Below are 57,671 nucleotides of genomic sequence, written 5' to 3' on the forward strand. Positions count from 1 at the left end.
GGATTTTGATGGCGCCTTCGGGGAAGGTGGGGCCCGTTTCAGGGGGCTGAACCACGGGTGGCGTGACGACCTCTGGTGCTGGTTCATCGTCAGAAAAACAACCCGTGAGATTAAACGCCATCAGTAGGGCGACCCCAGTTGGCATCAGCCAATTCGCCTTACTTTGAGCTTTATTCCTGTGGGAGTTACTCGGCCAAAGGTGGCGTGGTGTCGCCTTAACGCCCTTCTTCGCCAGTGGATGTGTCGTCTTGTTGAACATAGGTGCTCCTGCTTTTTGTTATTATTTCGTTAACAGAATGCGCTAGGGGCAGCAAAAGGCAATGTGAAATATGGCCAAAATGGTGCAAGTCATCGCTGCGGTAAGGGGAGATGGTGTTACGCGACTCGATTTAAGCTCAACATTCTTATCCCAAAATATGGGTAAGTGGTTGGGGGGGACTGAATACCCTTACGGGTGTTTTTATCTTCAGATAAGGCGGTTGGATATTATTAATGCAAATTAAAACATACTTGTTACAAGATGAATAAAACATCATCTAGTTAACGCTTAATTTGATTGCCACTCAAAAATCACTATGTTAAAAATCTTTCGCTAAAACAGTGCTTAATAATAAATTAAAGTTAATTCAGATTTAATGCTTTATCAATAATAGCCATTAACCTTGATTTGCCCCTTAACAATATGTGGAGATGAAAATGGGGAGACGCATTCGGGTGATTATTAGCTTACTAATATTCACAGTCTCGTTATTGCTTTTGTATAACCTTGAACAGGATTATCAATTAAATGATATTTTGGCTGAGGTTAAATTATTTTCATTTTCACAGCTTGCGCTTGCCGTTGCATTGACTGTGACCAGCTACTTAATCTTGACCTTGTATGATTATCTTGCGATTAAACAACTTGGCTCATCATTAAGTTATCCAAAGGTCGCTCCCGTTTCATTTTTAGCCTTTACCTTTTCCAATACCATAGGGTTTTCATTACTCACAGGCACTTCGATACGCTATAAGTTTTATTCAGAGTTAGGGTTAAGCGGTAATCAGATAACTCAAATAGTGCTCGCCTGCTCGGTGACTTTTTTCCTCGGGTTATTCTTCATTTGTGGTATCGCGCTGATTAACTTCCCGGCGCAGCAACTGGCTGATTTGCCATTGCCAGCTTGGCTGTTTTCCTTGAGCCGTGTGTTTGGCGTTCTGATGCTGCTCTGTGTCGTAGGCTATTTTCTGTTTAGTCTGTGGCGTAAAAAACCGATTTATTTTCGTGGGTTTGAGTTTGCGCCTCCCGAACGGTCTCAGTCGTTGAAACAGATTGTGGTCTCGACACTCGATTGGTTAGTGGTGGGAACATTATTCTATTCCCTGCTGCCTGCGGTGGATGGTTTAAGTTACCTTCAAGTGCTCAGTATTTTCTTTGTGGCAAATGCCATCGGGGTGCTTGCCCATGTGCCTGGAGGGATTGGTGTTTTTGAATCTGTGGTTACAGTGACCTTATCCCAGTATTTACCCGTTGAACAAATATTGGGCTCGGTGATTGTGTATCGGGTCATTTATTATATTGTGCCTTTTATGCTGGCCCTGATTTATTTTGTGGCGGGTTTAGTATTAAGTAATAAGGATAAATTATCTAAGATAAATATTGATTTACATATTGTCAGACAGTTATTACCACCACTATTAAGCATTAGTGTGTTTTCCGTCGGTTTAGTTTTATTGCTGTCAGTGGTTAATCCTTCCATTGTGCACAAATATCATTGGCTAGGGGAGATAGTGCCGCTACCGATTGTCGAATTGTCGAGCTTAATATTGAGTGCCAGTGGTATTTTGTTGCTGTTATTATCCCATGGCTTGTTTAAGCGTTATCAAAAAGCCTTCGTACTCACCCAAAAGCTATTATTAGTAGCCATTGTTTTTATTGTGCTTAAAGGCGCTGAATGGCAGATTTCCCTAGCACTCGGTCTTATCTATTTATTAATGCTGCCCTGTGAACAGGTGTTTTATCGCCAAGGTTCGATTGTGGGCGTTAAATATTCCTTCGGCTGGTTATTATCCCTCGCCGCGGCGTTATTTTTGATGGTGTGGGTGTTGTTTTTTGCCTACCAAGATGTGGATTATGACCATTCGCTCTGGTTAACCTTCTCGCAGGATAGCCATGTGTCCCGCGCGTTACGGGGTGGTGCGATAGCCCTCGTGATTCTGCTCGGCTTTGCCATTCGTTATGTGCTTGCGGTGCGAAAACCCCATACCAGTCGCCTAGATAGCTCGACCTTGAGCTGCACCATGGAGATTGTTGCCAATGCGCCGAGTAGCCACGGTTATCTTGCCTTAGTACAAGATAAATCGCTGTTATTTAATGAAGATAAAGATGCCTTCTTAATGTATGCCCGCGCCGGACATTGCTGGGTGGTGATGGGCGATCCTATCGGTAATCCAGATAAATTTGATGATCTCCTGTGGCAGTTTCGCGAGCTGTGTGACGCCTACGATGGTTGGCCGGTGTTTTATCAAGTGACGCAAAAGTATTTACCCCACTTTTTAGAGCAAGGGTTGAGCCTGTATAAACTCGGCGAAGAGGCCATAGTGTCCTTAGCGGAATTTGAATTGCAGTCGAGTAAGTATCGCAGTTTGCGGCAGAGCCATGCTAAGGCATTAAGGGAAGGCTTGAGCTTTAAGGTTGTCGATGCCAGTGAAGTACAGAGTCTATTGCCAACATTAGAGGCTATTTCAACCAGTTGGCTTAAGGCCAAACAGGGGCGAGAAAAAGGGTTTTCGGTTGGTTATTTCTCCTCAGCTTACCTGTGCACCACGCCTATGGCCTTAGTGTATTTGAATGGCGAGCTGGTGGCCTTTTCCAATGTGTGGGCCAGTGGCGCCAAAATGGAGTTCTCCGTTGATTTGATGCGTTATCTGCCGAATTTATCGGGCAGCAACATAATGGACTTTTTGTTTACAGAGCTATTGCTTTGGGGCAAACAGCAAGGATATCAGCAGTTTAATCTTGGCATGGCGCCCATGTCTGGATTAACCGATAGAGCCTTGGTACCGTTTTGGACCAAGCTTGCCAAAACGGTTTATAAGAAGGGGAATAAATTTTACAACTTTCAGGGGCTTAGAAGGTATAAGGATAAGTTTAATCCAAGATGGGAAGCTAAGTATTTGATTTGTTATGGAGGGCTATCTTTACCCGTAGTGGTGGGTAGTTTGGTGACCTTAACGAGTCGTGGTGCAACTGGCGTATTTAAAAAGTAGGTGCGAGATGACGAAATCCTTAATCAAGATACTGAGCGTTTTACTTTTATGTTCAACTGCTAACGCCTTTGCCGATGAGTTTGCCGATAATCTGGGGCTAAGCTTGTTGCCTGTCGAACCATCAACTCAGGTAAACGTTTCCTCATACCACACCAAACCACCGCTGGTGATTTTTTTGAGTGGCGATGGCGGTTGGGCGACCCTTGATAAAGCCGTTGGGGGCATTTTACAGCAGCAGGGCTGGCCTGTGGTCGGCTGGAGCTCGCTGAAATACTATTGGAAACAAAAAGATCCCAAAGATGTCACCCAAGATACCTTAGCCATAATCGACAAGTACCAAGCGGAATTTGGCACGCAAAAAGTGATTTTGATTGGTTATTCCTTCGGGGCCGAAGTCATCCCCTTTGTGCTAAATCAGATGCCCGCGCGGTATCGAAACAACGTCTTGGGTGCTGTGCTGCTCTCTCCTTCACAATCTTCGGATTTTGAAATCCATGTGAGCGAGATGGTCACCTCGGATAATCAATCGGCCCGTTACTTAACCTTGCCCGAAGTGAACAAACAAACCACTGTGCCTATGCTTTGCCTCTACGGTAAAGAGGACGATGCGCCGCTGCATTTATGCCCTGCGGTCAAGCAGCCCAATGTCACTGTGATCGCGTTAAGCGGTGGCCACAGTTTTGATGATGACTACGATAAAGTGGTCAAGCTGATAAAAGGTTGGCTAAAGCCAAGTTAGTGCGATTTAGTGCATATGGCATCCTACGAGCCTAATGCTTTGGAATAAAACAAAGGGCGCAGATGCGCCCTTTGTTTTAGGTTGTACTACAGCGAATGACTAGAGCTGGTAGCTAATGTGCTGGTGGAAGCGCACCACGAGATCTTCCCGCTCTGGATCTAGCCCAATCTCGGCGGCAAAAGTTTTCAGTGCGGCTTCGACGTTATTCATAAAACGGCCATAGCCGGAGTCATCACAGTCCTTGGCGCCCGCGACGATAGTAAAATGCGCGGCTTCGACTAGGTTGTCGGCATCCCAGCGGCGGATCACTTGTTGCTCGGTTGCGTTCGGGTCAAAACCGATCATTTGCACTTCGGCCTTACTGTCGAGCTTCTCAAACTTACTGTTACGCACTAAGGGGGTTAAGCCGTTGGCGATCATAGCTAAACGGGTTAATTGCTTATTAGTCGCCGCCTTGAGGAAGTTATCTTCAAGATGTTGATATAACGGGCTAAAGTCCGTTGCGGAGTCGGGTAGTAAACCTTGTTTGAGCTTGCGACTCAGCGGCAGGCTGACGGTGACATAGGTGAGTGAGCTAACATTTTCCGGCAGGTCACATTTTCTGGCCTTGTATCTTGGTGCAATGGCTCGGAGTTTATAGCCGTAGGTTTCTTTATTACCTTTTGATTTAGCAAATAAATCATAGGATAAATGCTGGTGGTCGCGGATCTTCACTTTGAGATCTTTAATCGGCAGCTTAGGCATTAATTCGTTTAGGAGTTCTCGTACTCGGGTATGGAAATTGGCCGAGTTGCTACGGATCTCATCGCCTGTCGCTAAGAACACAATACGCAGTTTGCGGGCGCGGTAGTTGTCTTCGGTAAACAGGTTTTGTGCCTCGTGATAGGCAGGATTATAAAAAAACAGAATTTGTTCAGCGGTTTGGAAACAATAGGCTTCGGTGTGGTAACGCACGACTGGCAGTTTATCGTTAGTGATCACATGAACGTTACGGAGATCGTGTTGTTCTGCCAAGTTAAAAATAATGCGGCTTAAGGTTTGATAACAGCTATGGAAATCGGGGTATTGCGCCAGTAATTCATCCGTGACTTTAATTTCGGCGGTGATGTACTGGTTGGTACGAGCTTCCTTGGGTATGTACACTTTTTGCTGATGGCTAAGGGACATATTGACTCCTTGTTGGGTTAACCATTTGCTAACACGAATTTTACTGTTTCTCTAAGGCGTTAATGTTGCGTTGGAGCATGTTTTTATCGCTTAAATGCAACTTTACATCAGCAAGCTGTTTATTAGCTTAAAATTGCAGCGATTTTATTGAGTTAAGGCTTTTTCAATCCAAGGTTGCATCCAAGTGGCGATCTTCTCTTGGGCCTTTTCATTGGGATGAATTCCGTCCCTTTGCATCAACTCAGGGTGGGGAGCAATGTCCTGCATAAAGAAGGGGATTAATGCAATCTCCTCGTCTTTAGCAATCTCTTGATACACTTGGGTGAACTTTTGGGTATAGCGAGGGCCATAGTTAGGCGGTACCATGATTTCGGTCAGTAGCACTTTAGCACCGCTATTTTTCGCTAGGGTAATGATTTGGATTAGGTTATTTTTGAGTTGCGTCGGGGGGAATCCACGTAAACCATCGTTACCACCGAGTTCGACCACCACCAAATCGGGGGTTACGGAATCGAGCAGTGCAGGCAAACGACGCAAACCGCCCGCTGTGGTTTCACCGCTTACCGAACCATTGGTAAATTCATGCTCGGGTAAATTTTTTTGCAGCAGCGCCACCCAGCCTAATTGTTCCGACATGCCATAGCTGGCACCTAAGCTATCGCCGAGGATCAACACTTTCGCCGCCTGAACTGGCGTGGTTATAAACAGACTTAACAGGATGCAGGCGCTCACGGCCTTTGCCATCTGCTTGCATCTAAGCGATTGACGCAAGAACGATTTGTATAAGAAGGATCCTATGTCTAACGTCGTTTCAAAAAACAGTGCCATCAATGTTGTTAACCTCGAAAAATCGGTGACTACTCAGGAAGGTTCGCTCACTATCCTCAAGGGCATTAACTTAGATGTCAAGCAGGGGGAAAGTGTGGCGATATTAGGCCCCTCAGGTTCGGGCAAATCGACACTGCTTGGCTTACTCGCCGCGCTCGATACCCCCACTTCGGGGGAGATTTGGCTCGATGGCCAAGCCCTATCACCGCTCAATGAAGAACAGAAAGCCGCGCTGCGTAAGCAGAAGGTGAGCTTTATTTTTCAATCTTTTATGTTAGTTGATACCTTAACTGCCCTCGAAAATGTGATGCTACCTGCCGAGCTTGCTGGGGTTAAAAATGCCAAGGAGAAGGCCGAGGCCATGCTGGGGCGCGTGGGGTTATCCCACCGTTTGACCCATTTACCTAAACAGCTATCCGGCGGCGAGCAGCAAAGGGTGGCCATTGCTCGCGCCTTTATCTGTGAACCTAAGGTGCTATTTGCCGACGAGCCAACCGGCAATTTGGACAGTGTTAACGGCCATAAAATTGCCGATATGTTGTTTGAGCTGAACCAAGAGAGCCACACCACGCTCATCCTAGTCACCCACGACTTGCAATTGGCGAAGCGCTGCCAAAGGCAACTGGTTATGGACAACGGCCACTTACAGGAAGAGTTAGATTCGGCCTCATCGCACAGCGTGAATGACAACCTTGAATTAAGCGCCAAGGAGGCCTAACCCATGGAGCTTAATTTGGCATGGCGCCTGTTTAAGCGCGAGCTGCAACAGGGGCAGTTGTTATTGATAATCCTCGCCATTACCTTGGCGGTGCTGTCGGTCAGTGGTCTTGCGCGGGTCAGTGAGCGTTTGCAGGTCGCGATAAACGGGCAAGCGACTCAGTTTATCGCCGCCGATCGCATCATCGACTCTCCCGTTCAAATTGATGCCAGCATTCTGGCTAAGGCCGACGAGCTTGGTCTTAAGCATGTGACCAATATGCAATTTAACTCTATGGTGTATGCGGGGGATAAGTTTCAGTTAGTCACAGTGCGGGCGGTCGAGTCTGGTTATCCACTTAAGGGCGACATAGAACTTAAAGCGGCCAATGGCCAAGATGAAAAAGCCCAAGGCTTGCCCCACGCCGATGAGGTGTGGTTTGAGAGTCGCTTAGGGGGACTCTTGGGATACCCGCAAACACTGGAGTTAGGCAACAGTGAGTTTCGTTTAAGTCAAGAAATCAGCCGCTTACCCGATGCGGGTTTTAATCCATTCGCTTCTTCCCCCGTGGTGTTAATGCGGATTGAAGATGTCGCCAAGACTGGGGTTATTCAACCCGGCAGCCGAGTGACCTATCTGTATCAATTTGTGGGTGAAGAAAGCGCCTTCAGCGCCTTTGAAAATAGCGTTAAACCGCTGCTGAATAATTCCCAGCGCTGGGTCGATGTGCAGTCTGGCGACTCACCGATAGCGGGCGCGGTGAAGCGGGCGGAGCGTTTTTTACTGCTGGCAAGTTTGCTCGGTATTGCGCTGGCCTGCGCCGCGATTGGGATTGCTGCCCAGCGTTACTGCCAACGTCATTATGATGTGGTCGCCATGCTCAAAACCTTTGGCGCCTCATCAACTCAAATCCGTCGACTATTCGGCATCCATTTACTGCTGGTGACGCTGTTTGGCATTGTGCTGGGGTTAATCGGCGGGGCACTGCTGGATTTAGGCATTAATCAACTATTACCCCCTGAAATCGCTGCTTATTCGCCGCCGTTGACTCGGCCGCTACTGCTTGGGATCAGCACAGGGCTTATCAGCGCCTTTATGTTTTCGGCCTATCCTTTAATGCGTCTGCTGGCCATTCCGCCACTGCGCGTTTTACAAAGGCAACTCGAGGGCTTGCAGCTCGGCATGTGGCTGCATTTACTCCTCAGTTTAGGGGCGATGGCACTTTTGGGATATTTGTATTCCCAAAGCTGGGCACTGACACTGACGGTGGTCGCGGCTGTGCTGCTACTGGGCGTATTGCTCAGTATTTTAGGCTTTGTGATGATCCGCCTTGGTCACAGTGTCGGCATGAAAACCACCAATCCCTTGCAACTGGCTCTCGCGGGGTTACGCCGCCGCGCGCGGCAAAATGCGGTGCAATTGGTGGGCTTTAGTGCGGCCTTGGTATTGCTATTGACCATTTTGGCCCTGAGGCAAGATTTACTGAACGAGTGGCAAAAACAGCTGCCCGAGAATGCGCCCAACTATTTCTTGGTCAATATCGCCCCCGATGATGCTAAGCCATTAAATGACTTTATGGCGCAAAAGGGCATAGCTGCAACGGATATCTATCCCGTGATTCGCGGCCGCTTGACTCAAATCAATGGTGAAACCTTGATTTCCGACGAGCAGGCCGAAGCGGGAGAGAAGGGGCGAGTAGGGATTTCCCGCGAGCTTAATCTCACCTGGCGCAATAGCTTACCCGCCAACAATGAGTTAGTTGAAGGGCATTTTAATCAGGCGGCGGATGAGGTTTCTGTCGAGTCAGGTGTTGCCGATCGTTTAGGACTAAAGCTAGGCGATACGCTGACTTACATGATTGATAACCAAGAGCTTAGGGTCAAGGTCGCTAGTATCCGTGCCGTGCACTGGGAAACCATGCAACCAAACTTCTTTATGATCTTCACTCAAGAAGCGCTGGCGCCCTTTGCCTATACCTCGATGGCAAGCTTCTACCTCGACGATAAAAAAACGGATGTACAAGGGAGTGATGCTCCGAAGAGCACAGTGATCCTCGAACTTATCCAGCAGTTCCCAACGGTGTCGATTATCGATGTCGGCGCCATGGTGGGGCAATTGCGGCAGATTATTGAGCAGGTGTCCCTGTCGCTGACGTTGGTCTTGGTTCTCGTTTTACTGGCCAGTTCTTTAGTGCTTATTGCGCAAACCGAGGCGGGAATGGCGACACGCCAGCGTGAACTCGCAGTGCTGCGCACCTTTGGCGCCTCAGGCTGGTTACTGCGTAGCGCCACTGGGCTTGAATTTGCGTTACTGGGGGGCATAGCTGGGGTACTTGCAGTGATAGTGGCCGAATTTGCGCTGTATCTGTTAAAGACCCAAGTGTTTGAACTCAATGTGTATATGCACTGGCCCTGGTGGGGGATTGCCCCTGTCTGCGGTGCCTTGTTAGTTGCATTACTGGGTGTTTGGCGCTGCCGTCAATTGCTCAATCAATCCTGCGCCGAATTATTAAAAGCGGGCGCTTAAGTTAAGGTGAGTTGGAGGTTAAGGCAAATGCCTTAACACCATCATTTGTAACCATGATTTGTAAAATAAAAAGCACTGGCCTAAACCAGTGCTTTTTTAATGGCGATTATTTGAGTGTTTTAGGTTGAGGCAAAGTTTGTGGCAAAGTTTGTGGCTAAGTTTGAGCATTTGTCACATTGGCTTACAAATGGAAAAAGCCAAGATGTTATCCCCAAAGAACTTAGTCGATTCTTATGAGTCTATTTAACGAGCAAGCGTTGCTTACGTCAGGCAATTGATAGCTTCGCATTGTCATCAAACGAGAAGATTGCTGGATTTTGGCCTCAGGGAGATAAACAGAATGTTTAAAAAACATAGAACATTACTTAGAGATAATCGCTCCATTTTATTGTTTATCAGCCTAATGCTGGTATTCAGGAGCGCGGTAGCTGATTGGAATACAGTGCCGACAGGTTCTATGTTGCCGACGATTGTCGAGGGCGACCGCATTCTGGTGAATAAGATGGCTTACGATATCAGAGTGCCATTTACCCATATCCCACTCGTTAAACTTGCGGACCCTACACGTGGGGATATTATCGTGTTCGACTCTAAAAAAGCCGATAAAAAGCTGATTAAACGGGTGATCGCCGTACCCGGTGATACTGTGATGATGCGGGATAATCGCTTGTATTTAAATGACAAACCACTCGCATATACACAGCAAACATTAAGTGCCTATGCGCCGGCGAATGTCACCGAGTGGCAGGAGGATCTACTCGGCATAGCGCACAGTATTCGCCTCAATCCGCAGCCTTCGCAGCTGGCTAATTTTGGCCCAGTTACGGTTCCTGATAACCAGTATTTGGCGCTAGGGGACAATCGAGATAACAGTGCCGATTCAAGAGTCATAGGTTTTGTGCCAAGAGAGGAGATTGTTGGCCGCTCAAGCTCCGTAGTCTTCTCATTGGATTACAACGATTATTACATGCCGCGGCCTGAGCGCATGATGCGCGCGTTCTAACTTGTCCTTAGATTTCACTCTTCACGAGATATAAAAATGGCGCCCTTATCGGCGCCATTTTTGTTTGATGATAAAGCGTTGCACTCTTACATCAAAAAGCTGAGGTAGCCCTGCAATACAATTAAATTAACTATATCGATAAAGAAGGCGCCGACAATCGGTACCACCATAAAGGCCTGCGGAGAAGGGCCTGTGCGTGATACTAGTGCGCCCATATTCATCACCGCAGTAGGAGTGGCACCCATACCAAAGCCACAGTGACCGCCGGTGATCACCGCCGCGTCGTAGTTACTGCCCATAATTTTAAAGGTTACAAAATAGGCGAATACCGCCAGCACTGCGGTTTGCACCAGCAGGATAATCAGTAATGGGATAGCCAGATCCAAAATTTCCCACAACTTGAGGTTCATCAAAGCCATAGAAAGAAATAACGACAGCGCCACAGTACCTATCACATCGATACTCTCAGTATGGGGTTTATAACCGCGGGTCACTTCGGTGATGTTGGCGATGATCACCCCAAGAAACAGGGCATAGACAAAGTCCGGCATCTTGAGCCAATTCAGCTGATATTCGCTGACAAACACTGTAAACCATTTGGCCCCAGCAACGCAGATGAGCAGCACAAACAGGGTTTCAATGATTGTCTTAGCGGTGACTTGGTCCTCTTCGAGCTGATCATAGGTCACCAGTTGTGGATGCGTGGTGTGGTGCTTACGGCCCATGCCATAACTTGACACCAGATTATGTTTGCCAATCAATCGCTGCGCGATGGGGCCGCCGATGATACCGCCCATGACTAAGCCAAAGGTGGCTGCCGCCATAGCAAGCTCTAAGGTATTGATGCCGTAGTTTTCGGCAAAGGTTTGTGACCAGGCAACGCCAGTGCCATGGCCGCCGGAGAGGGTAATCGAGCCTGCGATAAGGCCTAAGATGGGGTCTAAACCGAGGAGGCTTGCAAGGCTCACCCCGACAGCATTTTGAATGACGATATAGACAGAAGCTACGCCGAGAAAGATAAACACTTTTTTGCCACCACTGAGCAGTAGCTTATAGTTTGCCGATAAACCTATCGTACTGAAAAACATCAGCATTAAGGTGTTTTGCATGGGTAAACTAAAGGCGAGTGTGATGTCTTGAAAATGTAAAAAGGCAACCACTGCGGCGACGACTAGCCCGCCAACGATAGGTTCGGGAATATTGTATTGTCTAAAAACACGCACATGGCGATTGATGGAATGGCCAATAAACAGCACGAAGATAGCAATTAAGAACGACTCGAGTTCGCCAATTGTATAAGTGGTGTGCATGATAGTTCCTTACAAATGGTTTGTGTGGGAATACCGCTGTACTCAAGCTGGCTGTATTCAAGCTGAGTGAGGGCGACCCATCTCGTTATTTAGCATTATCTAATGCTAAGTGTTAAACGCGCGATCTAAGGACAGATTCTTATCAATCCCCAAGGCTGGAGAAGGAGTATTTAGCGCGAATATGAACCGTATTGGTGTAGTTGATCAGCATCGCGACAGAGGGTGCGGATACTGAAGATAATGAACTTGCTCGGAGTGTTAACTGTGCTTCAGTGCGGGCGCTAACACGTCAATAGCGATAAGCAAGAGGTGGGGAGTGTAACAGAAAAATGCGCTGATGTCGTTAAATTGCCTTTAAAATCATTGTGTTGCATTTATGTTTTTCGGCTGTTGCCAGATGCGAGCGCTGCATTTAAAAAAATCACATCGATAAATAAATCGCCACAGGGGATTTTTATCTCTGATTTTCAAGCCATTATTCAGCATGGCGTTAACCCTCGACTCTGCGCTTGGTAACATTTTATTCTCAAGCCAGTTACCGATATTGGCGGAGTCGAAAAAGCTGTTAACTCGCGAGTACGTCCCTTAGCGCAGGTTCGAGTCGCTCAAAACGGAAGCTAAACCCTGCATCTAGCGCATGTTTGGGGAGCACAAATTGCCCTTCGATAAGTAACTCCGCCATTTCGCCCATCGCGAGTCGCAGCATAGTGGCTGGGGTCGTGATAAAGGTTGGGCGATTTAAGACTCGACCTAGGGTGGTGGCAAACTCGGCGTTACTGACAGGATTAGGCGCGGTGGCATTAAAAATGCCCTCGCATTCGTCATGATTGAGTAAAAAGTCTATCAGCGCCACCATGTCCTGAATGTGTATCCAACTCATGCCCTGGCATCCGTGGCCTATAGGTCCACCTAGCCCCAATTTAAACGGTGGCAACATCTTCGCGAGTGCGCCGCCATGGCCAAGCACTATACCCGTGCGTAGGATGCAGACGCGAGTTTTGGTGGCGGCTTGCTGCGCGAGTCTCTCCCATTCCTGACAAATATCATGGCTAAATTCGGGGTGTGGGGCTGCGGTTTCATCGATGGGGATGGCGCCTTGGCGGCCATAAAAACCGATGGCAGAGCCACTTATCATCACTTTGGGTGGGGTGCAGCTGTGTAAAATCAGTTGGCTTAGTCGCGCCGTGGTATTCCAGCGGCTATCGCAGATGCGCTGTTTTTGCTGCGCGCTCCAACGTTTAGCAACAATGGGCTCGCCGGCGAGATTTATCACCGCATCGATATGATTTAAATCATCAACTTCATCTAAGGTGCTGAGATATTGGTGCTGCGGGCCTAATAGTTGCCGACTGGTGCCGGGGTGGCGGGTGAGCAAGACCAATTCATGCTGATTGGCTAAATGGGCGACTAACTGTTGACCAATAAACCCACTAGCTCCCGTTATCAATATCTTCATCGTCGAGTCCTTGGTTGATGGTTTTCTTTGATTATAAGCAATATACGATAACGGGCGTGCGGGGATCACTTTATTGCTGTTTTTGGTAACACAACTCCATCGACACCGAATCGGCAAAGCGCAGAGCGTGGGGCTTGTCGATTTCGACACTGGCAAATTCGACCCAAGGATGCTCACTGGCGATGGCTAGTGTTTGGCTGGTGAGGTTTTCGAGCAGTGAGAAGCGATTGTTTTCAATCAACTCAATGATTTTTTTTGTGATGGTACGATAATTCAGCGCATCGTCGACATTATCACTGTTGCGAGCCTTGTCGGCACAGTAGTGAATGACGACATTGACGATCACATCCTGCCGATTTTGGATTTCATCTTCTTTTATACCGATAAAAGTGCGCAGTCTTAAGTTTTTAATGCGTATAATCGCGGTTTCTGGTTTCATAATGACAATCTAGTTTTCTGGCTTAGGTGATTGAGTTTGAGACTTTTCTCGGGCTAGCCTAACAAACTTTATCTAAGATCAAGAAGGATTTTTACGTCATGACACGTTCCAATACGCCGTCTGCCGCCTATAAAGGTTTTGCCGTCATGGCCTTTGTGGTGATTATTTTGGCAGGGATAAAGGCCGCCAGCCCGATTGTTGTTCCCTTTGTGTTATCCAGTTTTATTGCGGTGATCTGTAATCCGGCGATAGGCTTGATGACCAAATATCGCGTACCTAAATGGCTCGCCGTGATCCTGCTGATGGGTTTTATCGTGTTGATGGGCTTGTGGCTCGCCTCTCTGGTAGGCAGCTCCATTAATGAGTTTTCTAAGCAGTTGCCGCAGTATCGCGATCAGCTGGTGGAGCAGTTTTCTTGGGTGCTGCATAAGTTGCAGGCGCTGAATATCCAAATCTCCAAGGAACAAGTGTTGGCCTATTTCGATCCCGGCATGGCGTTGTCTATGACCACCAATATGCTCTCGGGTGTTGGCAATGTGATGGCGAATTTGTTCCTGATCATTCTGACCATCGTCTTTATGCTGTTTGAGGCGCAATCTTTGCCGAAGAAACTGCACTTGGCACTGGACGATCCGGACATGCGTTTGCAGCAGATTGACCGTTTTCTGCAATCGGTGAATCAATATATGGTGATTAAGACCTTAGTCAGTTTAGCGACGGGCTTGATTGTCGGCGTGGGGCTTGCGGTGATTGGGGTGGATTACGCGCTGCTTTGGGCGGTTATCGCCTTTTTATTCAACTATATCCCGAATATCGGCTCGATTATCGCGGCCATTCCCGCCGTGTTGCTGGCCTTTATCCAATTAGGCCCTGCGGCGGCTGGCGGTACGGCGATGTTATACGTCGGCGCAAATATGGTGATGGGCAATGTGGTTGAGCCTAAGTTTATGGGCCGCGGTCTCGGGCTTTCCACCCTAGTGGTGTTCTTATCGTTAATTTTTTGGGGGTGGTTACTGGGCTCGGTCGGCATGTTGCTGTCGGTTCCCTTAACCATGGTCGTCAAGATCGCCCTCGAATCCAGTAAGAGTGGTGGCTGGTTAGCCATTTTATTATCCGACGATGTGGATGATAAACTAGTAAGCCAATCGACAAGCACCGCTCCGATTTCTGAACCTGTCGATACCCATTCAACAGATAATAAGTAGTAGATAATGCAACGTTTTATAGATGCACTGGCGACGATAGAAGTCGGTGAAGATGCCACGCGATTATTCCATGGCCGTGGCGGTTATTACCCTGGCTGCGAACATCTTTGTTTAGATTGGTTCGCGCCCGTGTTGTTATTGACCAGTTTTATTCCCCTCGAAGCGGCCGAGTTGGCCCTGTGCCAACAGGCGATTACGGCGCGTTGGCAAGCGATACAGCCCAATCGGCCGTTAAACTTGGTGTATCAATATCGTAGTGGTGGCGAAACCTTTAGCCAAGTACTGGCGGGTGAGGTGCCCGATCCCCATGTGGTCACTGAAAATGGTGCCCAGTTTCAGGTACATTTATTGCGGGGACAAAACCACGGTTTGTTCCTCGATATGGCCAATGGCCGTGAATGGGTAAGAGCCCATGCTCGCCATAAGAAAGTGCTGAATTTGTTTGCTTATACCTGTGGTTTCTCGGTGGCAGCACTGCAGGGCGGTGCCGATGAAGTGGTGAACATGGACATGAGTAAAGGCGCGTTAGCCATAGGCAAGCAGAATCATCTTCTCAATGGCTTTAGCGCGGGCGCACGCTTCTTAGGGCACGATATTTTTAAGTCATGGGGTAAGTTACGCAAGTTAGGCCCCTATGACATTGTGGTTGCCGATCCGCCGAGTAATCAAAAGGGCAGTTTCGTTGCGACTAAGGATTATGTGCGTTTGATCAGGCATTTACCCGAGTTGTTAGCCGAGAATGCCGAAGTGCTACTCTGCTTAAATGCACCGGAACTCGATACCCAGTTTTTACGTCAGCAAGTCGAAGACGCCGCGCTTGCACTCGAATACCTTGAGCGCTTACCCAATCCCGCTGCCTTTGTTGATGTCTCTGAGGAGAAATCATTAAAGGTGCTACGTTATCGCTTAAAGGCGTAAGCCCTCGGGTCTCATTAAACGCCGTCATGAAATGCCATCATAAGACCTTAAGAGGCTTTATGATGGCGTCGAATGATGTCGCTTCGCGCCTTATCCTATCTTTACTTAACTAGCCTGTTAATAGCTTAACCGCTCTGAGAGTTGCGATTGCCCATGATGTTCAATGGCGAGACTGACATTGTGCGGGTCTAAGTGCTTAAGCGCCGAAATTTCAGCATAGAGCTTATCCTGTACATCGAGCGGGATATTCATTTGATCCATAAACATATGGATCCCCAAGATATCGCCGTGGCTGAATAAGGTAGTGAGTTTTGCTGCTTCAAACTCAATGATGGCATTCATATCGACCTCCTACTCGCATCATTATTTAATTGATAGCAGTTTGTGCCCGTCTTCCTAGATTCTTTGTTTGTAAGCACGCGCCCTTTAGTGCATTAGGCTATATCAGCTGAAAGGCTTTCATTTCGAGATACGTTTTTGCGGCTTTTTTAATCGTTAAAAACCGTTTTTATCTTTTAAATCGAAACAAAACTGAAAGTTTTCTGTAATTATTAATCTGACTTTGGTATACTCAGCGCCACGGAAATTCCCTTTCCTCATGGGCAAAATGTCAGCATAGAACGGCATGCCTTTGCGACCTTACAAAATCGAGCAGGAGTTGTTATGGAAGTTCATGAATACGAAAACGCTTACTACCAAGTTAAAGACGACGTGATGACGTCTTTACCTGCACAGAGCGAAGAAGAAGCGGTCTAAGTCTTGTAAACCTAAGGTTTACAGTGCGAATTCTGAGTCTGAAGTAACAAATACAAGCACATGAAAATAGCAACCCTAGGGTTGCTATTTTTTTATCCGTTGTGGGATTGAAGTAGAGTGGGGAAGATCGTTTAGCCATTCACCTTACGTTTTTCTGGCATGAACTCAACGATAATCCATTTGCCGCCAATTTTATGCAGGCGAATGGTTCTGTCATCAATCCAAGGCTGTCCACCCTTTAAGCCCTTCATCTTAACGACGACCATGACGTCTTTGGTGAACTTACGGAAAAAGTCGATATCGATATCATCAATTTCCATTTCGACATTGGTCATAGACAGGCCGAGCATATTACGCTGTACCGCTGCGGCGATGTAATAGTGGGTTAAGACTTCTTTGAGTGGAGCATCGACATATAACTTGGCTTTCTCCACATCTCGGTCAACATAAATGGCGCTAAAAAAGCCGAGACTCACCTCTTCGGGAGTGAGCACGTGCTGCTCTTTGTCTCCAGCATCGCCACAACCAAACAAAAACAATAATGAAAGGAAAAATAAGGTTCTCATGGCTTTTCGTTATAGGAATTTGTCATGAGTATCGCGATTTTAGCGGCTATGTTCAAGTTTTGTAATAATGGCGGTCACTGCCGAAAATGACTTGACTCAGATCGGCCGCCTGTGGCATATCTGAAAGGATGACTTCATTAGGTTATCCACAGAATCTGTGGACAACTATGTTGAAGACTAGAGGGATAATTTTTAAGTGGCTGATTGTATATCGATTTATTTGCTGGTTAAAAAGTGACGCTTTTCTGTGACGCCGTTATCCAGGCATTTCCTTGTGGATATTTTCTTAGTTTTTCCCAGTCTATTCACAGCGTGTGAATTTCCCAAAACAGCATTTTTATGACATTTTGAGGATATTTTAAGCGTTTAATGCTGCCCGCTTTGTGAGCTTTTTCTTTCGGAAATAAAAAAGCACTGAGGAGTTCAGTGCTTTTTTGATGATGCTTTAGCTAAGTATATTAGGCTTTGCTGGCATCGTTTTGTGACGCTTGAATCGCCGTCAGTGCGATAGTGTAGACGATATCGTCCACTAAGGCGCCGCGGGATAAGTCGTTCACAGGCTTACGCATGCCTTGCAGCATGGGGCCAATGCTGATGAGGTCAGCACTACGCTGTACAGCTTTATAAGTGGTGTTACCCGTGTTGAGATCAGGGAACACGAATACAGTCGCTTGGCCTGCAACAGGGCTGTTAGGCGCCTTAGAGCGAGCCACGTTTGGCATGACGGCCGCATCGTATTGCAGTGGACCGTCGATCACCAAGTCAGGACGTTTTTCTTTCGCGATACGGGTCGCTTCACGCACTTTATCCACATCCGAACCCGTACCTGAGTTACCGGTTGAGTAGCTGATCATCGCCACTCTTGGTTCGATGCCGAAGGCCTTGGCAGATTCTGCCGATTGGATAGCGATATCGGCCAGTTGTTCAGCGTTTGGATCGGGGTTAATCGCGCAGTCACCGTAAACTAACACTTGATCCGGCATCAACATAAAGAAGATAGAAGAGACAAGGCTTGAACCCGGTGCCGTTTTGATCAGTTGTAGCGGCGGACGAATCGTATTTGCCGTAGTGTTTACCGCGCCAGAGACGATACCATCGACTTCGTTTTGCGCCAGCATCATTGTACCGAGCACCATGTTGTCTTCTAGCTGCTCTTTGGCAACGACTTCAGTTAAACCTTTGTTGCGACGCAGATCGAGCATTGGCTCTACATAGCGATCCCGTACTTCGTCGGGGTCGACAATCACAACGCCATCACCCAGTACCACGTCTTGCTGGGCAGCAATACGCAGAATTTCATCTTTTTTACCTAATAGCACGCAACGGGCAATACCACGCTCGGCACAAATGGCTGCGGCTTTGATGGTACGAGGCTCATCACCTTCAGGCAGCACCACGGTTTTGTGGGCGGCGCGCGCCAGTTCGGTGAGCTTATAACGGAATGCGGGTGGTGACAGACGGTGCTCCCTTGGGGAGTTTTTGGTCACGCTTTCAACCCAGGTTTGGTCGATATGGCCGGCGACATATTCCTGTACTAAGTCGATACGTACCGCATCATCCACTGGCACTTCGTGGTCGAAGCGTTGGATGTTTAGTGACGTCTGCCAAGTGTTGGTATCGATAAGGAATACTGGTAAACCTGTCTCGAAGGCCTGTTCGCACAGTTTTAAAATTTCAGGCTCTGGCTCGTAGCTACCAGTCAGTAGCAGGGCGCCAATCTTCACGCCGTTCATGGCGGCAAGGCACGCTGATACAATCACGTCGGAGCGATCGCCAGAGGTCACCAGCAGTGAATCTGTCTTAATATGGTTGACCATATTCGGTAAGCTGCGGGCGCAGAAGGTCACTTTACGTAGGCGGCGGGTGTTCATCTCGCCAGCGTTAAGAATGCGAGCACGTAAATGTTTAGCCAGATCCGATGCGCGTGGCGCAACTAGATCGAGGTTGTAAGGCACGCTACCTAAGATGCGCAGTGGGCTTTTACCCGGCAATTGGAACATGATTGAAGAATCTGAACGTTGTACGCCTTGATGATCGAACACTTCCGATAAATCTGGGCGTGCACGGCCTTCATCGTCTACCGGCGCACCAATCTTGTTGATTACTGCACCAATGAGACGTTTGTTGTTTTTGCCGCCCCACGAGTTGTAGGCAATTTCGAGACGGTTCATCAGGCCTGTTGGCGTGTCGCTGCCAGGGGTGGCAATGAAAATCACGTCCGCGTCCATGGCCTTGGCGATGGCGTAGTTCACATCATCGGCAAAGGGATGGTTGCGGGTTGGCACTAGGCCTTCAACAATCAGGGTTTCGGTATTGCTGGCGCATTCTGCTGCGCGGGCAATGATTTGTTCCATCAGTACGTCGGTTTGATCGGCGCGGATCAGTGCTTCGGCATGGGCCATATCGAAGGGCTCTAACGGATTGACCGTGGGCGATTTGCTTAAAATCGTGGTAGAGCGCTCTGGGCCATTATCATTAGGACGTAGCTGGGAAATGGGTTTAAAGAATTGGACTTTTACCCCGTGACGCTCTAACGCGCGCACCATACCTAGGCTTAAGGAGGTCAGGCCAACTCCTGTGCCTATGGGGATTAACATAATATTTCGAGACATAAAAACCTCTAAGTTCGATGGTTTTTGGCAGAGTGAGTCGTCTCTGCTTTGCTTGTGTTTATTTAGCTGTAGGTCGCTAATAATAAAGCCGTTTGGCTAAGCAAACGGCTTGAATCATCTTATTATTTTGTAATGAGTTTAATCGAATCTTCGGCGATAACCCACTCTTCGTTGGTGGGGATGACCATGGCAACGGTGCTGTTATCTGTGGTGATGATGCCTTTCTTACCGAAGCGGGCCGCTTTGTTACGCTCGCTATCTACATGGAAATTGAAGATTTGCAGCATGTTGAGCACTTTCTCGCGGATGATGTCGGAGTTTTCGCCGATACCACCGGTAAAGACCACGGCATCTAAACGACCGAGTGGCACAGTGTAAGACGCGATATATTTCGCCAGACGGTAGCAGAAGATTTCCAGTGCTAAGGTTGCGCCTTTGTGACCATCGGCATAACCTTCTTCGATGCCACGGCAATCGTTGGTTAGCTCAGAAATCCCTAGCAGACCACTTTGCTTGTTCATCAGGTTGTTGACTTCTTCCAGAGTGTAACCGAGTTGGTGCACTAAGTGGTAGATGATAGATGGGTCGAGATCGCCACAGCGAGTGCCCATGACTAAACCTTCAAGCGGCGTCAGTCCCATTGAGGTATCAACACTCTTACCGCCTTTAACCGCCGTTACAGAGGCACCGTTACCTAAGTGCGCGCAGATCACATTGGTCTCTTCTAAAGGTTTGTTCAACACTTTAGCGGCTTCACGGCTGACAAACAGGTGGCTAGTGCCGTGCATACCATAGCGGCGGATACCATGCTCACGGTACAGCTTGTATGGCAGAGCGTAGATAAAAGCGCGCTCAGGCATGCTTTGGTGGAATGCCGTATCGAACACCGCCACTTGTGGCAGTTTAGGGAAAGATGCAATGGCCGCGCGAATACCGATAAGGTGTGCTGGGTTATGCAGTGGCGCCAGTGAAGAACATTCTTCAATACCTTTGATCACATGCTCGTCGATGATCACAGAGCGAGTGAATTTCTCACCGCCGTGTACGATACGGTGACCCACGGCTTGAATTTGCGCGGCTAATTCAGGTTGACCAGCAAGGATTTTATTGACGATAAATTCAACGGCTTCGCGGTGAGCAGTAAATGCACCTAAAGAGGACTCATGCTTTTCACCGTTGATTTTCCATTTAATGCGCGAGTCTTCTAAGCCAAAACACTCGGCTAGGCCAGAGATCTGATCGTCACCTGTTTGTGCGTCAATGACGGCAAATTTGAGTGAAGAGCTACCGCAATTGAGTACTAAAACCAGTTTATTAGACATGTGTAAACCTTTTGCCATTGTGTTTAAATTAACGATTCAAAATCTTGGAAACACTTGCGTAATTTGCCATCACAGTCTTGGGGCGCAGTGCCAGATTGTGCTATGGTAAAAGCAATGTTCCTCGGTTGTAGGTGTCTAAAATTGAGCATCAATATTCTCAAAACCTTAGGTGACGGTCGTCGCTATATGAAGACGTGGCCTATGGTTAGACAACTAGGTTTGTATTTTCCTGAGTATCGGGTGGTACGCGCCACTCAGCTTGCCATTCTGGTGATGCCAGTGCTGGCGATTTTGGCGAGTGTGAGTCAGATTTATACTTATGGTTGGGCGTTTTTACCCCAAGCCCTCACTATCGCGTTGTTCTTTATTAGCCTGCCGTTGCAGGGCTTATTGTGGTTAGGCTGGCGTGCGCGCCATCCATTACCTTTATCGCTGTTCGACTGGAGTAACCAGTTGAGTGCGAAATTGTCCGCCATGGGCATTCATTGCCAATCCTTGGGCGCTAAAGCGTGTTACCTTGATATGGCGCTCATCTTAAAAATAGCCTTTGAGCGCTTAGATGCCAGTTATTGGGAGGAGCTTTAAGCCTCCCTTGGCGTCTTAATACACAGCGTTAATCCCCTGTGAGCTAAACACGGCTTTAATTTTTTCCATGGTGTCGCGACTCGGTGGTGCAACGCCATCGAGTTGATAGCTTTCTCCCATAGCTTCCCACTTATGTTTGCCAAGCTCGTGGTAGGGCAGGAGTTCAACTTTTTCAATATTCTTCATGGGCTTGATAAATTCGGCCAGCTGTAATGCCGAGGCTTCATCATCGGTAAATCCACCCACGACCACATAACGTATCCACGTCGGCTGATTACGTTTGGCGAGATACTCGGCAAATTGCAGCGTTCTGTGGTTACTGACCTTAGTCAGTTCAATGTGTTTATCGTCATTCATCTGTTTGATATCGAGCAACACCAGATCGGTATTATCGAGTAGCTCATCAATCACTGGCGTGTACTTACGCACAAAGCCGTTGGTATCTAAACAGGTATGAATGCCTTCTTTCTTACAGGCTTTAAAAAGCTCGGCGACAAACTCCGCCTGTAATATGGCTTCGCCACCGCTGGCGGTCACTCCGCCGTTGCTGGCATCGAGGAAGGGGCGGTAGCTAATGATTTGGCTCATTAACTCGTCGACCTGTACTTCCTTACCACCATCAAGATCCCAAGTGTCACGGTTATGACAATACTGACAGCGCATTAAACAGCCCTGCATAAAGGTGATAAACCGTATGCCTGGACCATCCACTGTGCCAAAGGATTCCACTGAGTGGACCCGACCGGTAACTGCCATTGTGACTCCTGTTGAAATAAGTGAGGCTGTAGCACATTGTACTACAGCCTTACCTAATTTAGCTTACAGACCTTTTGTGAAAGTACGTGTGATCACGTCTTGCTGCTGCTCTGGGGTCAATGAGTTAAAGCGCACTGCGTAACCCGATACACGAATGGTTAGCTGCGGATACTTGTCAGGATTGACAACCGCATCCTCGAGCATCTCACGGTTCATCACGTTAACGTTCAAGTGTTGACCGCCTTCGTGTCCTTCGTTGTGGGCGAAATATCCGTCCATCAACGCCGCTAAGTTGGTACGGCGACCGTCTTCATCTTTACCTAAGGCATTAGGCACGATGGAGAAGGTGTAAGAGATACCGTCCTGTGCGTGGGCAAAAGGCAGTTTCGCCACTGAGGTTAACGAGGCAATCGCGCCTTTTTCATCACGGCCATGCATTGGGTTTGCACCCGGTGCAAATGGCGCACCTGAACGACGACCGTCTGGCGTGTTACCGGTTTTCTTACCATAAACCACGTTCGAGGTGATGGTCAGAATTGACTGAGTTGGGATCGCGTTGCGGTACATTTTACGGTCGCGGATCTTCGACATAAAACGTTCAACTAAGTCACAGGCGATATCGTCGACACGTGGGTCATTGTTACCAAATTTTGGATAATCACCGCTGATCTCAAAGTCGACGGCAATGCCGTTTTCATCACGTACAGGTTTTACTTGAGCGTACTTGATGGCAGACAGTGAGTCGGCCGCGATTGAAAGCCCTGCGATACCACAGGCCATGGTGCGACGTACATCTCTGTCGTGCAGCGCCATTAACGCGGCTTCGTAGGAGTACTTGTCGTGCATGTAGTGGATTGAGTTCAGTGCTGTGACATATTGGGTCGCTAACCAATCCATCAGGCCGTCTAAGCGATTCATCACGTCATCGAAGCTTAATACTTCGTCGGTGATTGGGTCGGCTTTTGGCGCGATTTGGATTTTCAGTTTTTCGTCAACGCCGCCGTTGATCGCATACAACATGGTTTTTGCCAAGTTGGCACGGGCGCCGAAGAACTGCATGTGTTTACCCACAACCATAGGACTCACGCAGCAGGCGATAGCGTAATCGTCAGATTGGAAATCTGGACGCATTAAGTCATCGTTTTCGTACTGGATAGAGCTGGTGTCGATAGACACTTTCGCACAGTACTTTTTAAAGCCTACAGGCAGTTTGTCCGACCAGAGCACAGTGATGTTTGGCTCAGGGCTTGGGCCCATAGTGTATAAAGTGTTTAAGAAACGGAAGCTAGATTTGGTTACCAGTGTACGGCCATCTAAGCCCATACCGCCGATAGATTCAGTTGCCCAAATTGGGTCGCCTGAGAACAACTCATCGTATTCTGGAGTACGTAGGAAACGCACCATACGCAGTTTCATCACGAAATGGTCAATCATTTCTTGAGCTTGTTGCTCAGTGATGGTGCCGTTTTTCAGATCGCGTTCAATGTAGATATCAAGGAAGGTTGAAGTACGGCCTAAAGACATCGCCGCGCCGTTTTGGCTCTTCACTGCGGCTAAATAACCGAAGTAAGTCCACTGGATCGCTTCTTGTGCGTTAGTGGCTGGGCGAGAAATATCGAAACCGTATTTCGCGGCCATTTGTTTCATTTGACCTAGAGCGCGGTGCTGCTCGGCAATTTCTTCACGCAGTTGGATAACGTTAGATAAATCTTCACCGGCTTCGAACTGCGCTTGCAGTGAGCTGAACTGGGCGAATTTATCCTTCATTAAGAAGTCGATACCATACAGAGCCACGCGGCGATAGTCACCGATAATACGACCACGACCATAGGCATCGGGTAAACCGGTTAATACGCCGGATTTACGACACGCCATGATTTCAGGCGTGTAGACGTCGAATACGCCTTGGTTGTGGGTCTTACGCAGTTCTGAGTAGATGTATTTTACATCGGCATCGAGTTCGCGGTTGTAGGCGGCACATGAGCCTTCAACCATGCGAATACCACCGTTAGGTAACATAGCGCGTTTAAGCGGCGCATCGGTTTGTAAACCAACGATAGTTTCTAAATCTTTATTGATATAACCCGCGTCATGGGAAGTGATGGTAGAAACCATCTTAGTATCGAAATCAACTGGCGCGTGGGTACGGTTTTCTTGCTTGATGCCTTCCATCACTTTGTCCCACAACTGGGTTGTGGCTTCGGTGGCACCGGCTAGGAATGACTCGTCACCTTCATAGGGGGCATAGTTTTGTTGAATAAAGTCACGTACATTGACTTCAGATTTCCAATCGCCAGGTGTAAAACCTTCCCATGCGTTGGCAAACAGTTCAGTTTTGTCGGTCATCGTACTAATACCTTTTGGTTGAGATAAAGGTCATTGGCGCTCATGGGCAAACCATGTTGAGTATAGGCCAATCGCTGTTTCCTGATTAAAGCTCCCTTCAAGATGACGCCCTATGATGGGAACTGGAACTTGGGGATGTTTATCGCACCAAGTGTCTGTCTATTGATACCCGATAAGATGACAAATATTCGTTTAACTTGGATTATCGGTTATCGATAACGCTTTTATAAATTGGTAAGACCAATTATCCATAAGCATATTAACATAGCTCTGATGCTCTCGCATCTTAAACGGGCGAGTTTGTGTCCGGTTAATCGCAAATTTGCTAGCGAGGTAGCATTTTTTTAGCACAATAAGGTTTAAAGCACGCTTTTGTTGGTTGAACTCTGGTCTAGATAACGGCTTATTCGACTGACTGTCGCGCTTTTAACCGACGAAAGCTATCACCGTATCGAATGATTTTGATTGTTTATGATTTAGTCAACGTTCACACCCTTAAAGCCGCGGCGTTAAAAGGGCTGGTTACACTGAGATGCTTAGGTGATAGTGAGACACGTTAAGGAAACTAAGCTTGCGAATAATCGTTTTGTCTGCGGAGAAGAAGCGTACAATTTTTGTCTAGCTGCAGATCAATCGCAAAGTGTGGCACAGTCAACAAGCAGTCATCTTGATTAAGGATACTTAAGTCTAACCCGCCTTTTTAAGGTTAAAATTGCTTCATGTTGCCGATAAATAATGTTTGAAAGGGGAGTGGTAAACAGGTCAGATTTAACTAAAATTGGTATGACCAATTAACCCTTTGTGTTTGTGGCTTCAAAAATTTTACATTTTACCTGTGAATAGCATCACGCTTTGGCAAACTCTGCTTCACGGCGAATGAGATTTATATGTTACAAAGCGTGACTTTAGTGAGTCATCATTTAAGCAAGTCTTAATGTAAGTTTTGATTCGTTTGATCTGCGCTTGGGCGCAGTAGGAGAGACCTAATGTTGCAAGTTCGCCTTTGTTTATCTGGTTTGGGAGTTCAGTTATGAAAGACTCACACGCTAACGCTCCACAAACATCATCGAATAGCCATGAGCCATTGCAGGTTTCTTCACACTTTAGCTGTTATCACCAGGCCGAAATTTACGGCAAAAGCAAAGTGGTTAAAGCGCCTTGGCAATCCTTCGGTTTAGCGGTATTTGCTGGCGCTTTTATTGCCTTAGCCTTTGTGTTTTATCTGACTGTCACTACGGGGGCGGGTGATAGCGCCTGGGGTTTAGTGCGCCTGGTGGGTGGGATTGCCTTCAGCTTAGGCTTAATTTTAGTGGTGATTTGTGGTGGTGAGCTGTTTACCAGTTCAGTGCTGAGCAGTGTTGCATGGGCCCAAAAACAGGTGACCACCGGTGAATTGCTCAAATGCTGGAGCCGCGTGTATATCGGCAACTTCGTCGGCGCCATATTAATGGTTGGCTTGATCATGGCGGCGGGCTTATATGAGCTCGATGGCGGTAACTGGGGCTTAAACGCGCTAAAAGTGTCACAACATAAGCTGCATCATACTTGGGTGCAGGCATTCAGCTTAGGTATCTTATGTAACATGTTGGTGTGTCTGGGCATTTGGATGACTTTCGCCAGCCGCGAATCCCTAACCAAAGCGATTCTACTGATCCTCCCAGTAGCCATGTTTGTCAGCAGTGGCTTTGAGCACAGTATTGCAAACCTGTTTATGGTGCCGCTTGGGATCACGATTCAGTCGGTCGCCAGCCCTGAGTTTTTTGCATCCCTAGGCGTGACCCAAGAGCAATTTGCCGATTTAACCGTGGCAAACTTTGTATTCAATAACTTAATTCCCGTGACCCTAGGAAACATTGTCGGTGGCGGTGTGATCGTTGGCCTCGGTTATTGGTGGATTGAGCAAGGCCAAATTGCCTTACCCGATCCGCAAAAATCCCATCAGGCACACTTTTTTGCATCGCCTCTGCATACTGAAAAAGCGAAAAATAGCCAAGAAAGTAAGTAAGAGAATTAGTCACTAAGCGAGTCAGTAACTAAGCGAGTCAGTCACATAAAAAATGCCCAGTGTTACTGGGCTTTTTTTGCTGTATTCGTCGTAGCAGACATTTTTATGTGGATTGCTTGGGTGTGATAGATGTAAGTATTTTGCGTATTCATGCAAGCGAATGAAGATTTTATGTACTGATTTACAGCGCTTTAGTTTATAGTGCGGCCTTTTCGTTTGACATAAAATGGCGCATCTATGACGACTCCACCCTCGACGACTCAGCCAACAGAAGCAGCTCAGACTGCTATGGCACCATCCGCTTCACACGCTCCTTCATCCTTTCAAATGCCCGATACCTTAGTGATCATCTTTTTTGTGGCATTACTTGCGGGATTAATGACTTACTTTATTCCGATTGGGTCGTTTCAAACCCAAGAGGTGCATTATCTGGCCGAAGGTGTCGATAAAGCGCGGACAGTAGTCGACCCTAATTCATTTGCCTATCAATTGGATGATGCGGGCGAGCCTAAGTTACAACCTGTGGCACTGTTTAAAGGCGAGGGCGGGGTAGGCTTTTTTAACTTCGCCTTTGAGGGCTTAACCTCGGGGTATAAATGGGGCAGCGCGATTGGCGTGATCATGTTTATGCTAGTGATTGGCGGCTCCTTTGGGGTGGTGATGGCAACTGGCACCATAGATAACGGCATCTTAAAGTTAATCGATAAAACCCGTGGCAATGAAAAGTTATTCATTCCGGTGATATTTACGCTGTTTTCCCTCGGCGGCGCCGTGTTTGGCATGGGGGAAGAGGCCATTGCCTTCGCGATTATCATCTGTCCACTCATGATCCGTTTAGGGTACGACGGTATCACCACTGTGATGGTGACCTATGTGGCGACCCAAATAGGTTTTGCCAGTTCTTGGATGAATCCCTTCAGTGTGGCAATTGCGCAGGGTATTGCGGGGATCCCGGTTCTTTCAGGCAGTGAGTTTCGCTTCCCTATGTGGCTTGGGTTCACATTGCTTGGCATCGTTTTTACCATGCGTTACGCCCATCGCATTCAGCAGCAACCCATTCTTTCCCATAGCTATCAGTCCGATGCTTATTTCCGTGAGCACCATGCTAATACAAAGCTCGAGAGCCGCTTTAATCTTGGGGATGTGTTGGTACTGTTGTTGTTAGTGTTAACTATGGTGTGGGTGATTTGGGGCGTTGTGGCAAAGGCGTGGTTTATCCCCGAGATCGCTAGCCAGTTTTTTACCATGGGTATGGTGGCCGGCGTTATTGGCTGCGTGTTTAAGCTCAATGGCTTAACGCTTAACAAGGTTGCGCAGAGTTTTAAGGATGGCGCTAAAACCATGTTAGAGCCAGCCCTTTTAGTGGGATGCGCCTCGGGGATTTTACTGCTCCTTGGCGGCGGTACACCGACTGAACCGAGTGTGCTTAATTCGATTCTGAACAGCGCTGGTGGGGTGATTGGCCATCTGCCGGATGCGCTTTCGGCATGGTTTATGTTGTTGTTTCAATCTGTATTCAACTTTTTCGTGACCTCAGGATCAGGGCAGGCCGCACTGACTATGCCACTGATGGCCCCTCTCTCTGATATCGTCGGTGTGACCCGCCAAGTGGCGGTATTGGCCTTTCAGCTAGGCGATGGCCTCACCAATATCATAGTGCCCACCTCAGCGTCTTTAATGGCGACCCTTGGCGTATGCCGCGTCGATTGGGGCAACTGGCTGAAATTTGTGTGGCGTTTTATGTTGCTGCTGATGTTGGTCTCAAGCGTACTGGTGATTGGCGCGCACTATCTTGGATTTAACTAGGAACGAGGATTTAACTAGGAACGAGGATTTAACTGAAGCTGCGGGTAAATAGGCGCTAAGGGTTAACTCAGTTAATTGGTTAAGCTGAGATAAAAAAAAACGGCATCCGAGGATGCCGTTTTTGTTGTGGTTTTCTATCTTCCTAAAACGAGATTAGAATTTCACTTTGTATCCTGCAAACACTACACGGCCCACGATGTTATGGGTGTCAGTATCGTATCCAGGGTAGCCTAAGCTGTAGTTAACTGTTGGCATTGCATCGAACAAGTTACGAGCACCTACTGTGACTTTGCCATAGCTGTCGAAGTCGTAGTTCAATGTCAGATCCCACGTTGTGAACGATGAGAAGTCTTGTTTATTTGTGCCAACTTCTTGTTGTTGTGGAGTTTCACCATCATAAGAATCAATGTACTTAGCAATCAAAGATGCTGAGAAGTCATCAATGGCGTAGCTAAATGTTGTGTTGAAACGTAGTGGTGGATAACCCTTAGTACCTAATACGTCATAACGTTTAGCTATCGGGCTTGCTTGCTCTGTGTATTCAAGAGCATAGGTTCCTTCAACCGCAAACTTAAATGCACCAAATTCAGCAAAATCGAAGTTTGATGTGAATGACACGTCAAGACCTGATGTTTGCACGCCATCCATGTTGATGTTGCCAGCGCCAATTTCATCGATGGTGCCGTCATCTTTACGTTTGACGTAGATGTAGTTAGGGTCATAAGCACCTAAGCCACCAATCGCTTCTAAGTCAACGATTGTTTGTGCATCGATGTAGCTGACTTGGTCTGTGATTTCGATGTTGTAGTAATCAACAACTAAGTCGATGTTTTCAGTGATATTCCATACGGCACCGAAAGAGTACTGAGCAGATTTCTCTGGATCTAGCTCTTTGTTACCTGAACTCTTACGTAGGTATTGGTTATCTTCACAAGCTGGGTTGCCGTCTTTTTGGTCATCTGGCAGACTTTGACACAGGGTTGTGTCAGTGATTCTGTCATAACTGGTTGCTGGCTTGCCTAACAGGTCATCCAGTGAAGGTGCTCTAAAGCCTTGGCCGTAAGATGCACGTAACACTAAGTTGTCCAATGCTTCGTAACGTACGTTTACAGAGCTTGAAAGCTGGCCAACATCGGGCAAGCTATATTGGTCGTAACGGCTCGCTAGTTTCACGTTTAAGTGATCTAATACTGGCAGTTCCAACTCAACGAATGCCGCTTTATAGCTTCTGTCACCAGCAGAATCACCACCATAAGTTCCTAATACGTTACCTGCGGCTTGTTGAGCATCACGGGTATCTTTGTATTCGATTTTTTGGTATTCCATACCTACTGCGTAACCTAAGTCACCACCAGGCAATGAAATTGGAGCAAGGGCTGCCCAAGATAATCCAGTACCAGTCGTATTTGAGGTTGCTTTACGAGTGGCTGTGTGTAGGAAAGTATCTAAAGTCTCTTGGGTCGCATTACCACCCTCAACGAATGGGTTGTACAAGCCTTTATCTACCGCTTCTTGTAACTTATCTTCGAATACATAAGAGTCAGTTTCAATGTTTACGATTTGATCTGAGTATTGTACGTACCAGCTCAAAGAGCCTGCATCTAATTCAAGGTTTAGACCCGTTACGATATCAACTACGTTTGAGTCGAATTCTGTTTTACGGTCTGCTACACCTTTCAAACGGTGATAGGCTTGCACTTCTGATGCATTAGCGGTACCGAATGTTGGGTTTAATGGATTATCTGCCGCCATGTATAAGTTAGGAGTCCATAGCGCAGTTGAAGAAGTACTGGATTTGTCTCGCATAACGATAGCTTGACCAAACCACTCTAATTCATCGGTAATACGGTAAGTCATATTAGAGAATACAGAGTCTTTTGTCTGATCGGGTAAATAGTCTGTGCCATCAAACTGGTTAAAACCACAAGCTGAACCGTCTTTGCTGGTAACAATACGATCTGCAGGGCAGTCCTTACCTGGAACTTGCAAACCTGTATAAACAGGAGTGCCGAAAGTACCATCAGCACCTTTAACAGGGCGAGATTCAACTGGACGATATGTACCTTCTGGCGCATACAAGCCGCTACGACCGTATTTCTTATCCCAGTTAGCCGTTAAGTGAGGACGTTGGCCACCTTGTAGTGGATCAAATTGCTTGTGCTCGATGATCACTAAGCTGTTGCTTTTATCGCTAGTATTACCGAAAGTGACAGAAGCTGATTTCTCATCTCTACCACCTTGAGTTGGACTACCAAATTTTGCGTCGAATGCTAAACCATCGAACGTTTTCTTTAGGATGATGTTAATTACACCACCGATAGCATCCGAACCGTAAATTGCCGATGCACCGTCACGTAAAATTTCAATACGCTCGATTGCATCCATAGGGATTAAGTTGAGGTTCGTTGAATCGCCACCAAAGGTTGCAGATGGCGCAATACGGCGACCGTTGATCAAGGTTAACGTGCGGTTTGAACCTAAACCACGCATACCAGAACTGGCGTGGTTACTTGCAGAGCTACCTGCATCACTAATAAAACTACCAGCAGTGTTAAATGGCATTTGTGCTAAAACAGCAGAAACATCACTTAAACCTGTTTTGGCAATATCTTCTGCTGATAAAACAGTAACAGGTAAAGCAGATTCCATATCCGTTCTTTGAATACGAGATCCCGTTACTTCAATACGTTCTACCTTAGCATTCTCCTCTGCCGCATAAACAGCAGTGCTAGATAAAGCCGCTGTTGTGGCACCACCAATTAACGCAAAGCGAACCGCTTTGGCTAATGTCGAATTAGCGCGCATATCATTCTCCCTTAACACTTGTTATTTGTTTAATTGTTATTTTAATTAAATACGGAACGTTGTCAGAAATAAGTCCCTATTTAATTAGGCTCAAGATATAACCACAAGAAAATAACAAGTGCAACAGTGGAAATTTATGTAAGTTGCAATGCTTAAATGCCTGCTGTTGCTAAAATGTTTTTATTTGGTTTCTTTGTTGTTTATTTTGACTGGGCTTTGATGGCCGGAATGGCTTTTGGCAATAAATTGAACTCAAATATTAACTTATTGTTTTTTGGTTGTTTTGCATTTGTTAAAAATGAAAGTTTTTGTAAAAATAAAATAATCATACTTTTTTTGTATATTTTCATTTTAATTTGAGATCGTATGTTTATACGGTTTTGAGTACTGTATTGGCGTAAAATTTTTTATTAAAAATATCTTAAAATAGAACAGCTGTACGGTAAGGTAGAATTTTTGAGTGTATTTTGTTCAATGGTATTTAGATGTTCAGTGTTTTCATTTTTAGTTAACTCTTTTATAGGGGAACCGTTTGTGAAATGCTTCGAAGAGAATAAATTAGTTTAATTAAATAATAGGAGTGAATTTAAATTCACTCCTATTATTATGAGAATATTTTTTGAACACGATATTTGTGTGTTTTATAGTCAAATGGTTTTAGTTGTTTATAATGGTTTTTGCTAAATTAAGCCGTAGTAGTGCTATGGACCCTATGAGCAGGGTTGGGTAAGTAATGGGCTAAATACCGTATCGCGACATAACTAACGACTAAGCTGGCGATGCCGAGTTCGAAGTCGGCTAGTAATTTTACCCATTGGGTGAGTTCGCTCATTTGACTAAATTGCTGAAGCCAGTTGACGGTTTTAAACAGTGCCGTCGCGCCGATCACCATGGGAAAGGTGAACGCAGCATAGCCTGGGCTGAAAGGCAGTTTAAGCAGATGGAAAAAGGCAAGGTAGATAACCGCTGTCATCAATACTGCAATACTGGCCAATATGGCGACCAAGGCAATCGAAGGTTGATCGCACACAGTTAAGTAGCCCGCTAAGGATAAACTGGCTGGCGCGGCGAGGATGGCAATCGTTGGTTTAGCGGCATCGGGCACGGCCTGACAGAAGATTAATCGATAGAGCATCAATGGCAACATGACTAAATATGCGAGCATGCCGAAGGCCAAGATTAAGTTCACTAACCAAGGCGCGCCATTACTTGGGAAGGATACTGCCGCCACTATGATGCCAATGGGTGGCACAAACCAGCTGGGCACCATATGTTCGAGTTTGAAGTCGATAGCGCGGTAGTAAATAAAGGCGCCTAAAAAGATGACATGGATAACAATGGCGGTTAGCCAAAGAGTTAAGCCGGCATGGGGGAAATAATGGCCGAGTAGGTTCGACACTACCATCAAGGCCATGGCGAATGTGGGGAGCACACTACCGACGACCGGATGGCTGAGTTCGTTTTTCAGCACTGGGGGATGCAGTACAAATTTTGCCGCAAGCAGCATGAGTAATACTGAGGCGATGGCGGCCCCTGTCAGTTGGCCCCAACCATTGAGTGAGGGCATCACGCTTTCCCAAGTCCAACCTAAGCTTGCAATCGCGAGGGCGAGTCCGCCCATGGGGCTGGGTAATTTAGCTGCCTGTGCTGTCCAACGTTTACGTTTTGAAGTCATGTTTGTTACCTCTCAACACTGACATTAATTCGATGTGTCTATCTGTTAATGTCAGTGTATGGTCGAGGGGTAAGTAAATAAAATTGATTAATTTTATTCAAAGATTCAAATTTTATAACGCTTAAGGTTTTAGTTTACAACGCAGCAAAGTATGCCCCAGACCAAGGTTGTCAGTGTCTTCATCGACGTATAAGCCCGCTTGATGTAGTAACGTTATCAAGTCCTTAGAGTGGTACATACGGCTATTGCCATTGGCCATCGCAGTAAAATACAAGCTTGTCGCATTGACGCAATAGGCTGAGGCGGCAGAGGGTTGTCTGTCCCAGAAGGTTTCGACAATGAACAACTGACTGTTTGGCGTCATCGCCTGAGCGGTGCGTTGTAAAATGCTGAGGATTTGCTCCGAAGAGAAGCAGTCGAGGAACTGGCTCATCCAATAGGTATCGGCGCCTTCGACAAAGGGACGTGATTCATCGAGCAAATCGGTGGCAAAGGTATGGATCCGCTCGGCAAAGCCATGCTTGGCAGCATTGTCTTTAGCAACGGCTAATTGACCGGGGAAGTCCATCAGAGTGACTTCAACCTCTGGATCAAACTCGCAGCAGCTTAGCGCCCATTTTCCCGTATTTCCGCCAATATCGACTAAATGCTTGGGAGAATGGGCAAACACTAAGGGTAAAATCTGCGGAAAAGCGTGGTCAGAATAATAGTGATCGAAGGCAAACCAGCTGGCCTTTGCCTGAGCAGGTAAATCCTTAAGGGCGGGGTAAATCGTCTGCCAATCGCCAAATACCGCTAAGCCTGCGGGTTTACCCGCGACTAGTGCCTTATCCAGTTGAAACAGTCCCTGATAACACACGTCCTGCACAAAATTGAGGTTAATAGCTGCCATATCATCGTGCAGTAAAAAATAGCCTGTTTTATCGAGCACATAGGCATCGCCATTGAGCCATACCAGTCCCATACTCAATCCCATATCGAGTAAGACGCCAAGGGCATACTCGTTTAACACATTGGTTTGCGCGAGTTGGGCAATGCTTACCCCTTGTTCGCCTGCTTGGTCAATGGTGGCTAATACTTCAAATTTCAGCAGGCAATGTGCAACCTGAAAACTGATGGGGCCAAAGGCGATTTTTTGCGCCTCAAATTTGGCATCAAAGGCACTTAAGGCTTTCGGGGTGTGATAGAAGGACATAAATTGGCTGAGTTTACAAATAAATACAGCCTTTATAGCGAAGTTAACGGCAAAAGTCAGAGCGGCGATGGAAAACTATGAACTAGCTCCAACTTAGCTTATAAATGCGGATCTGAGGGGCGGTGAAGCGATGCTAATCGTGATTACCGATAAATTTCGGCCATAAAAATACCCAGACGAGGCTGGGTATTTTTAGCAGGCCGAATCGCCTGATTACTGAATGTTTTCTTCGTCGCCAAACTGGCCTTGGAACAGTACCGAAGATAAGTAACGTTCGGCAGCTGAAGGCAGGATAACCACAATGTTTTTATCCGCAAATTCAGGTAGAGCAGCGATGCGGTTTGCGGCAACCACAGCAGCACCAGAAGAAATACCGACTAAAATGCCTTCTTCTTGCATTAAGCGGCGGGCCATGTCGATGGCTTCATCGTTGGTGACGGTTTCAACGCGATCGATTAACTCAAGATCTAAGTTACCAGGGATAAAACCTGCGCCAATACCTTGGATTTTGTGCGGACCTGGTTGCACTGGTAATCCCGCTAGGGTTTGGGTGATAACCGGTGAATCTGCGGGTTCTACCGCAACAGAAGTAATGGCTTTGCCAGCCACTTTTTTCAGGTAACGGCTCACACCTGTGATAGTACCGCCAGTACCTACACCCGCAACAAACACATCTACAGCACCATCGGTATCATTCCAAATCTCTGGACCTGTGGTTTTTTCGTGGATTTCAGGGTTAGCAGGGTTATTAAACTGCTGCAGCATAATGTATTTTTCAGGCGCCGATTGACGGATTTCTTCCGCTTTATCGATAGCACCTTTCATGCCTTTTGCGCCTTCGGTCAGCACTAGGTTTGCACCTAAGGCTTTAAGCAGTTTACGACGTTCTAAGCTCATAGTATTTGGCATAGTTAACGTCAGCTTATAACCACGGGCGGCCGCCACATAGGCTAAGGCAATCCCGGTATTACCTGAGGTAGGCTCAATCAGTTCGTGATCTTTGGTGAGCAGGCCTTTTTTCTCGGCATCCCAAATCATATTGGCACCGATACGGCATTTGACACTGAAACTTGGATTACGTGCTTCGACCTTTGCCAGCACTTTACCTTGGCTTACGCGGTTTAAACGCACTAACGGGGTGTTGCCAATAGTATATGAATTGTCTTCGAAAATTTTGCTCATGGATTGCTTGCTCCTATGTTTGCACTATTGAATCATAATCGCCTGTGGCGCATTTAGAAGTGATTGTTTGTTCTTCTTTATTCGATTTGGTTATTAAAGATAATCCTGTTATTCGCAAAGCCCAATTGGCTGTAGGTTTAACTGTGTTAACCTCTTGCTAACATCAATAAAAAATTACGCGTATAAAAGAATAACCACTTGATGTTTCACTTATAAAACCGCTATCGGAACCGGATTGCCACACTATGAAGCAACAACAAACGGACTTGGGCAAAGATCCAAGAACTATGGTCACCCCTAAGGCATTCACTATTGCCGAATCTGTGCTTTACACCCCGCTAGCGACGCCATTAAGGCGGGCGCTGGCGATGTTAATCGACGGTTTATTCATCACTATTTTAGCCGAACAAATGGATTGGCTGTTTGTTCTGCTGGTGGTGGGGATTATTTATATCGAGAAACGCAGTCGCCAGTTTGGTCGCTTACTCAAATGGGGCCTCTACGCCGCCATGCTGGGATTAATGCTCTTTAGCTCGGCGGGAAATTTGTGGAATTTCCATCAATCGAATCGATCCACCCGCGAGAAGGTCTCCGCGCCCCAGGATATTAACGCTGTTGTTAAGGCGATTCCTGGTCTTGTCTCCCTCGGACTCTGTGACAATACCGATTGTGCCCGTGAACAGATCCGTGCTTTGCAGCAGACACTCGAAAATGGGCCCATGGAGGGAATGTCGGCAGCTGAGCGCCGCGATATGGTATTAGATACTTTAGCGAGCACGGAGTTATCCGAGGCCGATAAAGCGCAGTTACGTGATGAAATGATGGCGGGCAGACTCTGGCCCGAGGTGAAGGTGTTTGAAGTCACCCTAGACTCCACTAAGGGCTCAGCTAAAAACTCAACCAAGGAGCCAAACACATTATCACCGCCGCCACAGCCAAGTCCGTCGCTCGCAAATCTGTCGTCCGCTGGCAAGCTTGATGCCGTTCCCGTATCAGAACCGCGAACCGATGGATTAGCCAACGCTCAAACCGATAATCGAGCGGCCATCGAAAACGCTCCCTTAGTTCTTGACACCAACCTCAATCCTTCGCATCAAACCGAAAGCCGCAACAGTGAAACCAATGATGAGGAAGAGAGTGACACCCGCAGTGTGCTGGCGTGGATCAAAGGCTTTATGAGCGATATGGGTTTAGGTTTTGGCTGGGCCGCATTTTACTTCACTGTGTTTACCGCCAAATTTGATGGTCAGACCTTAGGTAAGAAACTCTTAGGCATCCGCGTTATCCAACTCGATGGCGCTAAAATCAGCCTTTGGGGGGCATTTGGCCGTTATGGTGGTTATGCGGCGGGCTTCACGACGGGCTTACTGGGCTTTATGCAGATATTTTGGGATGCCAATCGGCAGGGGATCCAAGATAAAATATCTTCCACAGTCGTGATAGACTTAGCGCAAATGCATAAAAAGCAACAATTAGAGCAGCAACAGGCGCAGGCTGAACATGCATTGGCCGACGTGCCAACACAGAATAATGCGACGTCTGCTCACCTTACAACAAGCACCCGTTCGGAGCACCTATGAAACAGGTCGTTATTTCTGGCAGCGGTTTATTTACGCCGCCACACAGTATTTCAAATGAAGCTTTGGTGGAGAGCTTCAACGCCTATGTAGATATGTTTAACCTTGAAAATGCAGGATTAATTGAGCAGGGCCATGTCGAGCCGCTGTCTTATTCCTCCAGTGAGTTTATCCAGAAGGCCTCGGGCATCAAGCACAGATATGTGATGGTTAAAGACGGTATTCTCGATCCTGAAATCATGATGCCGCTTATTCCTGAGCGCAGCAGTGACGAGTTATCTATGCAGGCCGAAATTGGGGTTGAGGCGGCAGTGATGGCGCTTAAACAAGCGGATGTGAAGGCCGAGAAAATCGATTTAGTGATCGTTTCCTGTGCTTATACACAGCGCGCGTATCCTGCGATGGCGATTGAAATCCAGCGGGCACTGGGGACTCGTGGCTATGGTTACGATATGCAGGTTGCCTGTTCTTCAGCCACCTTTGCCATTGTGGCCGCCGCCAATGCGATTGCAACGGGCTCGGCTTCACGGGTGTTAGTGATTAACCCCGAAATTTGTTCGGCGCAGGTGAACTACCGTGACCGTGACAGTCACTTTATCTTCGGGGATGTGGCGACCGCTATGGTGCTTGAAGAGCAAAGCCTAGTGGCCGCCAATAAAGGCTTCAACATTGTTTCAAGTCGTTGTTTTACAGACTACTCGAACAATATTCGCAGTAATTTCGGTTTTTTAAATCGCTGCGATCCAAGCTCGGCGCATCAGGCGGATAAGTTATTCCACCAACAGGGTCGCAAAGTCTTTAAAGAACTGTTGCCGATGATCTACCAACATTTAGACGAGCATTTGGCCGAGCAATCCCTTACGCCACAGTCCTTTAAACGTTTGTGGTTGCATCAAGCCAACATCAACATGAACCAATTTGTGGTGAAAAAACTGCTAGGGGATGAGGTAACGCCTGAGCAAGCCCCCGTGGTGCTCGACGAGTATGCCAATACCGCCTCCGCTGGCTCAGTGATTGCCTTCCATAAATATTCCGCTGACTTTAATGCGGGCGATTTAGGGCTATTAAGCTCCTTTGGCGCGGGTTACTCCATCGGTAGCGTGATCCTGCAAAAACGCTAAATTGACTAAAGCCCCATTATCACTAATGGGGCTTTAGCTTTTAAATCAGCATATTGATAAAACGGCTTGATGCGGTACCTTAGCCGAAAATACCTTTACTCAGGCAAGACAGTTAGCTGCCTAAAAACGCTTTTTCTTTAAAGCCTCAGTAGCAATACGAGAACCTGTCACCATGACGCTTCTTCATCCTGATTCGGATATTCCGTTTCATCCCAACCCTGGCTGGTTTCTTGGCGCTTTTAATTGTTATGACCGCGAGGAAACGCTCGGGGAAACACTCAATCGCTACGATCCTTTAGATCCCGCGCAGCTGCAAGCACTGTACGATGCTTATGTATTTGATGAGTTTGGTGAACAGTTGGGATTTACTTCTGCCCACAGGGCTGCAATGGCGACAAATTTAATCGCTGCGCTGAGTGAGACAAACCATGATTTTACCGTCTATTTAGCGATTGATGAGAGCGAGGAGGAATGGTGTTTTCCTTCAGCGTGGGCATTCCCTAAGCCACGCTATCCCTTTGAGCAGGCGTATCTTGCGCTGCTGCGACATTGGGGAGTGGAGCTCACTGCAATAGGCATTGCGCTTCCCAGCCCAAGCTTATTGGGTATCCATGAGTCTTAGTTAGCATTCCGATTTAAGCCCACAAGCCTTGCTGTGGGCTTTATGTAAACCTTTCAGCCTAGAGCAACCAGGCGTAGCTTAGCTTCATAAAATAGGTTTTCTCATCCCGAGTGAGCCGCGTGAGCTCATCATTCGAGGTTAAACTGTCGGAATAGCCCAAATAGAACACGCTCTGGGGATTGAGTTTGTAGCCGTAGAGGATTTCATTCCCTAAGTGCGCCTCTTCGCTATCGGGTGTCGAATACAAATACTGCGCAAGATTACGCTCGATTTGGGTGTATATGCTCGATAGGCGAATAAAGCTGTGCAGACTCAATTGCCAGTGCAGGCGCACATCCGAGAGATTTGCGGTAAAGAGTTTATCCTGCTCGACTTCCATATGTTGATATTGATGGGAAACATCCACCGACAGGCCGTTGGCAATTTTCCATTTGAATATCGGATTGATTAAGGTTTTTGTGCCTAATCGATCGTTAAGGAAGTCAATCTCATCGCCGTAATGGATCTCCAGCTCAAGACTCAGGGCTGATGTGGGCGTAATCGCGCCGTAAAGCCAGCCTTGGGTTTCTTGGTATTGATTGCTATTACCTAATACTGCCAGTTGCGCGCTGTCATGGCGTGGGCCGACGCGTTCCCGAGTTTCTATCCCAAAGGATAACTCACTCTGCAGCGCGCCATACATTTCCCAAAAGATCTCAAACTCTTGCTCTAGCTGCTCCCCTGCTTGATTGTGGGTGATGTCCCAATCGCCACCAAATTTAATCTTGTTAAATACGGTTTCGGGATACCAAATTAAGCCACCACCGGCCATCAAGGTGCGGTAATCAATTTTTTCCACAAAGCCTAAATCGGCGCGAAAATCGGGAGACACGTCGTGGTACTCGCCGTAGGCAAACCAATCGCGGGCGTTGTGTTCATAGGTCAGTTGATACAGGGCGCCACTGAAATCCCGATCCGATTGGCTACGTAACACTTGCTCATTCACTTGGCATTGGCCGAGCTCACAGCTTAACGGCGTTTGGCCGCAGAGTAGCCCTTCTGTCAGTTCTCCCTCCACATTGCCGCAAAACTGTTGATACAGGGCAGTAGGGTAACGTGTTTGGGAATTGGCAACTTGAGCGGTAAAAATATCTTGGGCTGTCGGTTGGTATTTCGCATCTAAGCTCATGACATAATTGTGATAATCATTTTGCTCGGCAAATGCTGTTAGTTGGTTGTCGGCACTGCTCTTGGCCGTGATAAGCCCCCCAAAGGAGAAGGTTTTATCCATGTCGAAGCGGTAACGCGCCGCCAGATTGAGGCTTTCCTCCGCTAAGGAGGTGACCTCAGAGCTTAAATTCCCTGGCATCAAAAAGGTGGTTTGGCTGTCATTAGCGGCCAGCAATGCCCAAGTGTGTTGCTCGGTTTGACTGGTGAGTTTAAGCCCATAGTCCGGCGATACAATATTGCGGGTATGCAGCAGATTCACTTGGGTATCGAAGTAGTCTTTATTGTCGAGGAAGAAGGGGCGTTTCTCATCAAAAAATAGCGCAAAAGTGCTGTTGATATCGAGCTGGCCAGCATCGGACTCCACCTGGGAGAAATCGGGATTTATGGTGGCATTTAGCAAGGTGCGTGAGTTGATACCCCAGCGTAAATCGAGCCCGGGTTCATAATTGCTTTGCGCTTCCCAGCCATTTTCGCTTTTTTGCTCATTGCGATTGGCGACAAAGGACGGGGTAATTTGCAGATCTTGCCCTTGCTTGGCGGAGGCTAAACCCGTGGCGACGCCGAGTTGACAGAGCTGGCAACTGATGTTGCGATCGATTTTGTGGGTAGAGATGCGATGATTTTCATTGCGTGGATAGTAGCGGATCAGCTCAAATCCCCATTCTTGAACAGGCTTTTTATCGTCAAAGTTAAATAGCCGTAATGGCAGCTCGACTTCAACTTGGTAACCCTCGGCGGTGATTTTACCGGCGGTTTTCCAAATGCCATCCCAAGCTTCGCTCTCTTCGCCCGTGAGCTCATTTTCTATCGAGTCTAGTTGCACGCCCAGTGGGTTGATAAAAAACTGATAGGCCAAACGCGCATTGTTAAAGGTATCGAGTTTGATCCCCACCAGATCGTCGCCCCAAAGATTATCCCTGTCCTTGAGGGTGGCGCGGATATGTTGTGGCAGACTGTCTTTGGCGGTAAAGGCTACAAATAGGCTGGTTTGGGTCGCGTAGATTCTGGCCTCGGTGTAAACGGGCGCCGCCGTGTTTTCACCGGGCTGAGTTTCATAACGTAGCTCGGCCTGCGCCGCGTGCTGCCAAACCGCCTCATCAAATTCGCCATCAATATTGGCGGCATCTTCTAAGGTCGGAATCGTTAATTGAAATTGGCTGGCAGAGCCCGCCAAGCTTGGCGAACTGAGAAATACCGCAGTCGATAACACTAAGGGGAGAAACGTCTTCAACAACAAGGCCCAAATCATTCTAAAATGGCGCGCAGTGTGCCAGAAATTGCGCGTTAACAAGAGTGGGCAATTGTTACAAGAATTGTATTGAAAATAGCTGAAACCAAGGCGGCACTGGATGGCGGGCATCCAGTGCTTTGGGGAGGATTATTCGGGAGCAACCACAGGATTACGGTAAGCTTCGCGGTACTTATCTACCCACATGGCGGTGGCGCCACAAATTGCGACTGGCATCACGATAAAGTTCACCACAGGGATCATCGAAAACAGGGTCACAGTCGCACCAAAGCTAAAGCTGGTACCGCGGGTCTGATTAAGGGCAAAGCGCATATCCTTGAAACTGACCTTATGGTTATCGAAGGGATAGTCGCAGTATTGAATCGCCATCATCCAAGCGCTGAATAAAAACCACAAAATTGGGGCTAAGGTTTGCCCCACCATGGGGACTAAAAACAGCAGTAAAAACACTAGCGCACGGGGCAAATAGTATTTGAGTTTGATCCATTCTCGGCCAAGAATGCGCGGTAAGTCTTTGACAACGTCTATGCCCGAGCCCGTATTCATCGGTTTGCCGGTCAATAACTGCTCGACCTTTTCGGCCAGCAAGCCATTAAAGGGCGCGGCCAGCCAGTTCATTACCGAACTAAAAACAAACGCCAGCATCACCAACATAGTGGTTACCGCTAACGGCCAGAGCAAAAAGTTGAGCCAACTTAAGTACTCGGGGAGCTGGGCATTCATCCAAGTGAAGAGCACATCGAGCTGCCCAATCGCCACATAGATAACAGCCGCAAACAGCACCAAGTTGATCATTAAGGGAATAAATACAAAGGTGCGCAGGCCTTTACGTTTGATTAAACCAAAGCCATCGAGAAAATAATTCACACCACTTTTACCCTGCGAAGGGGAGGAGGATTTCTGTGTCATATCGTCATTCCAAAAAAGTTGAGATACAGCGTGAGATACAGATAAGTGCGATTGTGATCAACTCGTCGCGAGATGACAAGCTAAAAGCCATATGAATTCAATAAAAAGCGTTACAAAATACTGCCTGCTTTGCTAAAGTTGGCCTCAGAATTCTATGACATGACTCGGGCTAATATTGGCCTGCATCCCTATTGGTCATCGCCCTGATGGCTTTTTATACTGAGACGCGCTAACTGGCACCATGAGATTAAAACAAATAAAACTTGCCGGCTTTAAGTCGTTTGTCGATCCCACCAAGATTCCGTTTTTACAGGCATTAAGCGCCATTATTGGCCCAAATGGCTGCGGCAAGTCTAACGTGATTGACGCCGTGCGTTGGGTGTTGGGCGAAAGTTCGGCAAAGCATTTGCGCGGCGACTCCATGAGTGACGTGATTTTTAACGGCTCCAGCGCCCGTAAACCCGTGTCTGTGGCGGGCGTTGAACTGGTGTTTGAAAATAAAGAGGGCCGCCTTGCGGGCCAATACGCCAGTTATGAAGAAATCTCGGTTAAACGTCAGGTGAGCCGTGACGGTGAGTCTTGGTATTTCCTCAACGGCCAAAAGTGTCGCCGTAAAGACATCACTGATCTGTTTATGGGCACCGGGCTTGGGCCGCGCAGTTACGCCATTATCGAACAGGGCACGATTTCACGTTTAATCGAATCTAAACCCCAAGATTTACGGACTTTTATTGAAGAAGCGGCGGGGATTTCCCGCTATAAAGAACGGCGGCGTGAAACGGAAAACCGTATCCGCCATACCCGCGAAAACTTGGAGCGTTTAGGGGATATTCGCAGCGAGTTAGCCAAACAACTCGAAAAACTCAGTCAGCAGGCCAAGGCGGCGAAGCAATATCGTGAGCTGAAGCAAGCTGAGCGTAAAACCCACGCCGAGCTGCTGGTGATGCGCTATCAAGAGCTGCAGAGCCAAATGGCGAGTCTATCGGAGCAGATTAGCTCGCTCGAGCTGCAACAAGCGGCGGCCCAGTCCTTAGCGCAAACTGGCGAGTTAGAAAGCACCGAGTTGCAACTCACACTTTCGCACTTAGCCGAACAGGAGCAGCAGGCGGTCGAAGCCTATTACCTGACCGGTACCGAAATCGCCAAGCTTGAACAACAGTTACAGAGCCAAAAGCTGCGCGATGCCCAGTTGCATAATCAGCTTGAGCAGTTGAGTGAGCAAATCATTCAAAACCAAGCTAAATTAGCCGCTTACCAAGCCAGTTTTCAAGCGCTTGAGGCGGAGCTTAGCCAACTTGGGCCGCAACATGAGTTGCAGCAAGAAATGCTCGATGAGCTGCAAGCCCAGTGGGAAATGAGCGTTTCGCGCAGTGAGGCGCAAAGTGAAAGCGCCAGAGTGCTAGCGGCGGCCGTCGCTCAGCATAAGCTGCAATTAGAGTTACACCGCAGCAAACTGGCTCATCAGCAACAATTAAATGCCCATAAAACCCTGCTACACCAAGAGCAACAACAAGAGCTGGCCTCGCTTAATGCGCATGCCCTCGAAGATAGCAGCGCATCACTTAATGATGAGATTGCCCAGTTAGAACAAGCATTAGCTGAACAAGTTGAAATCAATCAAGAGTTTGAATCCACTCTGGCTGCCGATACTCATGCGTTAGATTTGGCCCGCGGTGAGTTTGAGCAATTATCACAGCGTTTAACCTCGATGCGGGCACGTTTCGAACTGGTTGAACAATGGCTTGCGAAACAAGAAGAGTTAAGTGATAAGCCGCAGCTGTGGCAAAGCATTCAAGTGGAAAACGGCTGGGAAGCCGCCGCCGAACTGGCGCTGCAGGGATTGATGACGCTGCCTGTGGGCGTTAACGCCAATGAAATAGGCTTTTATGCCGATGCGGCCTTGGCGGCGGACGCGCATCTCGATGGCTCTCCCATCTTAGGTGCCAAATTGAACCTTGCCCCTTGGCTTAAGGGACTCAAATGGGCCGATAATTTGGCCAGCGCACAAGCACTGCTGCCGAGCTTGGCGGCCGATGAGCGAATCGTGACCGCCGACGGTTACTTGCTCGGCAAAGGTTTTTTGATTGCTAAACAAGACAATAGCCAATCCTTAGTGCAATTGAGTAAAGAGCAAACCGAGCTGAGCGAGGCCATCGCTGATTGCGAGCAGGCAAAAGCCATACAGCAGGCAAAGCTCGATGAATTAGCGCAGCAATTAGCCCAAGTGCGTGACAGTTTAAGCCAAGGCACTAAACGCTTACACCAGTTGCAGCTCGATAAGGCCACCAAATCAACCCAGCTTAATAACGCAGAGATCCAGGCCAAGCAGCGCGAAGCGAAACGCGGGCAACTCGCAGAAACCCTTGCCCGAACCCACGCCGAGTTAGCCGAGCTTGCCGAGCAGTTAATATTGCTTGCGGAGCAAGAGGATGAGCTGGCTGAGGCGCTAGAGGTAAGCCTTGAGCAGCAACAGCAACAAAGCCAAGATGCGCAAGGGGATATGGCCCGCCATCAAGCCCTGAAGGCACAAATTGGCGATGCCGAGCGGCGCTTAACGAGCCTCAATGCCAGTCTGCAATCGATCGCTACTCGGATGGCGGTGAGCACAGAACAAATTGAATTACAGCGTGTACGTGTCAGTGAATTAGTCCACTCAAAGGAAACACTGTCAGCCCAACTTGCCAACGTCGCGGCACAAGAGGGCGATCAGCAAACGGCGCAGCTCAGCGAACAACTGGCGCAATTACTCAATCAACAGCAGAGTCAGCAACAGGCACTTAAAAGCCTCAGGTCACAACAAAGTTCGCTCACTGAAACGCTAAACAGTATAGGATTAAAGCAAAAACAAGAGCTTGGTAAGCTTGAGGGCTTGACTCAAAGCCTAAGCACGTTAAAGTTACGTCGTGAGGGATTAAAAGGGCAGGCCGATAGCCAATTAGCGGCACTGTCAGAGCAACAAATTGTGCTCGCCCAGATTGTCGATTCCCTGCCTGCGGATGGGCATCCCGACAAGTGGCAGCGTGATTTGGATCAGATCCGCCAAAAAATTATTCGCTTAGGAGCGATAAACCTCGCGGCGATCGAAGAATATGAACAACAAAGTGAGAGAAAATCCTATTTGGATCATCAAGATGAAGATCTAAATAACGGTCTGGCAACCCTAGAGGAAGCCATTCGGAAAATCGATAAGGAGACCCGCACTCGCTTTAAGACCACATTTGATGCGGTAAACGAAGATCTCGGGCGTTTATTCCCTAAGGTATTCGGTGGCGGACGCGCATATTTAGCGCTGACGGAAGACGATTTATTAGAAACGGGCGTGACCATCATGGCCCAACCCCCAGGTAAGAAGAACAGTACAATCCATCTTCTTTCCGGTGGTGAAAAAGCCCTAACGGCTTTATCATTGGTATTCGCGATTTTCAGGTTGAATCCAGCTCCCTTCTGTATGTTAGACGAAGTGGATGCGCCCTTAGACGATGCCAACGTAGAACGATTCTGTCGATTATTGAAGGAAATGTCGCAGAGCGTACAGTTTATCTATATCAGCCATAACAAAATTACGATGGAGATGGCTGATCAACTTATCGGTGTGACTATGCATGAGCCGGGTGTCTCTCGTATAGTCGCAGTAGATTTAGAGCAAGCGGTGGCGATGGCCGACGCTTGATAACTAGAAGAAAGACAGGGTAACCAATGGAAGATTTGCAACTAGTTTTGTTCGTTTTAGGCGCCATAGCCATAGTTGCTGTGCTGGTGCATGGATTTTGGTCTATCAGAAGACAACAACCTAAGTCATTGAAAGATAGTCCAATGGGCAATTTCTATAAAAAGCAGGCCGAACGTGGCGAAGGTGCACCTAAACGTGTCGATGCCGATGGTTTCGACGCCGACGGTATTGGTGCCGTCAGAGTTCGTAAAGCGAATGAAGCCCATACCCCAGAGGCACCTGCGTTTAATCCTTATTTAAAGCAAGAAGCCAAAACACAACCGCAACCAGTGGAACCCGTGCAAGTTGAACCTAAGCCGCTGTTTGAGCAAGAGCCAAGCATGGCGCAGCCTGATTTTAGTCTGCAATCCCCCACGGCCAAAGAGCAACACCGCGGTCCTAAAGCATCACGCCAAGAGCCCGTATTACAAGGACATTCTGCCAATCTCGCCCAAGCCCATGTAGGGCAATCCCATGCGGCCATGGTGGCGCAAAAGGTTGCAGAAGAACAACGCGCACAGGTGCAAATGCCAACCCAAACAGCCTTGTTTGATGATGAAGAGCCGTATGAAGAAGAGCAATCTCAAGCCGTTGAACAGGCAGATGATGATTTAGGCGAGCCACGTGATGTATTAGTGCTGCACGTTGTGGCAAAAGAAGGCCAGCAGCTTAATGGCGCCGAATTGTTACCTTGCTTCTTAACCCTTAATTTTAAATATGGCGATATGAATATTTTCCACCGCCATGTGGATAATGCTGGTAATGGTAAGGTGTTGTTCTCCATTGCGAATATGGTAAAACCTGGGGTTTTTGACCCAGACAATATGGAACAATTCAGCACCCAAGGTGTGGTGTTCTTTATGACCTTACCTTGCTACGGTGATGCGCTAATGAATTTCTCCATCATGCTTAACTCGGCGCGCCAATTGGCGGATGATATTGATGCGGTCGTGCTCGATGGTCAGCGTCAACCTTGGGGCGAGTTTACTAAGCAAGATTATTTACACCGCATTCGCGCAAACGCTTAATGCAACGCCGCGAGACTGCGGTGATAGACAGATGGGGCCGCTAAATGCGGCCTCATTTTTTGCAACTTTTTGATGCTTAAGAATTCTGGATAATGAATATGCAAGACATTCAACTCGATAAACGCCTATCTGAACTGCTTTCTCAAGCTGTCACGCCACACAATGCTCAGCCATTGATGCAGGCGCTCTGCCAATCTCTGAATGAACACAATATTCGTTACTATGTTGATGATGCGCCAAGCATTACCGACTCCGAATACGACAGATTAATGCAGCGTCTGAAACAGCTTGAGGCCGAGTATCCTCAGTTTGTTGCTGCCGACTCACCCACCCAAAGAGTGGGCGGCATGGCGCTGGCAAAGTTTGAACAAATCACTCATCTTAAGCCTATGTTAAGTCTCGATAATGCCTTCGATGAGGCAGACTTTAGCGCGTTTCATAAACGTGTCAGCGACAGAGTTGGCGAAGTGAGTTTTTGTTGTGAGCCTAAGCTCGATGGTCTAGCTGTGAGTATTTTGTATCGCAATGGTGTGCTTGAGCGCGCCGCGACCCGGGGTGATGGTACCGTGGGTGAGGATATTACTGAAAACGTTAAAACCATTAAGTCGATTCCGCTCAAACTGCGCGGTGACAACTATCCCGAATTGGTCGAAGTGCGCGGCGAAGCCTTTATGCCCAAGGCGGCGTTTGAGGCACTAAATGAGCGTGCACGCTTAAAGGATGAAAAGCTGTTCGTCAATCCGCGTAATGCGGCGGCGGGCAGCTTACGTCAGCTCGACAGTAAAATTACCGCGTCACGGGCGCTGTCTTTTTATGCCTACGCCTTAGGTGTGGTGGAGCCGACTTCCCATGAGCTAGCTAAGACGCATTATGAGCAATTGCAGCAACTTAAATCTTGGGGGCTACCAGTCAGTAGCGAGATCAAAGTCTGTGACGAACTCAGCCAAGTATTTGCCTACTATCAAGATATATTGACTCGCCGCAGCTATTTACCCTTTGAGATCGATGGCGTGGTGATGAAGGTGAACGATATCGCCCAGCAGCAAACCTTAGGGTTTGTGGCTAAATCACCCCGTTGGGCGATTGCCTATAAGTTCCCCGCTCAGGAAGAAATGACCCTGCTCGAAGGCGTAGATTTTCAAGTGGGCCGCACTGGCGCGGTGACTCCAGTCGCGCGCCTAAAACCTGTGTTTGTCGGCGGCGTGACCGTATCGAACGCGACTTTGCACAATGCCGATGAAATCGAGCGTTTAGGTGTGATGGTGGGCGATACTGTGATTATCCGCCGTGCCGGCGATGTGATCCCGCAAATTGTGGCCATAGTGCCTGAGCGTCGCCCAGAAGATGCGAAGGCGATTGCCTTCCCGCAACATTGCCCCGTTTGCGGTAGTTTGGTTGAGCGATTAGAAGGTGAGGCCGTGACCCGTTGTAGCGGCGGCTTATTCTGTGAGGCCCAGCGTAAAGAGGCGATCAAGCATTTTGCCTCCCGCAAGGCATTAGATATCGACGGCATGGGCGATAAAATTGTCGAGCAGTTGATTGATAAGGAGCTGGTGCAAAGCCCGGCTGACTTATTTAAACTCCCCGCCTCTATGATGACCATGCTCGACCGTATGGGAATGAAGTCGGCCACCAATCTCGCGCAGGCGATTGAAGCGGCTAAAACCACGACTTTGCCTCGTTTCCTCTATGCCTTAGGCATTCGTGAGGTGGGGGAGGCCACGGCGTCGAACCTTGCGACTCACTTTGGTAGCCTAGAGGCACTGCGCGTGGCCACCATTGAGCAACTTATTCAAGTTGAAGATATTGGTGAAGTGGTTGCCCAGCACGTGGCGCATTTCTTTGCCCAGCCCCATAACCTAGAGGTGATCGATGCTTTGATTGCGGCGGGCGTCAACTGGCCTACGATTGCAGCGCCAAGCGCCGATGAGCAGCCGTTGAAGGGGCAGACTTGGGTGTTAACAGGGACCTTAAATCAACTCAACCGTAACGATGCTAAGGCGCAGTTACAGGCCTTAGGCGCCAAAGTAGCGGGCAGTGTGTCGAAAAATACCGATTGCTTAGTCGCGGGCGAAGCGGCGGGGTCTAAGCTTGCCAAAGCGCAGGAGCTTGGCGTGAAAGTGATTGGCGAGGATGAATTGTTGGCCTTACTGGCAAATAGCTAAGTCGCTGTCCCTTCGATTATAAAGCCCTGCCTTGCGGGGCTTTTTTATGACTAAGATATGGGGCCGTGGTTTATGTGGTGAACTTGGCATAACACAACTTGAGCCTAGCAAACTTGAGCGTGACACTTAAACGTAACAAGCTTGCACGAATTATTCACACCAGCCATTGAATTTAGCCGTTACGCCACCATCTAGTTTATATTGCTTTAGTTTTTACTAAATGGATTGCGATTGAATTTTAGTCACATCACTTGGCTCGATGATAAAGGCCATATCAAACCACCGATTTTTTTATATGCCATTCTGGCTTTTCTCGCCCGCGGCTGGTGTATTTTTATTGCCTCGCTTACTCAAGCCAGTGATAGATCAGAATTAGTCAGGCTCTTCTATCCCGAAAAGTCAGACTTTTTGCTTGCACTCGCGGCGGGCTTGGGCGCGGTGGCGCTCTATTTTGTGGTTATCGCGGAGCGTCGTCGCTCACCCTTATTACTGCGTCCGCTGTTTGCCCACCTCAAATGGGGATTGTGGTTATTGCTATTAGTCGATGCTGCCTTACTCGCACAGCGGCTAATCCACGGGCAATTTTTATTCCATTGGAGTTTGGCCCTCGACGCCTTAGTGTTGTTCTGGTCATGTTTGTATGTTTACAAGTCAAAGCGCCTTAGCTATTACCTCGCCGACTGGCCGAAAGAGAATGCAACTTCGGCTAAAAAAGACTAGACTCATCTCGTTGTAATTCCAGCTTTTTATCTAACCTCGAACCACAGAGGGATGATTTGTGTGTACTATCCCTCAGTTTGATAAGCATTTTTTCATTTATAGCTTACTGATTTTGTTGAATCATCTATAGTTATATGTACTTAGCTTAAATGTACGACTAAAGAAGCAAAGATTTACGCTTCTTGTGTACATGAAAGGAGTCATATTGCGTGGCAAAAGCAGCACAACGAAAATTATTACTTTCCGAACTTCAACTTGGCATGAGAGTCAAGTTGCCTTTGTCATGGACGAATCACCCTTTTTTATTTAACCGTGTGGATATCAGTAGTCCGGCTCACATTGAAATGATCCGCGGACTCGGTGTGCCCTATGTGTATCTGATTTCAGGTAACAGCGATGAACTCGAATCGATAGATGAAGATGAAGAAGTCGAGGAGATTGAAGAAGCGCCACCGGAGCGTGACTTGAAGGCCGATACCCGTAAGGCGATGCGTTTAAGCCAAAGACGATTTTTAGAGAGCGTCAACCAGTGCCGTAATGTGTATGGCAAAGTCGTGAGCGACCCAGAAGGCGCTTATCGCTTATCCGCCGCACTGGTCGAAGATTTACTCAGCCATCTACAAGAAGTCGAAAAACCTTTCCTCACCTTAGTCGGAATGGATGAAAAAGAGGTCAGTGTGACTCAGCATGGCATCTCGGTAGCAGTATTAGCCATGATGATAGGCCAAGCTCTCGACTTGCCAGCGCGGGATCTGCGTGATATTGCCTTGGGGAGCTTATTTCACGATATAGGTAAACTCAAAGTCCCCGATGTGATCCGCCGTAAACGGGGGGCACTCACTCCCCATGAGGCTAATTACCTACAGATGCACCCCAACTTTGGCTATGACATGCTGAATCGCTCGGGACTCTTTCCAAAGGAAGTGCTGAATATTGTGTTGCATCACCATGAGTTTATCGATGGTTCAGGTTTTCCCGATGGGCTGACTGGAGCCAAAATCCCCATTACCACTCAAATAGTGAGTCTGGCGAACGATTACGATCAGCAGCTTAGTGGTCAGCAGGCGTCCTCACCGCAGGTGGCATTAGGTTATTTATTTAAAAACCGAGCGAGTAAGCATGCCGAATCCTTAATTGCAGTATTGGTTAAGATTTTAGGCATCTATCCGCCCGGCACTATCGTCAAGCTGTCCGACGACACTGTCGCTAAGGTGATCATGACCACTAAAGAGGTGAGTCAACCGCAGGTGTGGGCCTGTAAGGAAGATGGCAGCGAGGCCTCGTTACGCTTTTTAAGTGATGAAGGGGTGACAGTACAAAAGACCATTCGCGCGGAGGAGTTAACCGAGGGCGCGATCCGCACCTTGCAAATGGATAAAGGCATTAGTTTTTATTTTAGCTCGTTCCAAGCTTGAATCCCTGCGCCAGAGTTCCGTATGCTATTGGCCGAAATACCTTGGGGTGACGGTCAAAGGAAATGGAGTTGAGTGTGGTAAATCAAAAAAGTGTTGCGGTTGTCGGTTGTGGTTGGTTTGGCTTTGCCCTTGCTAAACACTTAGTACAAGCGGGTTATCGAGTCACTGGTGCTAAACGCCACACGGAGGAGTTAGCACCGCTCACTGAGGCGGGGATCCGTGGATTCCAACTGCAACTCGGGGATGACGCTGACGTTCTCCCCGACGCGCAAGCTTTAAAGGACTTGTTTCAGACAGACTTTCTTCTCGTCAATATTCCTCCGCGCCTCAAACATGGTAATACCGCTTATCTTCAAGAATTGCAGCAATTAATTGCGCTAACCCAAGGCTGGCATTATCAAGGCATAGTGTTTATCAGTACTACGGGTGTTTATCCCTCCATTGACAAATCCATGACCGAAGCGGACGCACAGGCCGAGTCACCTTCATCACAGGTGTTATTGGACGCCGAAGCCTTATTTGCTCGCCAACCGAATAGCTGCATCGTACGTTTTGCGGGGTTGGTTGGACCCAAACGTCATCCTGGGCGCTTCTTTGCCGGTAAAACCGATGTGGCTGGCGGCAATGTTGCGGTTAATCTGGTGCATTTGCAGGACTGCGTTGCGGCGGTGAGCTTGATTATTGATGCAAAGGCGAAGGGGGAAAAGGTCGCCGCAATTTATAATCTTTGCGCGCCAGAGCATCCCTCGAGAAGCGAATTTTATGTGGCCGCCGCCGAGTCCTTGGGATTAGCGGCGCCACAATTTAATGGGCAGGTACAACCCAGCAAAGTCATTCTCGGTGATGCGATAGTCCGCGAGCTTGGGTTTGAGTATCAGTTTGCTTCCCCTCTTGCGATGTTAGCGGCCTGTTAATGGGTGATTTTGCGCCTATTGTTAACAAATGTTTAAGAACAAAGGCCATATTTTGAGGTATCTTAATGGCCTGCGCGAGTTGCAAACGACTTACTATTCAATGATGCAGTCACTAATAAGAAGAGAATATATGAAAAGCCTAACTAATCTTGTTCGACCTTTGGCAGCTTTGGCATGTGGATTGGTCTTAAGTGCCAGTTTTGCGCTGCAAGCGGCGAGTTTTGAAGAAGGGAAGGACTATGTCACTGTCGCTGGGATCAGCGAAGCGCAAAAGCCTGTACTGCGTGAGTTTTTCTCCTATAACTGTCCACATTGCTATAAGCAGGAACCCTTTGTCGCTTCCACGGTAAAACTCTTGGGCAAGGATGTGGCCTTCGAACGCACGCCTGTGGGCGCGGGACGTCCCGCGTGGGAGCTGAGCCAATTGGCGTATTTTGTCGCACAGAAGCTGAAAATGACCAAGCAAGTGCATGAAGCGATTTTTAAACAAATCCATGAGAAGGGTGAACAATTTACTCGCCCTGAACAGGTGAAGGCCTTCTTTGTGGCTCAAGGCGCGAAAGCTGATGATGTTGATGCAGCAATGAATTCAGTTGATGCGAAGTTTTCCGTGATGAATTACGACTCGCAAGCGCAATTGTCGGGCATCAAAGGTGTGCCGTCGTTATTAGTGAATGGCCGTTACTTAATCACGTCTAAGGTTCACACGCCTGAAGAATTGGCCGAGTTAGTGAAATTCTTAGCCGCCAAATAATGGGATGATCAGTAGCGTCTATGATGGCGCCAATTTACCTGTTTATCTGTTTCCTATAACCCAGCCATGCTGGGTTATTTTTTACCTTTTGTTGACCAATCTAAATGGCTTCGATTGAGCTGATAACTCTCGGATTACACTCGACGTGATACGATATTTTGTTTGTATGACAGGCTGTTACTACTTTCTAGCTGTTCCACTTACCACGCCATTTTGTCTCTTTCTAGTCTTAGGCTGTTCGACATTGGTCTAAGTTGCTCAAAAAATGACTTTTGCAATCAAATGTAAAATCATTGTTAACTTTATGATTTTAAATACTATTCAATTTTTATCCGTGTGAGGTATTTCGCAAATTAGACTAAGGTCTTGATTGTGGTCACTCCAGCTGTTGCTAGATTTAACGAGACTTAAAAATAAAACAGCACAGGGGAGTCGCTATGGCGTTTGAAAATAATGATAAAGCAAAAGGTTACTGGAACGAGAATTTACGTTTGGTTTTGGGCCTATTAGCTATTTGGGCCGCAGTCTCATTTGGATGTGGCATTCTATTGGTTGATGTACTTAATGAAATCCATTTCATGGGCTTCAAGTTAGGTTTCTGGTTTGCTCAACAGGGATCTATGTATGTCTTTGTTGCGCTTATTTTTGTCTATGCGGCAAAAGCCAACGCCTTAGATAAAAAATATAACGTACAAGAAGACTAAGGAGAACGGAAATGGGTGTACAAGGATTAACTTATCTGATTGTGGGGCTGTCGTTCGCGCTCTACATTGGGATCGCGATTTGGTCCCGTGCGGGCTCGACTAAAGAGTTCTATGTAGCGGGTGGCGGTGTTCACCCCGTTGTGAACGGTATGGCAACGGCAGCCGACTGGATGTCAGCGGCATCCTTTATTTCGTTAGCGGGTATTGTTTCTTTCGTCGGTTATGACGGCAGTGTGTACCTGATGGGCTGGACAGGCGGTTACGTTCTATTAGCCCTGTGTATGGCACCATACTTACGTAAATTTGGTAAGTTTACCGTGCCTGATTTCGTGGGTGAACGTTATTACTCCCAAGCGGCGCGTACGGTAGCGGTTATTTGCGCTATCTTCATCTGCTTTACGTATATTGCAGGTCAGATGCGCGGTGTGGGCGTAGTATTCTCTCGCTTCCTCGAAGTTGAGGTGGATACTGGCGTGTACATCGGTATGGCCGTGGTGTTCTTCTATGCGGTACTCGGTGGTATGAAGGGTATTACCTATACTCAGGTGGCCCAGTACTGCGTGCTGATCTTCGCCTTTATGGTGCCTGCAATCTTCCTATCTGTGATGATGACGGGTCATATCATTCCTCAAATTGGTTTCGGTGCTCAGTTAATCGATGCTGCTGGTAATAACTCTGGCGTCTATCTGTTAGAGAAACTCAACAATCTATCGGTAGATTTAGGCTTTGCGCCATACACCGATGGCTCTAAGAGCATGATCGACGTGTTCTGTATTACCGGCGCTCTGATGGTTGGTACCGCAGGTTTACCCCATGTTATTGTGCGTTTCTTCACTGTACCTAAAGTGAAAGATGCGCGTATCTCTGCTGGCTGGGCACTGGTGTTTATCGCCATCATGTACACCACTGTACCTGCATTAGCGGCCTTCTCCCGTGTAAATATGATTGAGACCATTAACGGTCCAGATCAAAAGGGTGTTGCCTATGAAACTGCGCCTGATTGGATCAAAAACTGGGAAAAAACTGGCCTGATCAAATGGGATGACAAGAATGGCGACGGCAAAATCTATTACGCAAAAGGCAAAATGGAAGATGCTGCTAGCCCTAACGAAATGAAGATCGACAACGATATCATCGTATTAGCAACGCCAGAAATCGCTAATCTGCCAGCTTGGGTTATCGCGCTGGTGGCTGCGGGTGGTCTTGCTGCGGCACTATCAACCTCTGCGGGTCTGTTGTTGGTTATCTCTACTTCAGTATCACATGACTTACTGAAGAAGAACCTGATGCCGAATATCTCTGACAAGAAAGAGTTAATGTACGCTCGACTTGCTGCTGGTATCGGTATTGTGATTGCCGGTTACTTCGGGGTTAACCCTCCAGGATTCGTAGCAGCTGTGGTGGCATTCGCCTTCGGTCTGGCAGCGTCATCTCTGTTCCCTGCGATTATCATGGGTATCTTCTCTAAGACCATGAACAAAGAAGGTGCTATTGCAGGTATGGTAATAGGTTTACTGTTCACTGCGGGTTATATCATCTACTTCAAGTTTGTGAACCCAACGGCCAACGTATCGGCGAACTGGTTCCTCGGTATTTCGCCAGAAGGTATCGGTATGGTGGGTATGCTAGTGAACTTTGCGGTTGCGGCTATTGTCTGCAAACTGACCGCAGCGGCACCAGCCCATGTACAGGATATGGTTGAGTCTATCCGTTTCCCTAAAGGGGCGGGTGAGGCCAGCGGCCACTAATATCATTTAGATTAAGAAAAAAGGACGCGTTTGCGTCCTTTTGTTTTTGGTGGTGTCAGCGCTGAGTTCGAGCCTGACTTTAGTCGTATATGGCCCAACAATCGAGCGCGTTATAGTGGGATAAAATTCACCTAAAATAAGGTGTTGCTATGAACGCCAGCGAATTACAACCCGTTGTGCAGTTTTTAACGTCTACGGCTCCCTTCGATACCTTGCCAGACGACACTATTCGCCATTGTGCTAAGTCAGTGATCGTCGGTTATTACAGCAAAGCCTCAGGATTTGTGAAATTTGATGCCGATGCGCCGAAATTGTATTTGGTTCGCAGCGGTGCCTTTGAGGTACGCGATCCCGAAGGGGTCTTAGTAGACAGGGTCGCCGAAGGGGAGTTTTTTGGCTTTTCGACCTTATTGTCAGGGGAGAAGGTCGTGAATCGGGTCGCCATTCTCGAAGACAGTTTGGTATACCACTTACCGCAGGCATTGTTCGATCAACTACGCAGTGAAAGTCGGCATTTTGATAAATTTTTCACCCGCGCCTTTGCCAAGCGGTTGCGCCATGAGGCGCGTTTTAAGGCCAAAGATCTGACGACCACCAGTCGTATCAGTACCTTGATGTCATCTTCACCCATTATGATCGATGCCCATGCTAGCGTAACGCAAGCGGCGCTCTTGATGCGTAACTCGCGGGTGTCGTCTTTACTCGTCACAGATAATCATAAGCTAGTGGGGATTTTAACCGACAAGGATCTGCGTAATCGGGTGCTTGCTGCCGGACTCGATGGCCGAATCGCTGTGCATCAAGCCATGACCACATCGCCGATTTCGATTTCATCGAATGCCTTGATTTTCGAGGCGATGTTATTAATGAGTGAGCATAACATTCATCACTTGCCGATCATTGATGATCAAAATACCGATGAAGTGAAAGCCATTGGTATGGTGACCAGCACCGACATCTTACGCGGCCAAGGTTCGCAGCCCTTGCTGCTGATTGGTGAAATCGAGCGACAGCGGGATCTCGCCAGCTTAATTAGCGTCAGTAAACAAATTCCCTTGTTGTTACAAAATTTAATCAGTGCCGATGCAAGGGCTGAGGAGATTGGTCGCGTGCTGACCTCGGTCACCGATGCCTTAACCCGGCGATTGATTGTATTAAATCAGCAAATTCTCGGTGAGGCGCCGATGGCGTTTTGCTGGTTAGCCTTTGGCTCGCAGGGGCGGCAAGACCAAGCCGCTTGTTCGGATCAAGATAACGGACTGCTGGTGGCCGAAGAAATGGATGATTATGCCAAAGGGTATTTCGATGCCTTGACCCATGCGGTCTGTGCTGGGCTTGACCAATGTGGCTATGCCTTTTGCCCCGGCAATATCATGGCGCAAAATCCTAAGTGGCGTATGTCACTCAAAGCATGGCAACAGGTCTTTGAAAAGTGGGTGGTTACGCCAGAGCCAAAGGCATTGATGCATGCGAGTATTTTCTTCGATATGCGTTCGGTGTTTGGCCCGCAATCCTTATTCAATGCTCTGCAGGATAAAGTGCTGGCACAAACCAAAGACAATGATATTTTCCTCGCGGGTTTAACTGGCAATTCCTTAATCGAGTCTCCGCCCTTAGGATTTTTTAGAAAATTTGTGTTAGAACGCGATGGCAGTGAAGTCAAAGGCATTGATTTAAAGCATAAAGGTAATGCCTTGATCAACGATATCGCCCGCGTATATGCCCTGTCGGCCGGCATAAAGGAAGTCAATACTGCCAAACGCATTCGGGCACTGATGGACGCGAATATTCTCAATCGTAAGGATGCGCTTAACTTAGCCGATGCTCACGAGTTTATCGCCCATATGCGGTTATCAAATCAAGGTTACCAACATACGCAGGGGCTTAAGATTAGTAACTATCTGTTACCTGGACATTTATCTTCTTTGGTACGGCATCAACTACGGGATGCCTTTAAGGTGGTCCATGATGCCCAGTCGGGCATGAAGATGAAATTTATGCGGAGCTTTTAATGGGACCATGGTGGGTTAACGCTAAGCTGAGGTGGCGAGCACTGCGCTGTCAGCATGAGTTATTTAAGGATTACTATCAATCCTTATTGCCACTCTTAGATTTGCCCATCAGTCGCGCGCCCTTGATGGCGATGGATTTGGAGATGACGGGCTTAGATCCTCTAAATGACCAAATTTTAAGTATTGGGCTGGTCCCGATTGAAAATGGCACTATTCCACTTGGGAGCGCGCAGCAAAAATTAGTGCAAATCCAGGGCAGTGTCGGACAGAGTGCGACGATACATGGCATTCTCGATAATCATTTAACTGAGGCTGTGAGTATTGAGGAGGCGATGGCATGGTTTGTGAGCCAAACCCGTGGGCACATCTTGGTTGCGCACCACTCTCCACTCGATTGCCGTTTTTTACAACAAGATATTTTGTCTATTTATCATCAAGCTATCGTTATACCTGCAATTGATACCCTATTGCTTGAGAAACATCGGTTGTTACGCGAACACTCAGTGCTTAAAGAGGGGAGTCTAAGATTGGGAGCCTGTCGTGAGCGATATGGTTTGCCTATCTATGGCGCCCATAGCGCACTGACAGATGCCTTAGCCTGTGGCGAACTGTTATTAGCGCAGGTGGCTAGCATGGGCGGCGCCGAGGAGTTAAAAGTGGGGGAATT

The 57,671-nt window shown here is 47.7% G+C and carries 42 protein-coding genes (2 of these 42 running past the window's edge); 24 read left to right on the forward strand and 18 right to left on the reverse strand.

Going from position 1 to position 57,671, the window contains the following annotated elements; genetic code table 11:
• Positions 1-259 carry the beginning of an SO2930 family diheme c-type cytochrome gene (locus SHEWMR4_RS07765; RefSeq protein WP_011622256.1) on the reverse strand. 2,477 nt of this gene lie to the left of the window's left edge, so 259 of the gene's 2,736 nt are visible here — the first part of the coding sequence; it begins with the start codon at positions 257-259; its stop codon lies off the left edge, out of view.
• A 437-nt stretch (positions 260-696) separates the two neighbouring features.
• On the opposite strand from SHEWMR4_RS07765, the gene mprF reads away from it, so the two are divergent.
• Positions 697-3,249: a bifunctional lysylphosphatidylglycerol flippase/synthetase MprF gene (gene mprF / locus SHEWMR4_RS07770; protein ID WP_011622257.1), complete on the forward strand. Its 2,553-nt coding sequence runs from the start codon at positions 697-699 to the stop codon at positions 3,247-3,249.
• Between the two features lie 7 nt (positions 3,250-3,256).
• On the forward strand, positions 3,257-3,988 hold the full coding sequence (locus SHEWMR4_RS07775) for an AcvB/VirJ family lysyl-phosphatidylglycerol hydrolase (protein WP_011622258.1): 732 nt from the start codon (positions 3,257-3,259) through the stop codon (positions 3,986-3,988).
• 99 nt (positions 3,989-4,087) lie between these two features.
• Here SHEWMR4_RS07775 and SHEWMR4_RS07780 read toward each other — a convergent pair whose 3' ends face one another.
• Together SHEWMR4_RS07780 and SHEWMR4_RS07785 are read right to left on the reverse strand one after the other, a co-directional pair.
• Positions 4,088-5,155, reverse strand: coding sequence for a DUF3083 family protein (locus tag SHEWMR4_RS07780; protein ID WP_011622259.1), 1,068 nt, complete (start codon positions 5,153-5,155; stop codon positions 4,088-4,090).
• A gap of 144 nt (positions 5,156-5,299) precedes the next feature.
• Positions 5,300-5,899 carry an arylesterase gene (locus SHEWMR4_RS07785; RefSeq protein ID WP_011622260.1) on the reverse strand — a complete coding sequence of 200 codons (600 nt, stop codon included), beginning with the start codon at positions 5,897-5,899 and terminating at the stop codon, positions 5,300-5,302.
• A 52-nt stretch (positions 5,900-5,951) separates the two neighbouring features.
• Here SHEWMR4_RS07785 and SHEWMR4_RS07790 point away from each other — a divergent pair, with 52 nt between their 5' ends.
• The 3 genes from SHEWMR4_RS07790 (at position 5,952) to lepB (ending at position 10,209) form a co-directional block, all read left to right on the forward strand.
• The gene (locus SHEWMR4_RS07790) at positions 5,952-6,701 is read left to right on the forward strand and encodes an ABC transporter ATP-binding protein (RefSeq protein ID WP_011622261.1); all 750 of its coding nucleotides are present in this window, start codon (positions 5,952-5,954) and stop codon (positions 6,699-6,701) included.
• A gap of 3 nt (positions 6,702-6,704) precedes the next feature.
• Positions 6,705-9,206, forward strand: coding sequence for an ABC transporter permease (locus SHEWMR4_RS07795; RefSeq protein WP_011622262.1), 2,502 nt, complete (start codon positions 6,705-6,707; stop codon positions 9,204-9,206).
• Between the two features lie 340 nt (positions 9,207-9,546).
• Positions 9,547-10,209, forward strand: coding sequence for a signal peptidase I (gene lepB, locus SHEWMR4_RS07800; protein ID WP_011622263.1), 663 nt, complete (start codon positions 9,547-9,549; stop codon positions 10,207-10,209).
• Positions 10,210-10,295: 86 nt separating this feature from the next.
• On the opposite strand, the gene gltS is transcribed toward lepB, so the two are convergent.
• The 3 genes from gltS to folX all read right to left on the reverse strand — a co-directional run bounded on the left by gltS (position 10,296) and on the right by folX (position 13,414).
• Positions 10,296-11,519, reverse strand: a complete 1,224-nt coding sequence (gene gltS / locus SHEWMR4_RS07805; protein ID WP_011622264.1) for a sodium/glutamate symporter — start codon at positions 11,517-11,519, stop codon at positions 10,296-10,298.
• Positions 11,520-12,084: 565 nt separating this feature from the next.
• Positions 12,085-12,975 carry a TIGR01777 family oxidoreductase gene (locus tag SHEWMR4_RS07810; RefSeq protein WP_011622265.1) on the reverse strand — a complete coding sequence of 297 codons (891 nt, stop codon included), beginning with the start codon at positions 12,973-12,975 and terminating at the stop codon, positions 12,085-12,087.
• A 70-nt stretch (positions 12,976-13,045) separates the two neighbouring features.
• Entirely contained in the window at positions 13,046-13,414 is a 369-nt protein-coding gene (gene folX / locus SHEWMR4_RS07815; protein WP_011622266.1) for a dihydroneopterin triphosphate 2'-epimerase, read from the reverse strand.
• A gap of 98 nt (positions 13,415-13,512) precedes the next feature.
• Between folX and SHEWMR4_RS07820 the strand changes: the two genes are divergently transcribed.
• Both SHEWMR4_RS07820 and SHEWMR4_RS07825 read left to right on the forward strand, forming a co-directional pair.
• On the forward strand, positions 13,513-14,619 hold the full coding sequence (locus SHEWMR4_RS07820) for an AI-2E family transporter (protein WP_011622267.1): 1,107 nt from the start codon (positions 13,513-13,515) through the stop codon (positions 14,617-14,619).
• Positions 14,620-14,625: 6 nt separating this feature from the next.
• A complete protein-coding gene (locus tag SHEWMR4_RS07825; RefSeq protein ID WP_011622268.1) occupies positions 14,626-15,537 on the forward strand; it encodes a class I SAM-dependent methyltransferase in 912 nt (303 codons plus the stop codon).
• A 117-nt stretch (positions 15,538-15,654) separates the two neighbouring features.
• Here SHEWMR4_RS07825 and SHEWMR4_RS07830 read toward each other — a convergent pair whose 3' ends face one another.
• The 4 genes from SHEWMR4_RS07830 to ackA form a co-directional block, all read right to left on the reverse strand.
• On the reverse strand, positions 15,655-15,879 hold the full coding sequence (locus SHEWMR4_RS07830; protein ID WP_011622269.1) for a hypothetical protein: 225 nt from the start codon (positions 15,877-15,879) through the stop codon (positions 15,655-15,657).
• A gap of 545 nt (positions 15,880-16,424) precedes the next feature.
• Entirely contained in the window at positions 16,425-16,859 is a 435-nt protein-coding gene (locus SHEWMR4_RS07840; RefSeq protein WP_011622271.1) for a hypothetical protein, read from the reverse strand.
• 458 nt (positions 16,860-17,317) lie between these two features.
• Entirely contained in the window at positions 17,318-19,471 is a 2,154-nt protein-coding gene (gene pta, locus SHEWMR4_RS07845) for a phosphate acetyltransferase (RefSeq protein WP_011622272.1), read from the reverse strand.
• A 122-nt stretch (positions 19,472-19,593) separates the two neighbouring features.
• A complete protein-coding gene (ackA, locus tag SHEWMR4_RS07850) occupies positions 19,594-20,793 on the reverse strand; it encodes an acetate kinase (protein WP_011622273.1) in 1,200 nt (399 codons plus the stop codon).
• A 141-nt stretch (positions 20,794-20,934) separates the two neighbouring features.
• Here ackA and yfbV point away from each other — a divergent pair, with 141 nt between their 5' ends.
• Complete coding sequence (gene yfbV, locus SHEWMR4_RS07855) at positions 20,935-21,378, forward strand: terminus macrodomain insulation protein YfbV (RefSeq protein WP_083757889.1); 444 nt, start codon at positions 20,935-20,937, stop codon at positions 21,376-21,378.
• Positions 21,379-21,393: 15 nt separating this feature from the next.
• Here yfbV and pflA read toward each other — a convergent pair whose 3' ends face one another.
• Positions 21,394-22,134 (reverse strand): pyruvate formate lyase 1-activating protein, encoded by a 741-nt coding sequence (gene pflA, locus SHEWMR4_RS07860; RefSeq protein ID WP_011622275.1) that lies wholly within the window; start codon positions 22,132-22,134, stop codon positions 21,394-21,396.
• A gap of 63 nt (positions 22,135-22,197) precedes the next feature.
• On the reverse strand, positions 22,198-24,480 hold the full coding sequence (pflB, locus tag SHEWMR4_RS07865) for a formate C-acetyltransferase (RefSeq protein WP_011622276.1): 2,283 nt from the start codon (positions 24,478-24,480) through the stop codon (positions 22,198-22,200).
• Positions 24,481-25,510: 1,030 nt separating this feature from the next.
• Here pflB and focA point away from each other — a divergent pair.
• Together focA and yfcC are read left to right on the forward strand one after the other, a co-directional pair.
• Positions 25,511-26,485 (forward strand): formate transporter FocA, encoded by a 975-nt coding sequence (gene focA / locus SHEWMR4_RS07870; protein WP_011622277.1) that lies wholly within the window; start codon positions 25,511-25,513, stop codon positions 26,483-26,485.
• 237 nt (positions 26,486-26,722) lie between these two features.
• The gene (yfcC, locus tag SHEWMR4_RS07875; protein ID WP_011622278.1) at positions 26,723-28,291 is read left to right on the forward strand and encodes a putative basic amino acid antiporter YfcC; all 1,569 of its coding nucleotides are present in this window, start codon (positions 26,723-26,725) and stop codon (positions 28,289-28,291) included.
• Positions 28,292-28,444: 153 nt separating this feature from the next.
• Here yfcC and SHEWMR4_RS07880 read toward each other — a convergent pair whose 3' ends face one another.
• From SHEWMR4_RS07880 to cysK, 4 genes are all read right to left on the reverse strand, one after another.
• On the reverse strand, positions 28,445-31,096 hold the full coding sequence (locus SHEWMR4_RS07880) for a TonB-dependent receptor plug domain-containing protein (RefSeq protein WP_011622279.1): 2,652 nt from the start codon (positions 31,094-31,096) through the stop codon (positions 28,445-28,447).
• Positions 31,097-31,781: 685 nt separating this feature from the next.
• Complete coding sequence (locus SHEWMR4_RS07890; RefSeq protein ID WP_011622280.1) at positions 31,782-32,771, reverse strand: TDT family transporter; 990 nt, start codon at positions 32,769-32,771, stop codon at positions 31,782-31,784.
• Between the two features lie 121 nt (positions 32,772-32,892).
• Positions 32,893-33,966 carry a methyltransferase gene (locus tag SHEWMR4_RS07895; RefSeq protein WP_011622281.1) on the reverse strand — a complete coding sequence of 358 codons (1,074 nt, stop codon included), beginning with the start codon at positions 33,964-33,966 and terminating at the stop codon, positions 32,893-32,895.
• Between the two features lie 213 nt (positions 33,967-34,179).
• Positions 34,180-35,148 carry a cysteine synthase A gene (gene cysK / locus SHEWMR4_RS07900; protein WP_011622282.1) on the reverse strand — a complete coding sequence of 323 codons (969 nt, stop codon included), beginning with the start codon at positions 35,146-35,148 and terminating at the stop codon, positions 34,180-34,182.
• Positions 35,149-35,393: 245 nt separating this feature from the next.
• Between cysK and SHEWMR4_RS07905 the strand changes: the two genes are divergently transcribed.
• The 3 genes from SHEWMR4_RS07905 (at position 35,394) to SHEWMR4_RS07915 (ending at position 38,468) form a co-directional block, all read left to right on the forward strand.
• Positions 35,394-36,728: an RDD family protein gene (locus SHEWMR4_RS07905; protein ID WP_011622283.1), complete on the forward strand. Its 1,335-nt coding sequence runs from the start codon at positions 35,394-35,396 to the stop codon at positions 36,726-36,728.
• Complete coding sequence (locus SHEWMR4_RS07910; RefSeq protein WP_011622284.1) at positions 36,725-37,846, forward strand: beta-ketoacyl-ACP synthase III; 1,122 nt, start codon at positions 36,725-36,727, stop codon at positions 37,844-37,846. Before SHEWMR4_RS07905 ends, SHEWMR4_RS07910 begins: the two co-directional genes overlap by 4 nt.
• A 172-nt stretch (positions 37,847-38,018) precedes the next feature.
• Positions 38,019-38,468, forward strand: a complete 450-nt coding sequence (locus SHEWMR4_RS07915) for a hypothetical protein (RefSeq protein ID WP_011622285.1) — start codon at positions 38,019-38,021, stop codon at positions 38,466-38,468.
• Between the two features lie 58 nt (positions 38,469-38,526).
• Here the strand turns inward: SHEWMR4_RS07915 and SHEWMR4_RS07920 are convergent, their stop codons facing one another.
• Together SHEWMR4_RS07920 and cysZ are read right to left on the reverse strand one after the other, a co-directional pair.
• The gene (locus SHEWMR4_RS07920; RefSeq protein WP_011622286.1) at positions 38,527-40,926 is read right to left on the reverse strand and encodes a DUF5916 domain-containing protein; all 2,400 of its coding nucleotides are present in this window, start codon (positions 40,924-40,926) and stop codon (positions 38,527-38,529) included.
• Between the two features lie 129 nt (positions 40,927-41,055).
• Positions 41,056-41,835 carry a sulfate transporter CysZ gene (cysZ, locus tag SHEWMR4_RS07925; RefSeq protein WP_011622287.1) on the reverse strand — a complete coding sequence of 260 codons (780 nt, stop codon included), beginning with the start codon at positions 41,833-41,835 and terminating at the stop codon, positions 41,056-41,058.
• A gap of 241 nt (positions 41,836-42,076) precedes the next feature.
• On the opposite strand from cysZ, the gene smc reads away from it, so the two are divergent.
• The 11 genes from smc to SHEWMR4_RS07980 all read left to right on the forward strand — a co-directional run.
• Positions 42,077-45,505, forward strand: a complete 3,429-nt coding sequence (gene smc, locus SHEWMR4_RS07930) for a chromosome segregation protein SMC (protein WP_011622288.1) — start codon at positions 42,077-42,079, stop codon at positions 45,503-45,505.
• 26 nt (positions 45,506-45,531) lie between these two features.
• Positions 45,532-46,572: a cell division protein ZipA gene (gene zipA, locus SHEWMR4_RS07935; RefSeq protein WP_011622289.1), complete on the forward strand. Its 1,041-nt coding sequence runs from the start codon at positions 45,532-45,534 to the stop codon at positions 46,570-46,572.
• Between the two features lie 98 nt (positions 46,573-46,670).
• The gene (gene ligA, locus SHEWMR4_RS07940; protein WP_041409017.1) at positions 46,671-48,737 is read left to right on the forward strand and encodes an NAD-dependent DNA ligase LigA; all 2,067 of its coding nucleotides are present in this window, start codon (positions 46,671-46,673) and stop codon (positions 48,735-48,737) included.
• 231 nt (positions 48,738-48,968) lie between these two features.
• Complete coding sequence (locus SHEWMR4_RS07945) at positions 48,969-49,457, forward strand: DUF2919 domain-containing protein (protein WP_041408744.1); 489 nt, start codon at positions 48,969-48,971, stop codon at positions 49,455-49,457.
• Between the two features lie 209 nt (positions 49,458-49,666).
• On the forward strand, positions 49,667-50,872 hold the full coding sequence (locus tag SHEWMR4_RS07950) for an HD-GYP domain-containing protein (RefSeq protein WP_011622292.1): 1,206 nt from the start codon (positions 49,667-49,669) through the stop codon (positions 50,870-50,872).
• Between the two features lie 62 nt (positions 50,873-50,934).
• Positions 50,935-51,786 carry an SDR family oxidoreductase gene (locus SHEWMR4_RS07955; protein ID WP_011622293.1) on the forward strand — a complete coding sequence of 284 codons (852 nt, stop codon included), beginning with the start codon at positions 50,935-50,937 and terminating at the stop codon, positions 51,784-51,786.
• A 130-nt stretch (positions 51,787-51,916) separates the two neighbouring features.
• Complete coding sequence (locus SHEWMR4_RS07960; protein ID WP_011622294.1) at positions 51,917-52,540, forward strand: thiol:disulfide interchange protein DsbA/DsbL; 624 nt, start codon at positions 51,917-51,919, stop codon at positions 52,538-52,540.
• 437 nt (positions 52,541-52,977) lie between these two features.
• Positions 52,978-53,244 (forward strand): DUF4212 domain-containing protein, encoded by a 267-nt coding sequence (locus SHEWMR4_RS07965; protein WP_011622295.1) that lies wholly within the window; start codon positions 52,978-52,980, stop codon positions 53,242-53,244.
• Between the two features lie 11 nt (positions 53,245-53,255).
• Entirely contained in the window at positions 53,256-54,992 is a 1,737-nt protein-coding gene (locus SHEWMR4_RS07970; protein WP_011622296.1) for a sodium:solute symporter family protein, read from the forward strand.
• Between the two features lie 149 nt (positions 54,993-55,141).
• Complete coding sequence (locus SHEWMR4_RS07975; RefSeq protein WP_011622297.1) at positions 55,142-57,004, forward strand: DUF294 nucleotidyltransferase-like domain-containing protein; 1,863 nt, start codon at positions 55,142-55,144, stop codon at positions 57,002-57,004.
• On the forward strand, positions 57,004-57,671 hold the 5' portion of the coding sequence (locus SHEWMR4_RS07980; protein ID WP_011622298.1) for an exonuclease domain-containing protein. The gene runs 19 nt beyond the window's last position; 668 of the gene's 687 nt are visible here — the first part of the coding sequence; the start codon lies at positions 57,004-57,006; the stop codon falls past the right edge of the window. Before SHEWMR4_RS07975 ends, SHEWMR4_RS07980 begins: the two co-directional genes overlap by 1 nt.

Origin of the sequence: Shewanella sp. MR-4, from assembly GCF_000014685.1 — a bacterium.
GTDB lineage: Bacteria > Pseudomonadota > Gammaproteobacteria > Enterobacterales > Shewanellaceae > Shewanella.

Excerpts from the sequence above, each read along its gene's own strand:
- SHEWMR4_RS07890 (WP_011622280.1), bottom strand. The coding sequence starts at position 32,771 with ATGACTTCAAAACGTAAACGTTGGACAGCACAGGCAGCTAAATTACCC.
- SHEWMR4_RS07955 (WP_011622293.1), top strand. The coding sequence starts at position 50,935 with ATGGAGTTGAGTGTGGTAAATCAAAAAAGTGTTGCGGTTGTCGGTTGT.
- SHEWMR4_RS07895 (WP_011622281.1), bottom strand. The coding sequence starts at position 33,966 with ATGTCCTTCTATCACACCCCGAAAGCCTTAAGTGCCTTTGATGCCAAA.
- SHEWMR4_RS07810 (WP_011622265.1), bottom strand. The coding sequence starts at position 12,975 with ATGAAGATATTGATAACGGGAGCTAGTGGGTTTATTGGTCAACAGTTA.
- SHEWMR4_RS07830 (WP_011622269.1), bottom strand. The coding sequence starts at position 15,879 with ATGAATGCCATCATTGAGTTTGAAGCAGCAAAACTCACTACCTTATTC.
- ligA (WP_041409017.1), top strand. The coding sequence starts at position 46,671 with ATGCAAGACATTCAACTCGATAAACGCCTATCTGAACTGCTTTCTCAA.
- folX (WP_011622266.1), bottom strand. The coding sequence starts at position 13,414 with ATGAAACCAGAAACCGCGATTATACGCATTAAAAACTTAAGACTGCGC.
- mprF (WP_011622257.1), top strand. The coding sequence starts at position 697 with ATGGGGAGACGCATTCGGGTGATTATTAGCTTACTAATATTCACAGTC.
- SHEWMR4_RS07820 (WP_011622267.1), top strand. The coding sequence starts at position 13,513 with ATGACACGTTCCAATACGCCGTCTGCCGCCTATAAAGGTTTTGCCGTC.
- SHEWMR4_RS07960 (WP_011622294.1), top strand. The coding sequence starts at position 51,917 with ATGAAAAGCCTAACTAATCTTGTTCGACCTTTGGCAGCTTTGGCATGT.
- yfcC (WP_011622278.1), top strand. The coding sequence starts at position 26,723 with ATGACGACTCCACCCTCGACGACTCAGCCAACAGAAGCAGCTCAGACT.
- SHEWMR4_RS07840 (WP_011622271.1), bottom strand. The coding sequence starts at position 16,859 with ATGAGAACCTTATTTTTCCTTTCATTATTGTTTTTGTTTGGTTGTGGC.
- SHEWMR4_RS07965 (WP_011622295.1), top strand. The coding sequence starts at position 52,978 with ATGGCGTTTGAAAATAATGATAAAGCAAAAGGTTACTGGAACGAGAAT.
- SHEWMR4_RS07780 (WP_011622259.1), bottom strand. The coding sequence starts at position 5,155 with ATGTCCCTTAGCCATCAGCAAAAAGTGTACATACCCAAGGAAGCTCGT.
- SHEWMR4_RS07970 (WP_011622296.1), top strand. The coding sequence starts at position 53,256 with ATGGGTGTACAAGGATTAACTTATCTGATTGTGGGGCTGTCGTTCGCG.
- SHEWMR4_RS07825 (WP_011622268.1), top strand. The coding sequence starts at position 14,626 with ATGCAACGTTTTATAGATGCACTGGCGACGATAGAAGTCGGTGAAGAT.
- gltS (WP_011622264.1), bottom strand. The coding sequence starts at position 11,519 with ATGCACACCACTTATACAATTGGCGAACTCGAGTCGTTCTTAATTGCT.
- cysK (WP_011622282.1), bottom strand. The coding sequence starts at position 35,148 with ATGAGCAAAATTTTCGAAGACAATTCATATACTATTGGCAACACCCCG.
- SHEWMR4_RS07880 (WP_011622279.1), bottom strand. The coding sequence starts at position 31,096 with ATGCGCGCTAATTCGACATTAGCCAAAGCGGTTCGCTTTGCGTTAATT.
- SHEWMR4_RS07915 (WP_011622285.1), top strand. The coding sequence starts at position 38,019 with ATGACGCTTCTTCATCCTGATTCGGATATTCCGTTTCATCCCAACCCT.
- SHEWMR4_RS07795 (WP_011622262.1), top strand. The coding sequence starts at position 6,705 with ATGGAGCTTAATTTGGCATGGCGCCTGTTTAAGCGCGAGCTGCAACAG.
- SHEWMR4_RS07790 (WP_011622261.1), top strand. The coding sequence starts at position 5,952 with ATGTCTAACGTCGTTTCAAAAAACAGTGCCATCAATGTTGTTAACCTC.
- SHEWMR4_RS07910 (WP_011622284.1), top strand. The coding sequence starts at position 36,725 with ATGAAACAGGTCGTTATTTCTGGCAGCGGTTTATTTACGCCGCCACAC.
- cysZ (WP_011622287.1), bottom strand. The coding sequence starts at position 41,835 with ATGACACAGAAATCCTCCTCCCCTTCGCAGGGTAAAAGTGGTGTGAAT.
- SHEWMR4_RS07905 (WP_011622283.1), top strand. The coding sequence starts at position 35,394 with ATGAAGCAACAACAAACGGACTTGGGCAAAGATCCAAGAACTATGGTC.
- smc (WP_011622288.1), top strand. The coding sequence starts at position 42,077 with ATGAGATTAAAACAAATAAAACTTGCCGGCTTTAAGTCGTTTGTCGAT.
- pflA (WP_011622275.1), bottom strand. The coding sequence starts at position 22,134 with ATGGCAGTTACCGGTCGGGTCCACTCAGTGGAATCCTTTGGCACAGTG.
- lepB (WP_011622263.1), top strand. The coding sequence starts at position 9,547 with ATGTTTAAAAAACATAGAACATTACTTAGAGATAATCGCTCCATTTTA.
- focA (WP_011622277.1), top strand. The coding sequence starts at position 25,511 with ATGAAAGACTCACACGCTAACGCTCCACAAACATCATCGAATAGCCAT.
- pflB (WP_011622276.1), bottom strand. The coding sequence starts at position 24,480 with ATGACCGACAAAACTGAACTGTTTGCCAACGCATGGGAAGGTTTTACA.
- SHEWMR4_RS07785 (WP_011622260.1), bottom strand. The coding sequence starts at position 5,899 with ATGGCAAAGGCCGTGAGCGCCTGCATCCTGTTAAGTCTGTTTATAACC.
- SHEWMR4_RS07975 (WP_011622297.1), top strand. The coding sequence starts at position 55,142 with ATGAACGCCAGCGAATTACAACCCGTTGTGCAGTTTTTAACGTCTACG.
- pta (WP_011622272.1), bottom strand. The coding sequence starts at position 19,471 with ATGTCTCGAAATATTATGTTAATCCCCATAGGCACAGGAGTTGGCCTG.
- SHEWMR4_RS07920 (WP_011622286.1), bottom strand. The coding sequence starts at position 40,926 with ATGATTTGGGCCTTGTTGTTGAAGACGTTTCTCCCCTTAGTGTTATCG.
- SHEWMR4_RS07775 (WP_011622258.1), top strand. The coding sequence starts at position 3,257 with ATGACGAAATCCTTAATCAAGATACTGAGCGTTTTACTTTTATGTTCA.
- ackA (WP_011622273.1), bottom strand. The coding sequence starts at position 20,793 with ATGTCTAATAAACTGGTTTTAGTACTCAATTGCGGTAGCTCTTCACTC.
- zipA (WP_011622289.1), top strand. The coding sequence starts at position 45,532 with ATGGAAGATTTGCAACTAGTTTTGTTCGTTTTAGGCGCCATAGCCATA.